The sequence below is a fragment of the Yoonia vestfoldensis SKA53 genome, assembly GCF_000152785.1.
In the GTDB taxonomy this organism is placed as follows: Bacteria; Pseudomonadota; Alphaproteobacteria; order Rhodobacterales; family Rhodobacteraceae; genus Yoonia; species Yoonia vestfoldensis_A.
Map to the genome: position 1 here is coordinate 550,303 of NZ_CH672414.1, position 57,127 is coordinate 607,429.

General features: G+C 60.9%; 53 protein-coding genes and 1 tRNA gene (2 of these 54 running past the window's edge). 25 read left to right on the forward strand and 29 right to left on the reverse strand.

Annotation, left to right across the window (positions count from 1 at the left end; all coding sequences use genetic code 11):
• Positions 1-94 carry the end of a dihydrolipoyl dehydrogenase gene (gene lpdA, locus SKA53_RS02780; RefSeq protein WP_007204525.1) on the forward strand. The gene continues 1,301 nt to the left of window position 1, outside the view, so the window shows 94 of its 1,395 coding nt (coding positions 1,302-1,395); its start codon lies beyond the left edge, outside the window; the stop codon is at positions 92-94.
• A gap of 177 nt (positions 95-271) precedes the next feature.
• Positions 272-3,136, forward strand: coding sequence for an excinuclease ABC subunit UvrA (gene uvrA / locus SKA53_RS02785; protein ID WP_007204526.1), 2,865 nt, complete (start codon positions 272-274; stop codon positions 3,134-3,136).
• 64 nt (positions 3,137-3,200) lie between these two features.
• Here the strand turns inward: uvrA and mmsB are convergent, their stop codons facing one another.
• The 4 genes from mmsB to SKA53_RS02805 form a co-directional block, all read right to left on the reverse strand.
• Positions 3,201-4,067: a 3-hydroxyisobutyrate dehydrogenase gene (gene mmsB, locus SKA53_RS02790; protein ID WP_007204527.1), complete on the reverse strand. Its 867-nt coding sequence runs from the start codon at positions 4,065-4,067 to the stop codon at positions 3,201-3,203.
• A complete protein-coding gene (locus SKA53_RS02795) occupies positions 4,064-5,086 on the reverse strand; it encodes an enoyl-CoA hydratase/isomerase family protein (protein WP_007204528.1) in 1,023 nt (340 codons plus the stop codon). The genes mmsB and SKA53_RS02795 overlap by 4 nt, the downstream gene beginning before the upstream one ends.
• Positions 5,083-6,219: an acyl-CoA dehydrogenase family protein gene (locus SKA53_RS02800; RefSeq protein WP_007204529.1), complete on the reverse strand. Its 1,137-nt coding sequence runs from the start codon at positions 6,217-6,219 to the stop codon at positions 5,083-5,085. Before SKA53_RS02800 ends, SKA53_RS02795 begins: the two co-directional genes overlap by 4 nt.
• Before the next feature lie 92 nt (positions 6,220-6,311).
• Entirely contained in the window at positions 6,312-7,811 is a 1,500-nt protein-coding gene (locus SKA53_RS02805) for a CoA-acylating methylmalonate-semialdehyde dehydrogenase (protein WP_007204530.1), read from the reverse strand.
• A 95-nt stretch (positions 7,812-7,906) separates the two neighbouring features.
• On the opposite strand from SKA53_RS02805, the gene SKA53_RS02810 reads away from it, so the two are divergent.
• The 3 genes from SKA53_RS02810 (at position 7,907) to coaD (ending at position 9,873) form a co-directional block, all read left to right on the forward strand.
• Positions 7,907-8,809: a LysR family transcriptional regulator gene (locus SKA53_RS02810; protein WP_007204531.1), complete on the forward strand. Its 903-nt coding sequence runs from the start codon at positions 7,907-7,909 to the stop codon at positions 8,807-8,809.
• A gap of 38 nt (positions 8,810-8,847) precedes the next feature.
• Positions 8,848-9,282, forward strand: coding sequence for a CBS domain-containing protein (locus SKA53_RS02815; protein ID WP_007204532.1), 435 nt, complete (start codon positions 8,848-8,850; stop codon positions 9,280-9,282).
• 96 nt (positions 9,283-9,378) lie between these two features.
• Entirely contained in the window at positions 9,379-9,873 is a 495-nt protein-coding gene (coaD, locus tag SKA53_RS02820; RefSeq protein WP_007204533.1) for a pantetheine-phosphate adenylyltransferase, read from the forward strand.
• A gap of 57 nt (positions 9,874-9,930) precedes the next feature.
• Here the strand turns inward: coaD and gap (SKA53_RS02825) are convergent, their stop codons facing one another.
• The 4 genes from gap (SKA53_RS02825) to tkt all read right to left on the reverse strand — a co-directional run bounded on the left by gap (SKA53_RS02825) (position 9,931) and on the right by tkt (position 14,379).
• Complete coding sequence (gene gap / locus SKA53_RS02825) at positions 9,931-10,932, reverse strand: type I glyceraldehyde-3-phosphate dehydrogenase (RefSeq protein WP_007204534.1); 1,002 nt, start codon at positions 10,930-10,932, stop codon at positions 9,931-9,933.
• Positions 10,933-11,011: 79 nt separating this feature from the next.
• On the reverse strand, positions 11,012-11,155 hold the full coding sequence (locus SKA53_RS15485; RefSeq protein ID WP_007204535.1) for a hypothetical protein: 144 nt from the start codon (positions 11,153-11,155) through the stop codon (positions 11,012-11,014).
• A 25-nt stretch (positions 11,156-11,180) separates the two neighbouring features.
• Complete coding sequence (gene gap / locus SKA53_RS02830) at positions 11,181-12,182, reverse strand: type I glyceraldehyde-3-phosphate dehydrogenase (protein ID WP_007204536.1); 1,002 nt, start codon at positions 12,180-12,182, stop codon at positions 11,181-11,183.
• A 178-nt stretch (positions 12,183-12,360) separates the two neighbouring features.
• A complete protein-coding gene (gene tkt / locus SKA53_RS02835; RefSeq protein ID WP_007204537.1) occupies positions 12,361-14,379 on the reverse strand; it encodes a transketolase in 2,019 nt (672 codons plus the stop codon).
• Between the two features lie 254 nt (positions 14,380-14,633).
• On the opposite strand from tkt, the gene SKA53_RS02845 reads away from it, so the two are divergent.
• Together SKA53_RS02845 and zapA are read left to right on the forward strand one after the other, a co-directional pair.
• Entirely contained in the window at positions 14,634-15,179 is a 546-nt protein-coding gene (locus SKA53_RS02845) for a hypothetical protein (RefSeq protein WP_007204539.1), read from the forward strand.
• Positions 15,166-15,558 (forward strand): cell division protein ZapA, encoded by a 393-nt coding sequence (zapA, locus tag SKA53_RS02850; protein ID WP_007204540.1) that lies wholly within the window; start codon positions 15,166-15,168, stop codon positions 15,556-15,558. Before SKA53_RS02845 ends, zapA begins: the two co-directional genes overlap by 14 nt.
• Here the strand turns inward: zapA and grxD are convergent, their stop codons facing one another.
• The 4 genes from grxD to SKA53_RS02875 all read right to left on the reverse strand — a co-directional run bounded on the left by grxD (position 15,559) and on the right by SKA53_RS02875 (position 19,673).
• Entirely contained in the window at positions 15,559-15,918 is a 360-nt protein-coding gene (gene grxD / locus SKA53_RS02855) for a Grx4 family monothiol glutaredoxin (protein WP_040482767.1), read from the reverse strand.
• A 26-nt stretch (positions 15,919-15,944) separates the two neighbouring features.
• A complete protein-coding gene (locus SKA53_RS02860; protein ID WP_007204542.1) occupies positions 15,945-16,181 on the reverse strand; it encodes a BolA/IbaG family iron-sulfur metabolism protein in 237 nt (78 codons plus the stop codon).
• A gap of 100 nt (positions 16,182-16,281) precedes the next feature.
• Entirely contained in the window at positions 16,282-18,441 is a 2,160-nt protein-coding gene (gene purL, locus SKA53_RS02865; RefSeq protein ID WP_007204543.1) for a phosphoribosylformylglycinamidine synthase subunit PurL, read from the reverse strand.
• 326 nt (positions 18,442-18,767) lie between these two features.
• The gene (locus SKA53_RS02875) at positions 18,768-19,673 is read right to left on the reverse strand and encodes a LysR family transcriptional regulator (RefSeq protein WP_007204544.1); all 906 of its coding nucleotides are present in this window, start codon (positions 19,671-19,673) and stop codon (positions 18,768-18,770) included.
• Between the two features lie 153 nt (positions 19,674-19,826).
• Between SKA53_RS02875 and SKA53_RS02880 the strand changes: the two genes are divergently transcribed.
• From SKA53_RS02880 to SKA53_RS02930, 11 genes are all read left to right on the forward strand, one after another.
• Complete coding sequence (locus tag SKA53_RS02880; protein ID WP_007204545.1) at positions 19,827-23,240, forward strand: indolepyruvate ferredoxin oxidoreductase family protein; 3,414 nt, start codon at positions 19,827-19,829, stop codon at positions 23,238-23,240.
• Positions 23,241-23,322: 82 nt separating this feature from the next.
• Positions 23,323-24,228, forward strand: coding sequence for a lysophospholipid acyltransferase family protein (locus tag SKA53_RS02885; RefSeq protein ID WP_040483091.1), 906 nt, complete (start codon positions 23,323-23,325; stop codon positions 24,226-24,228).
• Positions 24,206-25,018, forward strand: a complete 813-nt coding sequence (locus SKA53_RS02890) for a glutamate racemase (protein WP_007204547.1) — start codon at positions 24,206-24,208, stop codon at positions 25,016-25,018. The genes SKA53_RS02885 and SKA53_RS02890 overlap by 23 nt, the downstream gene beginning before the upstream one ends.
• Positions 25,019-25,030: 12 nt before the next feature.
• Positions 25,031-26,059, forward strand: a complete 1,029-nt coding sequence (gene argC / locus SKA53_RS02895; RefSeq protein WP_007204548.1) for an N-acetyl-gamma-glutamyl-phosphate reductase — start codon at positions 25,031-25,033, stop codon at positions 26,057-26,059.
• Positions 26,056-26,523, forward strand: a complete 468-nt coding sequence (gene ccmE, locus SKA53_RS02900) for a cytochrome c maturation protein CcmE (RefSeq protein WP_007204549.1) — start codon at positions 26,056-26,058, stop codon at positions 26,521-26,523. Before argC ends, ccmE begins: the two co-directional genes overlap by 4 nt.
• A 44-nt stretch (positions 26,524-26,567) precedes the next feature.
• Positions 26,568-27,179 carry a holin-associated N-acetylmuramidase gene (locus SKA53_RS02905; protein ID WP_007204550.1) on the forward strand — a complete coding sequence of 204 codons (612 nt, stop codon included), beginning with the start codon at positions 26,568-26,570 and terminating at the stop codon, positions 27,177-27,179.
• On the forward strand, positions 27,170-27,661 hold the full coding sequence (locus tag SKA53_RS02910) for a holin family protein (RefSeq protein ID WP_040482769.1): 492 nt from the start codon (positions 27,170-27,172) through the stop codon (positions 27,659-27,661). Before SKA53_RS02905 ends, SKA53_RS02910 begins: the two co-directional genes overlap by 10 nt.
• Positions 27,651-27,854 (forward strand): hemolysin XhlA family protein, encoded by a 204-nt coding sequence (locus SKA53_RS02915; protein ID WP_007204552.1) that lies wholly within the window; start codon positions 27,651-27,653, stop codon positions 27,852-27,854. The genes SKA53_RS02910 and SKA53_RS02915 overlap by 11 nt, the downstream gene beginning before the upstream one ends.
• Before the next feature lie 74 nt (positions 27,855-27,928).
• Positions 27,929-29,905: a heme lyase CcmF/NrfE family subunit gene (locus SKA53_RS02920; protein ID WP_007204553.1), complete on the forward strand. Its 1,977-nt coding sequence runs from the start codon at positions 27,929-27,931 to the stop codon at positions 29,903-29,905.
• Positions 29,902-30,342, forward strand: a complete 441-nt coding sequence (locus SKA53_RS02925) for a cytochrome c-type biogenesis protein (RefSeq protein ID WP_007204554.1) — start codon at positions 29,902-29,904, stop codon at positions 30,340-30,342. The genes SKA53_RS02920 and SKA53_RS02925 overlap by 4 nt, the downstream gene beginning before the upstream one ends.
• 71 nt (positions 30,343-30,413) lie before the next feature.
• Positions 30,414-31,190, forward strand: a complete 777-nt coding sequence (locus SKA53_RS02930) for an enoyl-CoA hydratase-related protein (RefSeq protein ID WP_040482770.1) — start codon at positions 30,414-30,416, stop codon at positions 31,188-31,190.
• Between the two features lie 51 nt (positions 31,191-31,241).
• Here the strand turns inward: SKA53_RS02930 and SKA53_RS02935 are convergent, their stop codons facing one another.
• The gene (locus tag SKA53_RS02935; RefSeq protein ID WP_007204556.1) at positions 31,242-32,537 is read right to left on the reverse strand and encodes a citrate synthase; all 1,296 of its coding nucleotides are present in this window, start codon (positions 32,535-32,537) and stop codon (positions 31,242-31,244) included.
• An 89-nt stretch (positions 32,538-32,626) separates the two neighbouring features.
• Positions 32,627-34,027 carry a glutamate--tRNA ligase gene (gltX, locus tag SKA53_RS02940; RefSeq protein ID WP_007204557.1) on the reverse strand — a complete coding sequence of 467 codons (1,401 nt, stop codon included), beginning with the start codon at positions 34,025-34,027 and terminating at the stop codon, positions 32,627-32,629.
• Positions 34,028-34,119: 92 nt separating this feature from the next.
• Between gltX and SKA53_RS02945 the strand changes: the two genes are divergently transcribed.
• Positions 34,120-36,186: a ComEC/Rec2 family competence protein gene (locus SKA53_RS02945; protein WP_007204558.1), complete on the forward strand. Its 2,067-nt coding sequence runs from the start codon at positions 34,120-34,122 to the stop codon at positions 36,184-36,186.
• Here the strand turns inward: SKA53_RS02945 and lexA are convergent.
• The 7 genes from lexA to SKA53_RS02980 all read right to left on the reverse strand — a co-directional run bounded on the left by lexA (position 36,180) and on the right by SKA53_RS02980 (position 41,655).
• Positions 36,180-36,863: a transcriptional repressor LexA gene (gene lexA, locus SKA53_RS02950; RefSeq protein WP_007204559.1), complete on the reverse strand. Its 684-nt coding sequence runs from the start codon at positions 36,861-36,863 to the stop codon at positions 36,180-36,182. The two genes, SKA53_RS02945 and lexA, sit on opposite strands and share 7 nt — an antisense overlap.
• Positions 36,864-36,974: 111 nt before the next feature.
• Complete coding sequence (locus SKA53_RS02955; protein ID WP_007204560.1) at positions 36,975-38,147, reverse strand: molybdopterin molybdotransferase MoeA; 1,173 nt, start codon at positions 38,145-38,147, stop codon at positions 36,975-36,977.
• Positions 38,144-38,620: a cyclic pyranopterin monophosphate synthase MoaC gene (gene moaC, locus SKA53_RS02960; protein WP_007204561.1), complete on the reverse strand. Its 477-nt coding sequence runs from the start codon at positions 38,618-38,620 to the stop codon at positions 38,144-38,146. Before moaC ends, SKA53_RS02955 begins: the two co-directional genes overlap by 4 nt.
• Positions 38,617-39,426, reverse strand: coding sequence for an indole-3-glycerol phosphate synthase TrpC (gene trpC, locus SKA53_RS02965; protein WP_007204562.1), 810 nt, complete (start codon positions 39,424-39,426; stop codon positions 38,617-38,619). Before trpC ends, moaC begins: the two co-directional genes overlap by 4 nt.
• Positions 39,423-40,064 carry a uracil-DNA glycosylase gene (locus SKA53_RS02970; protein ID WP_007204563.1) on the reverse strand — a complete coding sequence of 214 codons (642 nt, stop codon included), beginning with the start codon at positions 40,062-40,064 and terminating at the stop codon, positions 39,423-39,425. The genes trpC and SKA53_RS02970 overlap by 4 nt, the downstream gene beginning before the upstream one ends.
• Positions 40,064-41,077 carry an anthranilate phosphoribosyltransferase gene (gene trpD, locus SKA53_RS02975; RefSeq protein ID WP_007204564.1) on the reverse strand — a complete coding sequence of 338 codons (1,014 nt, stop codon included), beginning with the start codon at positions 41,075-41,077 and terminating at the stop codon, positions 40,064-40,066. The genes SKA53_RS02970 and trpD overlap by 1 nt, the downstream gene beginning before the upstream one ends.
• Positions 41,074-41,655: an anthranilate synthase component II gene (locus SKA53_RS02980; RefSeq protein ID WP_007204565.1), complete on the reverse strand. Its 582-nt coding sequence runs from the start codon at positions 41,653-41,655 to the stop codon at positions 41,074-41,076. The genes trpD and SKA53_RS02980 overlap by 4 nt, the downstream gene beginning before the upstream one ends.
• Before the next feature lie 142 nt (positions 41,656-41,797).
• Between SKA53_RS02980 and SKA53_RS02985 the strand changes: the two genes are divergently transcribed.
• Positions 41,798-43,126, forward strand: coding sequence for a divergent polysaccharide deacetylase family protein (locus SKA53_RS02985; protein WP_007204566.1), 1,329 nt, complete (start codon positions 41,798-41,800; stop codon positions 43,124-43,126).
• A gap of 2 nt (positions 43,127-43,128) precedes the next feature.
• Here SKA53_RS02985 and trpE read toward each other — a convergent pair whose 3' ends face one another.
• The 5 genes from trpE to fabI form a co-directional block, all read right to left on the reverse strand.
• Positions 43,129-44,637: an anthranilate synthase component I gene (gene trpE, locus SKA53_RS02990; RefSeq protein WP_007204567.1), complete on the reverse strand. Its 1,509-nt coding sequence runs from the start codon at positions 44,635-44,637 to the stop codon at positions 43,129-43,131.
• A gap of 7 nt (positions 44,638-44,644) precedes the next feature.
• Entirely contained in the window at positions 44,645-46,486 is a 1,842-nt protein-coding gene (locus SKA53_RS02995) for a peptidylprolyl isomerase (protein ID WP_007204568.1), read from the reverse strand.
• 60 nt (positions 46,487-46,546) lie between these two features.
• A complete protein-coding gene (locus SKA53_RS03000) occupies positions 46,547-47,722 on the reverse strand; it encodes an aminotransferase (RefSeq protein WP_007204569.1) in 1,176 nt (391 codons plus the stop codon).
• Between the two features lie 75 nt (positions 47,723-47,797).
• Complete coding sequence (gene gpt / locus SKA53_RS03005; RefSeq protein ID WP_007204570.1) at positions 47,798-48,301, reverse strand: xanthine phosphoribosyltransferase; 504 nt, start codon at positions 48,299-48,301, stop codon at positions 47,798-47,800.
• Between the two features lie 4 nt (positions 48,302-48,305).
• Positions 48,306-49,112 carry an enoyl-ACP reductase FabI gene (fabI, locus tag SKA53_RS03010; protein ID WP_007204571.1) on the reverse strand — a complete coding sequence of 269 codons (807 nt, stop codon included), beginning with the start codon at positions 49,110-49,112 and terminating at the stop codon, positions 48,306-48,308.
• A gap of 152 nt (positions 49,113-49,264) precedes the next feature.
• On the opposite strand from fabI, the gene pdxH reads away from it, so the two are divergent.
• The 5 genes from pdxH (at position 49,265) to SKA53_RS03035 (ending at position 55,229) form a co-directional block, all read left to right on the forward strand.
• Positions 49,265-49,870 carry a pyridoxamine 5'-phosphate oxidase gene (gene pdxH / locus SKA53_RS03015; protein WP_007204572.1) on the forward strand — a complete coding sequence of 202 codons (606 nt, stop codon included), beginning with the start codon at positions 49,265-49,267 and terminating at the stop codon, positions 49,868-49,870.
• A gap of 115 nt (positions 49,871-49,985) precedes the next feature.
• Positions 49,986-50,513 (forward strand): cold-shock protein, encoded by a 528-nt coding sequence (locus SKA53_RS03020; RefSeq protein WP_007204573.1) that lies wholly within the window; start codon positions 49,986-49,988, stop codon positions 50,511-50,513.
• The gene (locus SKA53_RS03025) at positions 50,510-50,986 is read left to right on the forward strand and encodes a DUF192 domain-containing protein (RefSeq protein WP_007204574.1); all 477 of its coding nucleotides are present in this window, start codon (positions 50,510-50,512) and stop codon (positions 50,984-50,986) included. Before SKA53_RS03020 ends, SKA53_RS03025 begins: the two co-directional genes overlap by 4 nt.
• Before the next feature lie 43 nt (positions 50,987-51,029).
• A tRNA-Pro gene (locus SKA53_RS03030) sits at positions 51,030-51,106 on the forward strand.
• A 514-nt stretch (positions 51,107-51,620) separates the two neighbouring features.
• Positions 51,621-55,229 (forward strand): vitamin B12-dependent ribonucleotide reductase, encoded by a 3,609-nt coding sequence (locus SKA53_RS03035; protein WP_007204575.1) that lies wholly within the window; start codon positions 51,621-51,623, stop codon positions 55,227-55,229.
• Between the two features lie 93 nt (positions 55,230-55,322).
• Here the strand turns inward: SKA53_RS03035 and SKA53_RS03040 are convergent, their stop codons facing one another.
• The 3 genes in view from SKA53_RS03040 to eno are tightly spaced (at most 33 nt apart) and all read right to left on the reverse strand, a layout consistent with a single transcriptional unit that may run on beyond the window.
• A complete protein-coding gene (locus SKA53_RS03040) occupies positions 55,323-55,751 on the reverse strand; it encodes a cupin domain-containing protein (protein ID WP_007204576.1) in 429 nt (142 codons plus the stop codon).
• Positions 55,752-55,761: 10 nt separating this feature from the next.
• Entirely contained in the window at positions 55,762-56,400 is a 639-nt protein-coding gene (locus SKA53_RS03045; RefSeq protein WP_007204577.1) for a DUF7002 family protein, read from the reverse strand.
• Positions 56,401-56,433: 33 nt separating this feature from the next.
• Positions 56,434-57,127: the 3' portion of a phosphopyruvate hydratase gene (eno, locus tag SKA53_RS03050; protein ID WP_007204578.1), read on the reverse strand. 581 nt of this gene lie beyond the right edge of the window; only the last 694 of its 1,275 coding nucleotides appear in the window; its start codon lies off the right edge, out of view — the gene reads right to left on this strand; it ends in the stop codon at positions 56,434-56,436.

Sequence of the window (57,127 nt, forward strand, 5' to 3'; positions counted from 1 at the left end):
AGACCTGATGAACACCGTTTTCCCGCATCCGACCCTGTCGGAAATGATGCATGAAAGCGTGCTGGATGCTTATGACCGCGTGATCCACATGTGACCCGTAGGGTGGGTTCAAACCCACCTTACCCCTGCCAAAGGCGCGGCTTGCCAATTGCAGGCCGCGCCTTTGGCCGTGCTTGCAAATAAATCTGTAAATGTTCTATGAATGTTCCGGAAAGCCATTGGACCGGCGCGCCTGTCGGCTTATGTGCAGGGCTTGGACGAGGGATGACCCATGGCAGAGCTGAAATATATCGCGGTGCGCGGCGCGCGCGAACATAACCTCAAGAACATCGATGTGGATATTCCGCGCGACCAGCTTGTTGTGATCACTGGCCTGTCGGGGTCCGGCAAATCGTCGCTCGCCTTCGATACGATCTATGCCGAAGGGCAGCGGCGCTATGTGGAATCCCTGTCCGCCTATGCGCGCCAGTTCCTCGACATGATGGAAAAGCCCGATGTCGATCACATCAGCGGCCTCAGCCCCGCGATTTCCATCGAACAAAAGACCACCAGCAAGAACCCAAGGTCCACCGTCGGTACGATCACTGAAATATACGATTATCTGCGTCTGCTGTTTGCCCGTGCCGGAACGCCCTATTCCCCCGCCACCGGCCTGCCGATCGAGGCCCAGCAGGTGCAGGATATGGTGGACCGTGTCATGGCCCTGCCCGAAGGCACGCGCGGCTATTTGCTGGCCCCGATCATCCGCGACCGCAAGGGCGAATACCGCAAGGAATTTCTGGACCTGCGCAAACAGGGCTTTCAGCGGGTCAAGGTGGACGGACAGTTCTATGAATTGGACGAACCGCCCACATTGGACAAGAAATTCCGCCATGACATCGACGTGGTCGTGGACCGGATCGTCGTGCGTGCGGGGCTGGAAACGCGGCTGGCGGACAGTTTTCGCACCGCACTTGACCTTGCCGACGGGATCACCGTGCTGGAAACCGCCCCCGCCGAGGGTGAGGGCGCGCCTGAACGCATCACGTTTTCGGAAAAATTCGCCTGTCCGGTGTCCGGTTTCACGATTCCTGAAATTGAACCACGCCTGTTTTCCTTTAACGCGCCTTTTGGCGCTTGCCCCGATTGTGACGGGCTGGGGGTGGAATTGTTCTTTGACGAACAATTGGTCGTCCCCGATGTCACGCTGAAAATATCCGACGGTGCGCTGGCCCCGTGGCGCAAGGGCAAATCGCCCTATTTCCTGCAAACCATCGAATCCATCGCCAAACATTACGGGTTCAACAAGAACGCCCGCTGGAAAGACCTTGACCCAAAGGTGCACAATGTGTTCCTGCGCGGGTCCGGCTCCGAGGAAATCAAGTTCCGCTATGACGAAGGCGGGCGCGTCTATCAGGTTGAACGCCCTTTTGAAGGCGTGATCCCCAATATGGAACGCCGCTATCGTGAGACCGACAGTAACTGGATCCGCGAAGAATTCGAAGCTTATCAGAACAACCGGTCCTGCGGCACCTGCGGTGGTTACCGGTTGCGGGCCGAGGCGCTGGCGGTAAAGATCGGTGGCCAACATGTCGGCCAAGTCGTGCAGATGTCGATCAAGGAAGCCTATGACTGGTGCCTGACCGTCCCTGACAGCCTGAGCAAGCAAAAGAACGAAATCGCCGTCGCGATCCTGAAGGAAATCCGCGAGCGGCTGGGGTTTTTGAACAATGTCGGGTTGGATTATCTGACCCTGGCGCGCAATTCGGGCACTCTGTCAGGCGGCGAAAGCCAGCGCATCCGTCTGGCCAGCCAGATCGGGTCGGGGTTGCAAGGCGTGCTTTATGTGCTGGACGAGCCCAGCATCGGGCTGCACCAGCGCGACAATGACCGCCTGCTGACCACGCTGAAAAACCTGCGCGATCAGGGCAATACCGTGATCGTTGTGGAACATGACGAAGAGGCGATCCGCGAGGCCGATTATGTCTTTGACATCGGACCGGGGGCGGGCGTGCATGGCGGGCAGGTTGTGGCGCAAGGCACTCCGGCCGAGATCATGGCGAATGAAAATTCGATCACAGGGCTATATCTGACCGGCAAGCGCGAAATCGCCGTGCCCAAGACCCGCCGCAAGGGCAAAGGCAAAAAGATTACAGTGGTCAAGGCCAGCGGCAATAACCTGCACGATGTGACGGCGGATTTCCCGCTGGGCATGTTCGTGTGTGTCACCGGCGTATCGGGTGGCGGCAAATCCACCCTGACGATTGAAACTCTGTTCAAGAACGCGTCCCAGAAACTGAACGGTGCGCGCCAGACGCCTGCACCCTGCGAGACGATCAAAGGGTTCGAGCATCTCGACAAGGTCATCGACATCGACCAGCGCCCCATCGGGCGTACCCCACGGTCGAACCCTGCGACCTATACCGGCGCCTTCACCCCGATCCGCGACTGGTTTGCGGGTCTGCCCGAGGCCAAGGCGCGCGGCTATAAGCCGGGGCGGTTCAGCTTTAACGTCAAGGGGGGCCGCTGCGAGGCCTGCCAGGGCGACGGCGTCATCAAGATCGAGATGCATTTTCTGTCCGATGTCTATGTCACCTGCGAAACCTGCAAGGGCGCGCGCTATAACCGCGAAACGTTGGAGATCAAGTTCAAGGGCAAAAGCATCGCCGATGTGCTGGATATGACGGTGGAAGAAGCGCAGGGCTTTTTCACCGCTGTGCCGTCGATCCGCGAAAAAATGGATGCGCTGATGCGCGTAGGGCTGAGCTATATCAAGGTCGGCCAGCAGGCGACGACCCTGTCAGGCGGCGAGGCGCAGCGCGTGAAGCTGTCCAAGGAATTGGCGCGCCGGTCCACGGGACGCACGCTTTATATCCTTGATGAACCCACAACGGGCCTGCATTTCGAAGACGTGCGCAAGCTGCTGGAAGTGCTGCACGAACTTGTCGATCAGGGCAATTCGGTGGTGGTGATCGAACATAACCTTGATGTGGTCAAAACCGCCGATCATGTCATCGACATCGGCCCCGAAGGTGGCGATGGCGGCGGCCGGATCGTGGCGGTTGGCACGCCCGAACAGGTAGCCGAGGTCGCCGAAAGCCATACGGGGCGGTATCTGAAACCGATGCTGACACCGCGCAAGGTCGCGGCCGAGTAGGGACCACCCGATCCTTCGGGATCGGGCGGGCGCGCCGCGCGGGAGTATTTTTGGAAATAAGAAGTTACGGGCGCTGGCGTGTTTCAAACCGTGGCAGCATGGCAGAAAAGTCTTTGCCGCGCCCATCCTCGGTTTCGACGAAACGCGCGTAAAGCGCGGTGGCAGCCTGACCCAGTGGCGTGTCGGCTTGGGCCGCTTCGGCGGCCTGCTGGCTGAGGCGCAGGTCCTTGAGCATCAGTTCGGCGGCAAAACCGGGTTGATAGCCGTTGTCGGCGGGGCTGACAGGGCCGATGCCGGGGGCGGGGCAATAGCTGGTCATCGACCATGACGCGCCCGATGAGGTGCTGACCACATCGAACATCGCCTGCCGGTCAAGGCCCAGCTTGTCGGCCAGCGCGAAAGCTTCGCAGGTGGCGATCATTGTCACGCCGAGGATCATGTTGTTGCAGATTTTCGCGGCCTGCCCGTTGCCCGCCGCGCCGCAATGCACCGCCTTTTGCCCCATGATGGCAAACAGCGGTGCGACCGTCTCGAACGCGGGCAGGGGGCCGCCGGCCATGAAGGTCAGCGTGCCGTTTGTGGCGCCCCCGATCCCGCCCGAGACGGGCGCGTCGATGGCGTATAGCCCGTGGGCTATTGCCTGTGCTGCGACGGTGCGCGCGCTGTCCACATCGACGGTCGAGCAATCCAGATGGATCGCACCCTGTTTCATCGCGGGATGGAGCTCTGCCGCGACTGTGCGCAGGATATTGCCATCGGGCAGCATGGTGATGACCACATCGGCGTCTTGCGCCGCCGCAGCCGCGCTGGGGGCCAGGGTCAGGCCAGTGGGCTGTGCCACGGGGTCAAAGCCTGTCACCTCATGGTCGCGCGCGAGGTTGGCGGCCATCGGCGCGCCCATATTGCCAAGCCCGATAAAGCCGATTTTCATGTTGCATCCTCCCAGATCAGTGCGTCCTTGCCCAAGGGGGCGGTCATCGCGGTGATGTCGTCGTCTGTGTAATTTTGCCAGCGCGGGCTGCGGTCGCGGTCGATAATTGCGGCGCGGATGCCTTCGATGAAATCGCCCTGCGCGGCGCAGCGGAAAGTATAGCGGAATTCATGGTCCAGCGCTGTTTCGATCCGGGGGTCGCGCCGGACAGCGCCGATGATCCGCGCGGCCACGGCCATGGCCAGCGGTGCGTTATAGTCCAGCAATGGCAGCGCGTGATCGGCGAGCGTGCCACCCTGCGCTGCCAGCTTTGTGCGGATATCGGTGAGGTCAGGCGTGCCAAAGGCCGCGTCGATGGCTTTTTGCCAGTCTTTCAGGCGGCTTGGTGGCGGGGGGCTTGGTTGGATCGCCGCCACATTGCCTGTTGTGATCAGGACCGATTTCAGTGCCTCCCAAGAGGGGGCTGCGATGTAATGGTCGGCGAAACCGGCATGGATCGCATCGCCTGCATCCATCCTGTCGCCCGTCAGGCCCAGATAGGTTCCCAGATAGCCCTCTGCGCGCGCAAGGATCAGTGAGCCGCCCACATCCGGCACCAGCCCGATGCTGCATTCGGGCATGGCGATCCGGCTGTCATCACAGACAATCCGGTGGCTGGCGTGGCAGCCGATACCGACACCGCCGCCCATGGTGAAACCGTGCAGAAAGGTGACGATGGGTTTGGGGTAATGGTGGATTTTGCGGTTCAGCCGGTATTCGTCGCGCCAGAACCGCTGGCCATAGCCAAAATCGCGACGCTGCGCGCTGGCATACATATCTGCGATATCGCCACCCGAACAAAAGGCGCGATCCCCCGCGCCGTCGATCAGGATCAGGTCAACCAGATGGTCGGTGCGCCAGTCATCCAGCGCTGCCTCGATCGCGAGACACATGTCCCAGGTCAGCGCGTTCAGCGCCTTGGGCCGGTTCAGCGTGATCAGCCCCGCGCGCCCGTCCTTGCGGATGATGATGTCGCTCATCGGATCATCTGGCGCGCTGTGATCAGGCGCATGATCTCGTTCGTGCCTTCCAAAATCTGATGGACCCGCAGGTCGCGCACGATTTTCTCGATCCCGTAATCAGCCAGATAGCCATAGCCGCCGTGCAGTTGCAGGCATTGATCGGCCACCATGCTGCCGGTTTCGGTGCAGAGCTTTTTCGCCATGGCGCAGAATTTCGTGGCATCCGGCGCGCCCGTGTCGAGCTTCCACGCCGCTTGCCGCAGGAAGGTCCGCGCCGATTGCAGGGCGATTTCGGCATCCGCCAGCCGGAATTGCAGGCCCTGGAACTGGTCGAGCGATTGGCCAAAGGCTTTGCGGTCTTTCATATAGGCCAGCGTCTGGTCCAGTGCGCATTGCGCAGCCCCGATGGAACAGGCCGCGATATTCAGCCGCCCACCGTCCAGCCCGGCCATCGCATAGCTGAACCCTTGGCCTTCGACCCCCAAAAGATTGCCCAAAGGTGTCGCGCAATCGTCAAGCTGTACCTGCCGCGTGGGTTGCGACCGCCAGCCCATCTTGTCCTCGAGCCCGCCGAACGACAGCCCGGGGGCGTCGCCTTCGATCAGGATCGCGCTGATCCCCTTGGGGCCTGCGTCGCCGGTGCGGGCCATCACGATATAGGCGTCCGAATAGCCACCGCCGGAAATGAAGGCCTTGGTGCCGGTCAGCAGATAGGTTTCATTGTTGCAGGTCGCGCGGGTTTTCAGCGCCGCGGCGTCAGAGCCAGAGCCGGGTTCGGTCAGGCAATAGGACAGGATCAGGTCCATCGACAAAGCGCGCGGCAGGATGCGCGCCTTGAGATCATCGGACCCATAGCTGTCGATCATCCGCGCGCACATGTTGTGGATTGATAAAAACGCCGCGACGGATGCGCAGGAGTATGACAACGCCTCGAACACCAATGTTGCGTCAAGGCGCGACAGGCCCGCGCCGCCGCTGTCCTCGGACACATAAAGACCGCCGAACCCAAGCTCGGCCAGTTTCGGCCACAGGGCTTTGGGGATGGTGCCGTCGCTATCCCAGTCACGCGCAAAGGGCGCGATATGCTCTTGCCCGAAGGCCAGCGCCATGTCGAAAATTGCGGATTGTTCCTCGGTCAGCGCAAAGTCCATGGTGCCTCTCCCAGCAAGAAATGAACACTTGTTTAATTATTGCGCGCCTGCGGGTGGTTTGGCAAGGGCGGCGTGCGCCCTTGCCGACAAGTTCATTCCATCAGCGGGATGGAAAAGGCGCTACCGTCCTTGATGCCCGATGGCCAGCGCGAGGTGATCGTCTTGGTGCGGGTGTAGAATTTGAACGCATCCGGCCCGTGCTGGTTCAGATCGCCGAACATGGATTTCTTCCAGCCACCAAAGGTGTGATAGGCCAAAGGCACGGGGATCGGCACGTTGATGCCCACCATACCGATATTGATCCGGTTGGCGAAATCGCGCGCGGCGTCGCCGTCGCGGGTGAAAATCGCGGTGCCATTGCCATATTCATGGTCCATTGCCAGACCCAAGGCTTCTTCATAGTTTTGGGCGCGCACGACGGACAGGACGGGGCCAAAGATTTCCTTGGTGTAGATGTCCATGTCCTTGGTCACCCGGTCAAACAGATGCGGGCCGACAAAGAAACCGTCCTCATAGCCCTGCAATTTGAAATCGCGGCCATCGACAACCAGATCGGCGCCTTGGGCCACGCCGCTTTCGATCAGTTTGAGGATGTTTGCCTTGGCGGCGGCGGTCACGACAGGGCCGTAATCGACGTCATTGCCCGATGTATAAGGGCCGACCTTCAGCGCCTCGATGCGGGGGACCAGTTTTTCGATCAAGCGGTCGGCGGTTTCCTCGCCCACCGGCACCGCCACCGAAATTGCCATGCAGCGTTCGCCTGCAGCACCGTAGCCCGCGCCGATCAGCGCATCGGCGGCTTGGTCCATATCGGCATCGGGCATGATGATCATATGGTTCTTGGCACCGCCGAAACATTGCACGCGCTTGCCGTTGGCGCAGCCGCGGCCATAGATATATTCCGCGATGGGGGTGGACCCGACGAACCCGATCGACTGGATCACGTCATGGTCAAGGATCGCATCTACCGCTTCTTTGTCGCCGTTGACGACTTGCAGGATGCCTTTTGGCAGGCCCGCTTCTTCCATCAATTCGGCCAGCATCAAGGGGACCGACGGGTCACGTTCGGAGGGTTTGAGGATGAAGGCATTGCCGCAAGCAATCGCAGGGGCGAACATCCACATCGGGATCATGGCAGGAAAGTTGAAGGGCGTGATGCCGGCGGTGACACCCAGCGCCTGTTTCATCGAATACATATCAATGCCGGGGCCGGCGCTGTCGGTGAATTCACCTTTCAGCAGCTGTGGCGCGCCGATGCAATATTCGACAACCTCCAAGCCGCGCACGACGTCGCCCTTGGCGTCGGGGATGGTCTTGCCATGTTCACGCGACAAAGCCTCGGCCAGCTTGTCCATGTCGCGGTTCAAAAGGCCGACAAAGGCCATCATCACCCGCGCACGGCGTTGTGGGTTGACCTTGGCCCATTTGGGCTGTGCCTCGGCGGCGATCTGGACAGCCTTGTCCATCTCGGCGGCATTGGCCAGCGGGACGCGCGCCTGCACTTCGCCGGTCGCCGGGTTATAGACATCGGCAAAGCGGCCCGACGTGCCTTTGACATGTGCGCCGCCGATGTAATGGGTCAGTTCCTGCATAGCATCCTCCATTGGGTTTGGCGGACTATAGCCTTGCGTTTTTGTCCGTAAAAGAGACAATATACCAAAATCATTTTGCATTAATGCAGGACAGAATGGATAATTGGGATGACATGCGGGTGTTTCTGGCCGTTGCGCGGATGGAAAGCCTGTCTGCGGCAGCCCCGCTGACGAAAATGGACCCGGCCACCCTTGGCCGCCGGATCACGCGGCTGGAACGCAGCCTTGGGGCGGCTTTGTTTGTGAAATCGCCCCAAGGCTACGCGCTGACCGATCTGGGAGAGCGTTTGCGCGACCGCGCCGCCGATGCCGAAACGCAATTCGCGCTTGCCATCGAGGAAACGCGCGGGGGCGCCACGGCGCTGACCGGCCAGATCCGTATTGGTGCGCCTGACGGTGTTGCCAATTTCCTGCTGCCGCAGGTCTGTGCGGCGCTGCAACGCGACAATCCCGATCTGGAAATGCAGGTGCTGGCCTTGCCGCGTGTCGTCAACCTGTCGCGGCGCGAGGCGGATATGGCGATCACCGTCAGCCCGCCCGCCGCAGGCCAGCTGATCGTGCAAAAGATCACTGATTACCAGCTGCATCTGGCGATGCGCGCCGATGCGCCCCCCGCCGAAACGCTGGATGATCTGCGCGGGCGGCCTGTCGTTGGCTATATCCCCGATATGATTTTTGACAAGGAACTGGATTATCTGGGGGCCTTGGGGGCAGGGGGGGTACAGCTTGCGTCCAATTCGGTCGCGGTGCAGTTGCAGATGATCCGCGCGGCGGGCGTGGGCATCGTGCATGATTTCGCGCTGCCCTTTGCGCCTGAATTGCGGCGCATCCTGACCGACAAGGTATCGCTGACGCGGACCTTGCATCTGGTGCGGCACAAATCGGCGCGGCAATCGGACCGGCTGACGCGGGTTGCCAGCGCGCTCAGCGCGGGGCTGCTGGCCGAGGTGGCGCGGCTTGAACGTATCGCGTGCTTGACAGATGCGCCTGCGGTTTGACAGGCTGAAGTAACGTCAGCGGATGGGGGGAACACATCATGATCGTCGGGCAAATCCTGAAAACCAAAGCCGATATGGGTGTTGTCTCGGTCAAGCCGACCGATATGGTGACCGATGCCGTGACGCTGTTGTCACAAAACCGGATCGGGACAGTGGTTGTGTCTGGTGACGGTGTCACGCTGGACGGTATCCTGTCGGAACGCGACATCGTGCGCGAATTGGGCAAACGTGGCGTGTCCTGTCTGTCTGCGCCCGTGTCAGAGATAATGACAGCCAAGCTGACCACCTGCACCACCGCCGACAGTGCCGATCTGGTGTTGCAGATGATGACCGAAGGCCGGTTTCGCCACCTGCCGGTGATGGACAACGGCACGATGATCGGGCTGATTTCCATCGGTGATGTGGTCAAGGCGCGCCTGTCGGAATTGTCGATGGAAAAAGACGCGCTCGAAGGGATGATCATGGGCCATTAAGCGGTTCATGTTTTCCTGCAAACCTCCTTGGCCCGTTGCAATCCGCCGCGCGATAGTGTTGCTTGCGCGCAATATTCTTTCTTCCAGAGGTGCCTTATGCGCGTAGGTCTTTATCCCGGAACCTTTGATCCGGTCACGCTGGGCCATCTTGATATTGTGCGGCGGGCGGCATCGCTGGTAGACCGGCTGGTCATCGGCGTGGCGATCAATCGCGACAAAGGCCCGATGTTCACGCTGGAAGAACGCGTGGCCATGGTCGAAGCCGAATGTGTTCCGCTGGGCCGCGACGTTGGCTGTGAAATTATCGTGCATCCGTTCGAAAACCTGCTGATCACCTGCGCCCATGATGTGGGGGCCAATGTGATCATCCGTGGCCTGCGGGCTGTTGCGGATTTCGAATATGAATACCAGATGGTTGGCATGAACCGGATATTGGACGATTCGATTGAAACCGTGTTCCTGATGGCCGAGGCCGAACATCAGGCGATCGCGTCGAAACTGGTCAAGGAAATCGCGCGCTTGGGTGGTGATGTGTCGAAATTCGTCACCCCCGCTGTGAATGACGCCCTGATCGCGCGCCTGCGCGGCTAGGCGCACAAAAAAGCCGGCCCCGAAGGGGACCGGCTCTTTGTTACAAAAACGGTTTGATTACAAAAGCTTGCCCATTGCAACAGCCGTATCCGCCATGCGGTTGGAAAAGCCCCATTCGTTGTCATACCACGACAGGATCCGCACCATATTGCCATCGAGCACCTTGGTCTGGTCCAGATGGAAGATCGACGAATGCGGATCGTGGTTAAAATCTGAGCTGACCATCGGCAGCGCGGTATAGCCAAGGATACCTTTCAACGGGCCATCGGCGGCTGCGATGATCGCGTTGTTGATTTCCTCGGCAGTGGTCGCGCGTGATGCTTCGAATGTCAGATCGACCACCGACACATTCGGCGTCGGCACGCGGATCGCCACACCGTCCAGCTTGCCATTCAGTTCCGGCAGCACCAGCCCCACGGCCTTGGCCGCACCGGTCGAGGTCGGGATCATCGACAGGGCCGCAGCGCGCGCCCGGTACAGATCCTTGTGCATTGTGTCCAAGGTCGGCTGGTCGCCCGTGTAGCTGTGGATCGTGGTCATGAAACCTTTGGTGATCCCCACGGCATCGTTCAGCACCTTGGCGACCGGCGACAGGCAGTTCGTGGTGCAGGACGCGTTCGAGACGATAATATCATCCTTGGTCAGCGACTGGTGGTTCACGCCAAAGACGATTGTCTTGTCGGCATCAGTGCCGGGGGCGGAAATCAGGACGCGTTTTGCACCGGTGGACAGATGCGCCTGACACGATTGCTTGCTGGTGAAAATCCCCGTGCATTCCAGCACCACATCGACATCGCCCCATGGCAGGTCAGCCGGATTGCGGATCGCGGTCACGGCAATCGGGCCGCGGCCTGCGTCGATGCTGGTTTCGGTCGTCGTCACAGTGCCGGGGAACCGGCCATGCACCGAATCGAACCGCAGCAGATGCGCATTGGTTTCCACCGGCCCAAGGTCGTTGATCGCCACCACCGTGATATCGGTGCGACCGGATTCGATGATAGCGCGCAAGATGTTGCGGCCGATCCGGCCAAATCCGTTGATAGCTACTTTGACGGCCATGGTTGATCCTCCTTGGGGATGAATGTTGGCGCTAACATTGCGATTTATCGCAAAAGGTCAACTGCCGATCCCCATCCGGTCAGCGCCAAAAGGCGAGATATTCCGTCAAATCGACGAATTTACGCAAGCTGAAGGTGAAAGCCTGCCAATCGTTCGCCAGCCCGTCATAGGCCAGCGCCGCCCCGATCAGCACAAGAAGAAAAACCGCGATCCCATTCGTCATGCCACAGGTCTAGCAATGACTGCGCTTATTGCAAGCGCCCCATGGTTGCAGCGACATCGGCCATGCGCGCCGAAAAGCCCCATTCATTGTCATACCATGCCAGCACCCGCACCGTGCGCCCGCCGACGACTTTGGTCTGGTCGGGGGCAAAGATGCAGCTTTGTGTGGTGTGGTTGAAATCGATGCTGACCTTGGCTTCGTCATCATAGGCCAGGACCATGCCCATATACCCGCCTGCGGCCTCGGCCACGATAGCGTTGACTTCTGCGACGGTGACGGATTTGCCCGCCTCGAATGTCAGGTCCACGGCGCTGACATTGGGGGTGGGCACGCGCATCGCGGTGCCGTCAAGCTTGCCTGCCAGTTCGGGCAACACCTCGCCCAAGGCTTTGGCGGCACCCGTTGATGTCGGGATCATCGCCATTGCGGCAGCGCGCGCGCGATACAGATCGTCATGCCGGCGGTCCAATGTCGGCTGGTCGCCGGTATAGCTGTGGATCGTGGTCATGATGCCGCGTTCGATCCCGATGGCATCGTTCAAGACCTTGGCCAGCGGGGCAAGGCAATTGGTGGTGCAGGACCCGTTCGACACCAGCCGTTCGGTCGCCAGCAGGTCGCGGTGATTGACGCCGTAAACCACCGTGCGGTCTACGTTTGTGGCAGGCGCCGAGATCAGCACCTTGCGCGCGCCACGGTCCAGATGCACGGCAGCCTTGTGGCCGTCGTTGAACTTGCCGGTGCATTCGAGCACGACATCAACGCCGTCCCAATCCAGCGTGGCGGGGTCATAGCTTGACATCACGTCGATGGGGCCGCGCCCAAGGTCGAGCGTATTGCCTTTGACGCTCACCGGATGGCCGAACCTGCCATGCACGGAATCGTATTTCAGCAGATGCGCATTGGTGGCGATGGGACCGGTGGCGTTGATCTTGACGACCTGCACGTCATTGCGTCCCGCTTCGGTGATATGCGCCAATGTGCAGCGTCCGATGCGGCCAAACCCGTTGATCCCGATGGTGATTGTCATGTGGCACCCCTATGTCTGCATGCGTCGTGCAGATTGTATGCCGCGGTGTCCAGAAAAAAGTGACTTGTTGTCAGGGTGTTAACGGTAACAGACGGGTTTTTGTGCTGTTACCGCTAAATGTTTGCGCCAACATTCGGGCGGATGGGTAAGGTGGGTTTGAACCCACCTTACGCCGGTTTTACTTGATCAGCGATTTGACCTTGTCGGCCACGCCCTGCGCAGTGATGCCAAATTCCGCATACAGACGTTCCGCCGGCGCAGAGGCACCGAAGCCATGCATGCCGACGAAGCCGGACTTTTCACGCTTGCCACCCTCGCCAAACAGCCAGCGGTCCCAGCCGAACCGGATACCCGCCTCGACCGCGACACGCACGGGGCCTGCGGGCAGCACACGGCGGCGATAGCTGGCGTCCTGTTCCTCGAACAATTCCCAGCAAGGCATGGACACAACCCGTGTCCCGATGCCTTGGGCCTGCAACAGATCGCGCGCGGCCAGCGCGATTTCCACCTCGGACCCGGTGGCCATGATGATCGCCTGCCGCTTGCCATCCGCATCGGTGAGCACATAGCCACCCTGCGCGGTCAGGTTCTTGTTGGTGTGGGTCTTGCGCACCGTGGGCAGGTTCTGGCGCGACAGGGCCAGCACGCTTGGCGTGGTTTTGCTGGTCAGCGCGATTTCCCAGGCTTCGGCCGTTTCAATCGTATCGGCAGGGCGGAACACATGCATGTTCGGCGTGGCGCGCAGCATCGCCAGATGTTCGATAGGCTGGTGGGTCGGGCCATCTTCGCCCAGACCGATGCTGTCATGCGTCATCACATAGGTCACCGGCACGCCCATCAGCGCGGACAGGCGCATCGCGCCGCGGGCGTAATCGGTGAAACACATGAAGGTGCCGCCATAGGCGCGCGCCCCGCCATGCAGCGCCATGCCGTTCATCGCCGCAGCCATCCCATGTTCGCGGATACCGTAATAGATATACCGCCCCTTGCGGGTATCGGGATGGAACACGCCCAGATCACCGGTTTTGGTGTTGTTCGACCCTGTCAGATCGGCCGAACCACCGATGGTTTCCGGCATGATCGGGTTGATGACTTCCAGCGTCATTTCGGACGATTTGCGCGTCGCGACTGATGGCGCGCTTTCAGAGATCTGCTTTTTCAGCGCGCGGATCGTGGCGGATAGTTTCTTGGGCGCGTCACCGGCATAGGCACGGGTGAATTCGGCCTGTCTGGCAGCCGATAGCGCGGCAAAGCGGGCGTCCCAAGCGGCCCGGGTGGCCGCACCGCGCGCGCCGATGGCTTTCCATGCGTCCAGAACGTCATCGGCCACTTCAAACGCGCCCATCGGCGCGCCATAGGCGGTTTTTGCCGCAGCCAGCTGGTCGGCATTGGTCAAGGCACCATGGCCTTTGGACGTGTCCTGCGCCGCATGTCCCAGCGCGATATGGGTCTTGCACGCGATCATCGAGGGGCGCGGATCAGCCTTGGCCGCCACAATTGCCGCGTCGATGGCGACCGGATCATGCCCGTCGATTTCCTGCACATGCCAGCCCGATGCGGCAAAGCGCGCTGGCTGGTCGGTGATATCGGCGATATCGACAGTGCCGTCGATGGTGATGTTGTTGTTGTCCCAGAACACAACCAGATGACCCAGCTTTTGCATCCCAGCCAGACCGATCGCCTCTTGGCTCACACCTTCCATCAGGCAGCCGTCACCGGCGATCACATAGGTGTGGTGATCGACAATCTTGGCCCCCCAATGGGCGCGCTGGATTTCCTCGGCGATGGCGAAACCGACCGAATTGGCGATGCCCTGGCCCAGGGGGCCGGTGGTGGTTTCAATGCCGCGCGCATGGCCATATTCGGGGTGGCCTGCGGTTTTGGCACCCCATTGGCGGAAATCCTTGATCTGCTGAAGCGTGATATCCTCGTATCCGGTCAGATACATCAGCGCATAAAGTAACATCGACCCATGCCCTGCCGACAGAATGAACCGGTCGCGGTCGGGCCATGCAGGGGACTTTGGGTCGAATTTCAGATGGTTCTGGAACAGCACTGTTGCGACATCGGCCATGCCCATCGGCATGCCGGAATGGCCCGAATTGGCAGCCGCGACCGCATCAAGCGTCAGGGTGCGGATGGCGGTGGCCTTTTTCCAGTGATCGGGGTGCGCAGAACGCAGGGCGGCAATATCCAAGGGGGCAGTCCTTTAACCAAAGGGATTAAATTCTATGAACAGCGTCATAACAGGGTCGCCCCCAAGATCAAGCGCGACAGCTAACCTGTTCTGATCTATGCCGTCAGCGCGTTTGCCGCGCTGCGGTTGATCGCATAGGATTTGGAAATGCCGGAACGATTCGGGGTAAGCGCCGCTGACCGGGGTCGATACCGGGGTGAAGGTCTGGCCCTGATCGGGGCAATCGGGCGTCGCAGAATGTGAAAGGTCGGTCAATGAGTGATGTGCTGGAACTTGGTCATCGGATCACGGTGGCTTTGGACCGAATACGCCGCGGCATGGAGGCGCAGGACAAGGCTGATGCGGCGGAAAGCTCGCTTTTTGACGCCTTGCGGGCCGAGCAGGCGCAGACCGGCGCGCTGCGGGACCAGATCCAGCAATTGCAGGCTGCGCTAGAGACACAAGACGCGCAGGCCGCGCAGGCCGCGCTGGATGCTCAGATTGCAGATCAGGCAGCACTGCATGCAAAGGACGCGCAGGTCGCTGCGCTGACCGTGCGGTTGGAAACCCAAGCGGCCCAGTTGCAGACCATGGATGCGCATTTGCAGGGCTTGCGCGCCGCGACCCAGCAATTGCGCGATCTCAATGGCCAATTGCGCCAGGCGCTGACGGTGGGGCTTGCACCCGGCATGATCGACACGGCCCTGGCCGCCGAAATTGACGCCTTGCAGGCGCTGCGCGCCACCGATGCCGCCGAGATTGATATGATTTTGGCCGAACTCAAACCCCTGATCGAGGACGCCGCCCATGCCGCAGGTTGAAATTTTTATCGGCGGGCGCACGTTTGAAGTGGCCTGTCAGGAAGGCGAGGAACATTTCCTGCATTCCGCCGCCGCCATGCTGGACGCCGAAGCCGCGACACTGGCCGAACAGATCGGCCGTCTGCCCGAAGCGCGGATGCTGCTGATGGCGGGGCTGCTTTTGGCCGACAAGACCGCCGGTCTGGAAGACAAGCTGCGCGAGGCGCAGGTCGAAGCGGTGGCACTGCGCGCCAAGCTGGATGATGCCCAAGCGCAGCCAGCACCCGCGCCTCAAAGGATCGAAGTGCCTGTGGTGCCTGTCGATGTTGTGGACACATTGGCCGAACTGGCCGCCAGGGCCGAAGCCCTGGCAGATCAGGTCGATGCGAAACTGGCCTGATCAGGCGTTGGCTTCACGGATCTTTTCGGCGGCGTCCTTATCAAAGGACACGCCTTTTTCGGCAAACAGCGTGTCCAGCTCGCCCGAGAGGGTCATCTCGGTGATGATGTCGCAACCGCCGACGAATTCGCCCTTGACGTAAAGCTGCGGGATCGTTGGCCAGTCGGAAAAATCCTTGACGCCTTGGCGGATCTCTTCGTCGGCCAGCACGTTTACATCGGCGAAATCGACGTTCATGAAATTCAGCACCCCTGCGACGCGGCTGGAAAACCCGCATTGTGGCATGGATTTCGTGCCCTTCATGAACAATACCACATCATTCGATGTGATTGTTTCTTGGATTTGGTCTTTGGCAGTCATGTGGCGGTCCTTTGTCAGGTCGTGTTTCAATCGGGCGCCTTGGTGGTCAGTGCCAGCGCGTGCAATTCGCCTTGGCTGCCGTCCATCCGGCCTTTGAGCGCGGCATAGACCGCGCGTTGCTGCTGCACGCGGTTTAGGCCACGAAAGCTTTCGTCGATGACCTCTGCCGCGAAATGCGCGCCGTCATCGCCTTGTACGCTGATCCGGGCCTGCGGGAAGCTTTCGCGCAACAGCGTTTCGATCTCATGGGCGGTGATGGGCATCTGCGGTCCTTTTCGGGCGTGTCATGTACAAACTAGGTGTGATGCGGGCGGCAGGCAAGACGCTGCCTCCGGCGGGAGTATTTTGAGAAATAAGAAGCCATCAGGCCAGCGCTTTTTCAAAGCTGGTGCGATAGATCAAGGCAAGGTCGGCCAAGGGCGCGCTGTCGCTGCCAAAGGTGATCTGGTCGCCACCGGCCTTGCCCACGGTTGTGACCGGCACGCCGGCCTGACCTGCGGCGACCATCAGCGCCTCGGCCTGATCGAAATTGCAGCCGATCAGGTAACGCGCCTGATCCTCGCCGAATAGTGTCGGCGTGTCGCCAGCATCGAGCGTGATACCCACACCTGCGGATTCGGCCAGTTCAAACACCGCGAGCGCCAAGCCGCCGTCGCCCAGATCGGTACAGGCGGTGATCAGCGTGTGATTGGCGCGGATGAAATCGCCATGGCGCCGTTCTGCGTCCAGATCGACGGGCGGCGGCGGGCCTTCAGCGCGGTGATAGACCTCTGCCAGCAGGGCGGATTGGCCCAGATGGCCTGTGGTGTCGCCCACGACCAACAGCACATGGCCGTCGCGCAACTGGCCGCTGATGATCTGGTCGGGGTGGGTGATGATCCCCACGGCCCCGATGGTGGGGGTGGGCAGGATGCCCTTGCCGTCGGTTTCGTTATAAAGCGATACGTTGCCCGACACGATCGGCATGTCGAGTGCGGTGACCGCCGCCCCGATCCCCTGAATGGCGCCGACGAATTGCCCCATGATTTCGGGTTTTTCGGGATTGCCGAAATTCATATTGTCGGTGGTGGCCAGCGGTTTGGCCCCGACGGCGGTGAGGTTGCGATAGGCTTCGGCGACGGCTTGTTTGCCGCCTTCCACCGGGTCGGCCATCACATAGCGCGGCGTGACGTCAGAAGTGAAGGCCAGCGATTTATCCGTGCCATGCACCCGCACGATACCCGCGCCAAGGCCCGGTATCCGTGCGGTATCGCCCATGACCTGAGCGTCGTATTGTTCATAAACCCATTGCTTGGCCGCGTAATTGGGGCTGCTGATCAGGGCGCGCAGCCCATCAATCGGGTTCACGCCCACCACATCACCCAAAGGCGGCTGTGCCGGTGTTGGCACCCAGGGCCGGTCATATTCGGGGGCGGACCCGGACAGCGTGGCCAGCGGCAGATCGGCCATCACCACGCCTTTATGCACGACGATAAAGCGGTCCTCTGGGATGGTTTCGCCGACGATGGCGAAATCGAGATCCCATTTGACGAAAACGGCGCGCGCCTGCGATTCCAGTTCGGGGCGCAGGACCATCAGCATGCGTTCCTGGCTTTCCGACAGCATCATCTCATAGGCGGTCATGCCGGTTTCGCGCTGTGGCACGGCGTCAAGGTTCAGCCGGATGCCCAGCCCGCCTTTGTCGCCCATTTCCACGGCCGAACAGGTCAGGCCAGCCGCACCCATATCCTGAATGGAAATCACCGCACCTGTGGCCATCAGTTCCAATGTCGCTTCCATCAGGCGTTTTTCGGTGAACGGGTCACCAACCTGCACGGTGGGGCGCTTTTCCTCGATGCTGTCGTCGAATTCGGCCGATGCCATGGTCGCGCCGCCGACGCCGTCGCGCCCGGTTTTCGCGCCGAGATAAACGACGGGCATCCCTACACCGGAGGCTGCAGAATAGAAAATCTTGTCCGCATCGGCCAGACCGGCGGCAAAGGCGTTCACAAGGCAATTGCCGTTATAGGCGGCATGAAACCGCACCTCGCCGCCCACGGTCGGCACGCCAAAGGCATTGCCATAGCCACCGACGCCAGCGACGACACCATTGACCAGCTGGCGGGTTTTGGGATGGCTGGGTTCGCCAAAGGACAGCGCATTCATCGCCGCAATCGGGCGCGCGCCCATGGTGAACACATCGCGCAGAATACCGCCCACGCCAGTCGCGGCCCCCTGATAGGGTTCGATATAGCTGGGGTGGTTATGGCTTTCCATCTTGAACACCACGGCCTGACCATCGCCGATATCGACAACGCCCGCGTTTTCACCGGGGCCACAGATGACTTGCGGGCCGGTCGTCGGCAGGGTGCGCAGCCATTTTTTTGATGATTTATAGGAACAATGTTCGTTCCACATCGCCGAAAAGATGCCCAGTTCAGTAAAGCTTGGCGTGCGGCCGATAATGTCCAGAATGCGCTGATATTCGTCGGGCTTCAGCCCGTGGGCTGCGATGAGATCGGGCGTGATGGCTGGCTCTGTCATGATGTCCCCTTGGTGCTGCGCCTGTCATACAGAGGCAGGCCCATGGATTAAAGACGCAAAACGCAAGGATTGCGGTGCTGGCATGCGCTTTCCGGCGGGTGGCGGTGGGCCGCACCACCGCCCCGCAGGGCAAAAAAAAGCCGGGCACGAGGCCCGGCGAAGTCCAACAGGGAGGTGAGAGCGATGCGCAAGCGCGCATGATGCCCTCGACCGGACAGATAGGGTGCGTTTTTTGACCGTTCAAGAAAAAATGTCTGCCACATGCGCATTGCCGCTATGCGATTTTTGCATGGCTTGGTAGGGCGATCCCCCGCGCCGGGCCTTGCCTATTGCGGCGCGGCTTCGCGGATCTTGCGGCGGTGGGCAAAGATTTCTTCCTGCACGAAATCGCGGAATGCGGCGATCCGTTTGGATTGGCGCAATTCCTCGGGGTAGGCCAGGAATACGGGGACTTCGCCGCTTTCAAGATCGGGCAGGACGCGCACGAGATCGGGGAAATCCTCGGTGACGTAATCGGGCAGCACACCGATCCCGATATTGTTCAATACGCCCTGCAACACGCCAAAGTAATTATTGACGGTAAACAGGTGCTGGATGTCACTGGTCAGCAAATGCTGCACCAGCGTTGCCCCTGCCGCGACCTGGATTGAATTAAGACTTTGGCAGACCAGCCGGTGGTCCGACAGATCCAGCAGCGATTCTGGCGTGCCGTTCGTTTCCAGATAGGTGGGCGATGCATAAAGCCGCATCCTGACCGACATCAGCCGTTTGCGGATCAGATCGGCCTGTGACGGTTCTTTCATACGGATGGCGACATCGGCCTCGCGCATCGGCAGGTCGAGCACGCGTTCTTCCAGCATCAGGTCGATTTTCAGGTCAGGGTAGGCTTCGAATAATTTGGGCAGGCGCGGGGCCAGCCAAAGCGTGCCGAACCCCGTCGTTGTGGTCACGCGCAGATCACCAAAAACCTCTTCTTCGCTGTCGCGGATGCGGGCAGAGGCGGTTTCAAGGCGTTTGTTCATTGATTTGGTCGCGTCAAACAGCAATTCACCCTGTTCGGTCAGAATCAGACCGCGCGCGTGGCGGTGAAACAGGGTGGTGTTTAACGTTTCTTCCAAGGCGCGAATCTGCCGGCTGACGGCCGATTGCGACAGGTGCAGCGTGTCGCCCGCATGGGTCAGTGACCCTGCGTCCGCGACCGCGTGAAATATTCTTAGCTTGTCCCAGTCCATCCTGTGCTTTCGTTGCCGCTGCTGCCGTGGATGTATACTAATGATGCTGCGCCTGCAGCAAAAGGTTGTGCAGGCCATTTTTCGCGATTTTTTGCTTTGTAGGTCAGCAATTGTGACCTACGCTCTCGCTATGAGTGCTTGGGAGGGTGTCAGATGGGCCGTCATGAAATCACACTCGATGACCGTTATGATCTACACAAATCGCCGGTTTTGTTGAACGGTACGCAGGCTTTGGTCCGTTTGATGCTGATGCAAAAGGCGCGTGATACACGCGCAGGGTTGCACACGGCGGGCTATGTAACCGGCTATCGCGGGTCGCCCTTGGGGGCGGTGGATATGCAGATGGCGCGCGCGAAAAATGTGCTGGAACCCGCCGATATTACCTTTCAACCGGGGCTGAACGAGGATCTGGCCGCCACCGCGCTATGGGGCAGCCAGCAGGCCGAATTGCGCGGTGAAGGCAAGTTCGACGGTGTTTTCGGCCTGTGGTACGGCAAAGGCCCCGGCGTGGACCGGTCCGGCGATGTGATGCGACATGCCAATATGGCAGGCACATCGCCGCATGGTGGCGTCATCATGGCGATGGGCGATGACCATACTGGCGAAAGTTCCACCACTTTGCATCAATCCGACTGGGCGATGGTCGATGCCTATATGCCCATCGTGTCGCCTGCCGGGGTGCAAGAAATCCTTGATTATGGCCTCTATGCTTGGGCCTTGTCGCGCTATGCGGGTGTCTGGGTCGGGCTGAAGACGATGAAAGACACGGTCGAGGTCACATCGGTCGTCGATGCCGATCCTTTCCGTGCCGATTTTGTCACGCCCGACATGGCCTTGCCTGATGGCGGGTTGAACATCCGTCTGGTCGATACCCCGCAGCTGCAAGAGGCGCGGATGATCGACCACAAACGTTTCGCCGCCGAGGCGTTCAGCCGCGCCAACAAGATGGACCAGCGCAAATGGGGCAAGGCTGGTGCAAAGATTGGCTTTGTGGCGGCGGGCAAAAACTGGCTTGATCTGCAACATGCGCTGGCCTTGTTGAATATTTCCGAGGGCGACGCCGAACGTCTGGGCATCACCACATATAAAGTCGGGCAGGTCTGGCCGCTGGATATGGCGTCGTTCCATGACTGGGCGGCGGGGCTTGATCTGGTCATCGTGGTCGAGGAAAAGCGCAAGCTGATCGAAGTGCAGGTCAAAGAAGCCTTGTTCGACGACAGCCGCACCCGCGTTTACGGCTGGCACAAGGGGGACGAGCATTCCGAAGGGCGGCGCGAAGAGATTTTTCCGACCCGTGCAGCGCTTGACCCGATCTGGATCGCCGAAAAGATCGGCGGGATTTTGATAGAGGAAGGCTGCGGGTCGGACGGGATCAGCGCCGGCATGACCGCCTTGGCCGAGGCACGGCGCGCCGACAATGCGCCGGAACTGGCGGCACGTCTGCCTTATTTCTGTTCGGGCTGCCCGCATAATTCATCGACCAAGGTCCCCGAAGGGTCGCGCGCCTATGCCGGCATCGGCTGTCACTATATGGTGCAATGGATGGACCGTGACACGGTCGGGTTTACCCAGATGGGCGGCGAGGGCGCGAACTGGGTGGGTGAAGCCCCGTTTTCCACCCGTGACCATGTGTTCCAGAACCTTGGCGACGGCACCTATAACCATTCGGGCGTGCAGGCGATCCGCTTTGCGCTGATGGCGGGGACCAATATCACCTACAAGATTCTGTATAACGACGCGGTCGCCATGACCGGCGGGCAGGGCAATGATGGCGGGTTGACGCCTGACCAGATCTGCCGTGAATTGCAGGCGATGGGGGTGCGCAACATCGCACTTGTCCATGACGCGAAAGAGGATCTGGACCTGTCGGTGTTTCCTGCGGGACTGGACATCAACGAACGCGCTGATTTCGAAGCTGTGCAAAAGAAATTTAGCAAATACAAGGGTGTGTCTGCCATTGTTTATGTCCAGACCTGTGCCGCCGAAAAGCGCAGGCGGCGCAAGCGCGGCCAATTCCCCGACCCCGACAAGCGCGTGTTCATCAACACGGATATCTGCGAAGGCTGCGGCGATTGCGGGGTGCAATCCAACTGCGTCAGCATCGTGCCGGTCGAAACCGAACTGGGGCGCAAGCGCGCCATCGACCAATCGTCCTGCAACAAGGATTTTTCCTGCGTCAAAGGGTTCTGCCCGTCTTTCGTGACGATTGAAGGCGCGCAAATCCGCAAAGACGCCACCGCCGCCGTCGATCTGCCCGACATGCCTGATCCCGTTCTGCCTGCCATCCACGGCACGCATAACACCGTCATCACCGGCGTGGGTGGCACAGGCGTCGTGACCATCGGCGCGGTCATGGCGATGGCCGCGCATATCGACGGCAAGGGCGCAGGCATGATGGAAATGGCGGGGCTCGCGCAGAAAGGCGGGGCCGTGCATATCCATTGCCGCATCGCCGAAAAGCCGGGCGATATCAGCGCGATCCGCGTGGCGACCGGCGAATGCGACACGCTGATCGGTGGCGATCTGGTGGTGTCGGCGGGGGCGAAAACGCTGGGGCTGATGCGCGCGGGCCGCACGCGCGGCGTGGTTAACAGCCATGAGATCATCACCGGCGATTTCACCCGTGATACCGCATTCACACTGCCGACCGATGCATTGCGCCTGTCGCTACAGGCGCGGCTGGGCGAAAATGTGATGCTGTTCGACGCCTCTGATCTGGCTCGTGCGCTGCTGGGTGACAGCATCTATTCCAACATGATGATCTTTGGCGCGGTCTGGCAGATGGGGGCAATCCCCTTGACCCGTCAGGCGATCATCGACGCGATTGACCTGAACGGCGCTGCGGTCAAGCGCAACATCGCCGCCTTTGACTATGGCCGCTGGGCCTATCTGCATCCGGCGGATGCAGCGGCCATCCTTGCGCCGGATGTTGTGGTTTTACCGCAGACATTGGACGACAAGATCGCCTTTCGCATGACCCACCTGACCCAATACCAAAGCGCGCGATTGGCCCGACGCTATCGCACATTCGTGGACCAGTTTCGGGATGAACCGCTGCGCGAGGCTGTGGCGCTGGGTTATCACAAGCTGTTGTCCTATAAGGATGAATACGAGGTTGCGCGCCTTTTGACCCAGACCCGCGCCAAGGCTGCTGCCACATTCGACGGCGATCTGAAACTGACCTATCATCTGGCGCCGCCGATCATGTCCAAAACCGGCAGCGACGCACGGCCTGTGAAACGGGAATTTGGCGCGCGGATGGCCTGGGCCTTTCCCAAACTGGCGCAGTTCAAATTTCTGCGCGGCACATTGCTTGACCCATTCGGGCGCAACCCCGAACGGCGGATGGAACGCGCATTGATCGCGCAATACGAGGCGGATATGGCACAGGTTCTGCGCATCCTGCGCCCCGATACGCATGATGCCGCCGTGGCACTGGCGCGCCTGCCGCTGGATATCCGCGGCTTTGGCCCGGTCAAGGATGCAGCCGCGCGCAAAGCCGCCAAGCGCCGCGAGGAATTGCTGACCAGCCTACATGCGGCACCGATGCAGCAGGCGGCAGAATGATGGTCTGGGTTCACATTTTTGTCATGCAAGTGTTGCATGATCCTGCTAGTGCCGCGCGGGGTGCATGACGAGGGCATGAATGATGCGCAAGGATCGGCAGGTGGCGCGAGATATCACCTATGCCACATCGGCCAAGGGGCGGGGCGGGCGCGCCTTGATCCGCGTGATGGAAAACGCCACCGGACGGCTGCGCCTGATCAAAAAGGCGCGTGGCTATGACCGCGACGTCGCACAGGGGGCGGATTTCTGGCAGGTGATCACCGCGCGCTATGGCCTTGATTTGCAAATCGCGGGTGGATCGCTGGATGATATCCCCAGCTCTGGCCCGCTGATCGTGGTGTCCAACCATCCTTACGGTATTCTGGACGGGCTGATGATGGGGCTGATCCTGTCGCAGCGCCGTGGCGGCGATTTCAAGGTATTGGCGCACCGGATTTTCCGCGCCTCGCCCGATCTGGAAAAGGTGATCCTGCCGATTTCCTTTGATGAAACCAAAGAAGCCGCCAAGCTGAACCTTGAAACCCGCGCAGAGGCTGTCCGCTATCTGGCGGCAGGCGGGGCCATCGGGATTTTTCCGGGCGGGACAGTATCCACCTCGGCCAAGCCGTTTTCGCCGCCGATGGACCCCAGCTGGCGCAATTTCACCGCCAAGATGATCGCCAAATCCGATGCGGTGGTCGTGCCGATCTTTTTTGAAGGCCGCAACAGCCGCCTGTTCCAGCTGGCCAGCCATCTGCATGTGACCCTGCGGATGGGCCTGTTGATCCGCGAATTCAAAGCCCGCATCAACAAACCCGTGCGTGTGGTGATCGGCAAGCCTATTGCCGCCGATGCCTTGGCAGGGCTGAAAAAAGACCCCAAAGCATGCATGGATTTCCTGCGAAAAGCCACCTATGAGTTAAGTCTCGACCCGCTCGATCCGACCATGATCGGGCATGAATTCGAAGACAAATACAAGGTGCGCGATGGCCGTAGGGATATTCGATAGCGGATTGGGCGGTTTGACCGTGCTGGATGCGGTGGCCAAACGGCTGCCCGATGTCCCGCTGGTCTATCTGGGCGATAGCGCCCATGCGCCTTATGGCGTGCGCACGCCCGACGATATCTACAACCTGACCACCGCCGCCACCCAGCGGCTGTTCGATGCAGGCTGCGATCTTGTGATATTGGCCTGCAACACCGCCAGCGCCGCCGCCCTGCGCCGGATGCAAGAAAGCTGGGTGCCGCAGGGCAAACGCGTGCTGGGTGTGTTCGTGCCGCTGATCGAGGCGCTGACCGAACGGCAATGGGGCGACAATTCCCCCCCGCGCGAAGTGGCGATCAAGCATGTCGCCCTGTTCGCGACCCCCGCCACCGTATCCAGCCGCGCGTTTCAGCGTGAACTGGCGTTCCGCGCCATCGGCGTCGATGTCGAGGCGCAGGCCTGCGGCGGTGTCGTTGATGCGATCGAGGACGGCGATATGATTTTGGCCGAGGCACTGGTGCGCAGCCATGTTGATGCCTTGCGCCGCAAGATGCCGAACCCCGATGCCGCCGTGCTGGGCTGTACGCATTACCCGTTGATGGAAAAGGTGTTTCAAGACGCGCTGGGGCCTCAGGCCAAGGTGTTTTCACAGGCCAATCTGGTCGCCGAAAGTCTGGCCGATTACCTGAGCCGCCGCCCCGAAATGGTCGGCACCGGCCGCGACAGCGCCTTTCTGACCACCGGCGATCCGGCCCGTGTATCGGCGCGCGCCACGCAATTCCTGCGCCGCCAGATCACGTTTACCGCTGCATAAAAGGGGTCCGTCATGACCTATAACATCGCCATTCTGGGCGCGTCGGGCTATACCGGTGCCGAACTTGTCCGCCTGATCGCCACCCATCCGCATCTGCGGATTGCGGCCCTGTCCGCCGACCGCAAGGCCGGCCAGCAGATGGCCGATGTGTTCGCGCATCTGCGCCATCTGGACCTGCCCGCGCTGGTCAAGATGGAAGACATCGACTTTTCCGGCATTGATCTGGTGTTCGCCGCCTTGCCGCATAGGTTGTCGCAAGCCTTGGTCCGCGATCTGCCCCAAGCGGTGAAGGTTGTCGATCTGGGCGCCGATTTCCGGCTGCGCGATCCGGCGGATTACGAAAAATGGTATGGTGCGCCGCATGTTGCGCCCGAATTGCAGAAAACCGCTGTCTACGGGCTGACCGAGTTTTACCGCGACGAAATCAAATCCGCGCGGCTGGTGGCTGGCACGGGCTGCAACGCTGCCACCGTGCAATTTGCGCTGCGCCCGCTGATTGCGGGTGGGCTGATCGACCTTGATGACATCATTTGCGATCTGAAAAACGGGATTTCGGGGGCAGGGCGGTCGCTGAAGGAAAACATGCTGTTCACCGAACGCAGCACCGATGTGCTGGGTTATTCGCAAGGCGGCAAGCACCGGCACTTGGGCGAATTCGATCAGGAATTTTCGGCCCTTGCCGGACGAAAGGTCGAAATCCAGTTCACCCCGCATCTGGTGCCGATCAGCCGCGGTATTCTGGCCAGCTGTTATCTGCGCGGCGATGCGCAGGCGATTCATGCCGCCCTAAGCGTGGCCTATGCGGATGAACCGTTCATTCACGTCCTGCCGTTTGGCCAATGTCCCGGCACCGGCCATGTGATGGGGTCGAATTTCTGCCATATCGGTGTGACATCCGACCGCATATCAGGCCGTGCCCTTGTGGTGGCGACCCTCGACAACCTATGTAAAGGATCGTCAGGGCAGGCCGTGCAGAACGCCAACCTGATGTTGGGTCTGAATGAAACGGATGGTCTGATGCTCGTGCCGGTCTTCCCATGAGTGGTTTGAAAAACCTCAAGAAACGCCGCCGCGTGCAGGTGATTTCCATCGCGGGGGCCTGCGTGGCCTTTGTGCTGGTTTTGTTGTGGTTTCTGCCGTCAGACAGTTTCCAGTTCTTCCGCTCGCCATCTGAAGTGGCCGAAGCCACCCCCATGCCCAATGAACGGTTCCGCCTTGGTGGTCTGGTTGAAACAGGGACACTGGTGCGCGGGCAGGGGCAGGAAATCAGCTTTGCCGTCACCGATGGCGGCGCGTCGATCCCTGTCGTTTACGCCGGTATCCTGCCGGACCTGTTTTCCGAAGGCGAAGGCGTCGTGGCGCAGGGCAACATGATCAATGGCCGGTTCGAAGCCGTTGAAATCCTTGCCAAACATGATGAGACCTACATGCCGACAGAGGTGCTGGACGCGCTGAAGGCGCAAGGGGTCTATGTCGACCCGAACGGTGCCCGCATCACCAATTAACCTTGTCTTGATAGCCTGTCCTCGCAATCAGCAGAGGGCAGGATATGCAAAGCATCACCGATATCGCCGCCGAGATCGTCGCCCGCGAAGGCGGCTATGTGAACGACCCTGACGATCCGGGTGGGCCGACCAAATATGGCGTGACCATCCATACGATGCGCAGGCTGGGGCTGGACCTGACCGGCGATGGCACGATTGACGCGTCCGATGTGCAGCGGCTGGACCATACACAGGCCGTGACGATCTTTGTTGAACATTATTATCACCGCCCCCGCATCGACCGGCTGCCGCAGGTCATTCAGGCCAGCGTCTTTGACATGTATGTCAATGCGGGCGTCAATGCGGTGCGCATTCTGCAACGCTTGCTGGTCGATATGCGTCTCCCCGTTGCCGTCGATGGCGTGATCGGCCCGCAGACCATTACCGCCGCCAGCCGCGCGGCAGAGGCGGCGCCGGATCATCTGGCCGATGCTTACGGGATCGCGCGGCGCAATTATTATTATGATCTGGCAGATCGCCGCCCTGCCAGCCGCAAATATGCCCGCAGGCGCGATGGCGGCAAAGGCGGCTGGATCACACGGGCCGAGGAATTCATCTCATCTCACTATCACCTGACAGCCGCGCAGCATCAGCAAAGGACCGCGACATGGGCTTGATTTCTGGACTCATGGGGCTGCTATTTGGCAATAGCCGCAATGTCTTGGTGGACACCGCGCAGGTGTTCCGGCCTAATGCCGAACGCTCCGCGATACGCGACGCAGATGCCAAAAGCGAAAGCCTGCAACAATTCGCCGCCGAATTTGTCCATGCCCGCCAAGGGCTGTTTGACCGCGCGGTCGATGCGCTGAACCGGCTGCCGCGCCCGATGCTGGCGCTGGGGACGATCTGGCTGTTCGTGATGGCGATGCTGGACCCTGACGGGTTTGCCGCGGGCATGGCGGGTCTGGCGCTGGTGCCGGAACCTTTGTGGTGGTTGATGGGTGCGATTGTCAGCTTTTATTTTGGCGCGCGCCATCAGGCCAAGGAACAGGATTTCCAGCGCGTGCTGGCCGCCGCCGTCGTGGCGCGCCAGCCCGGCCCTGCGCCTGATGACACCAACCCCGCGCTGCGCGACTGGCAGGCCAGCCATGGAAACTAGCGTGCTGGACAGGTTCGAATCCCGTTTGCGCCAGCTGGAAACCCGCAATGCGGTGGATGCGGTCCACCGCGACAATGTGGCAACCCGCCTTGGCGCAATCGAGGATACGCTCAAATGGCTTGTGCGGCTGATCATCGGGGGGATGCTGATGGCCGCCGTCAGCTATGTCGTGCAGGGCGGTTTTACGCTTTAGCTGCGCCAATTTGTATCGCTGATGTGATGTCGGTCGTTGTTTCAACCGGACATCCAATAGGGTAATTAAAAACCATGTTAAATGAACTCGCGCATTTTGCCCTGATTCTGGCCTTTGGCGTTGCCATCGTCCAGATGATCATCCCTTTGATTGGCGCCGAGCGTGGCAATGTCGGCTGGATGAGCCTGGCCGAACCGGCGGCGACGATCCAGTTTTTGCTGACGGGCTTTGCCTTTGCCGCGTTGACATGGGCGTTTGTGGTGTCGGATTTCTCGCTTCAGCTGGTCTATCTGAATTCGCATACGGACAAACCGCTGATCTACAAGATCACCGGCGTTTGGGGCAATCACGAAGGATCAATGCTGCTGTGGGTGCTGATACTTGCGCTGTTCGGTGCCTGTGCTGGCTGGTTCGGCGGTAACCTTCCTATGCGTCTGCGGGCGCGGGTGCTGGCGGTGCAGGGCGCGATCAGTGTGGCTTTCCTAGCCTTCGTGATCTTTACTTCGAACCCGTTCACGCGGCTGGAATTCCCCCCGTTGAACGGGCGTGATCTGAACCCGTTGTTGCAAGACCCCGGTTTGGCGTTTCATCCGCCATTTTTGTATCTGGGCTATGTCGGGCTGAGCATGGCGTTTTCCTTTGCCGTCGCCGCGCTGATCGAAGGGCGGGTTGATGCCGCTTGGGGGCGCTGGGTGCGGCCTTGGACATTGGCTGCATGGATGTTTCTGACCGTGGGGATCGCGCTTGGGTCCTGGTGGGCCTATTACGAATTGGGCTGGGGCGGGTTCTGGTTTTGGGACCCTGTCGAAAACGCAAGTTTGATGCCCTGGCTGATCTCTGCGGCTTTGCTCCACTCGGCCATCGTGGTCGAAAAGCGTGAGGCGTTGAAAAGCTGGACGATCCTGCTGGCGATTCTGGCTTTCGGATTTTCGCTGCTGGGTGCGTTCATCGTCCGATCAGGGGTTCTGATCTCGGTCCATGCCTTTGCCGTGGACCCGGAACGCGGCGTTCTGTTGCTGATCATTTTGGGAATCTTTCTGGGCGGGTCGCTAACGCTGTTCGCATTCCGCGCCTCGGCCATGCAGTCCAAGGGCGTGTTTTCGACGGTCAGCCGCGAAAGCGCGCTGGTGCTGAACAATATCTTGCTGGCTGTCAGCTGTTTTGTCGTCTTCATCGGGACGATGTGGCCGCTGGTGGCGGAGATGCTGTTTGACCGGACATTGTCGGTCGGGCCGCCATTCTTTGACGCGGCTTTCACGCCTTTCATGGTCGGGTTGGCGATCGCCTTGCCGCTGGGATCAATGCTGGCATGGAAACGCGGCACGCTGGACCGGATGTCCAAGGCGATGGTGGGCTGGTTGGCGCTGGCGGTGGCGCTGGCCGCACTGGCCTATGCGGTGCAAAGCGGCGGGTCCGCGCTGGGGCCTGTGGGTGTGGCTCTGGGTGTCTGGGTTGTGGGCGGTGCGCTGGCTGATCTGTGGCTGCGCGCAGGCCGCGATGATCTGCGCACAAGGCTGCGGCGCATCCGTAACCTGCCACGCGCCGATTGGGGCAAGGCCACGGCACATATCGGCATGGGCGTGACCGTCTTTGGCGTCGCCGCGATGCTGGCTTGGCAAAAAGAGGATATCCGCATCGCTGATATCGGTGACCGCTGGGATATGGGCGCATTCCAGGTACAGCTTGATGCCGTGAACCAGATTGAAGGGCCAAATTACGTCACCACGATGGCTGATATGTCCATCTGGCGCGGAGATCGTGAATTATACACGTTGCAGCCTGAAAAGCGGTTCTATCCCGTGGCCAACATGCCCACGACCGAAGCCGCGATCAGCAACGGGATCATCCGCGATGTCTATGTCGTGGTCGGTGATCCGCAGGTAAATGGCGGCTGGGCCGTGCGCACCTATGACAAACCCTTTGCCAATTGGATTTGGGGTGGCTGTATGCTGATGGCGCTTGGCGGCCTGTTGTCGCTGTCGGACAGACGGTTGCGGGTTGGTGCAGCGGCGCCCAAACCAGAGCGTCCAGGCGCGGTGCCGGCAGAATGATCCGGCTGATTGCGATATTCTTGTTGGTCGCATCAGCGGCTTTTGCCGTGCAACCCGATGAAGTGCTGGACGATCCGGTCCTGGAAAAGCGCGCGCGCGACCTGTCGCAGGGCCTGCGCTGCCCGGTCTGCCGGAACGAAAGCATCGACGAATCCAATGCTGAATTATCGCGCGAATTGCGTATCCTGCTGCGCGAACGGCTGGTCGATGGCGATAGCGATGAACAGGCGGTGGATTTTCTCGTCGCCCGTTACGGTGAATTTGTGCTGCTGCGCCCCGATACCAGCGGCGTGAATGTGGTGCTGTGGTATGCCGCGCCCGTCATGCTGCTGATCGCGCTTGGCATCGGCTGGTCGGTGATCCGCCGCCCCGCCGTCGCCCCTCCAGAGCTGAGCGACGCCGAAAAAGCTGAATTGCAAAAGATATTACGCTCCTGACGTGATGTTGTCCTTTCCTGAACCGCCTTGTTCAGTAATGTGGGGGTGATTTGAGCAACAAGGACCGCATTATGGATTATCAGGCCGTCACACTTACCATCCGCGATGCGGTTGCAACGCTGATGCTGAACCGGCCAACGGTGATGAATGCGCTGAACACGCAGATGCGCGCCGAAATCGCCCATGCCGTCAAAGCCGCCGAAAAAGACGCGCGTGTGCTGGTGATGACCGGTGCGGGCAAGGCGTTTTGTTCGGGGCAGGATCTGGGCGATGGCGGGTCTGCTGCGTCGATCGACCTCGAACGCACATTGCGCGACGAATATGTGCCGATGCTCAAGGCGATCTTTGACTGTCGTATCCCGACCATTGCTGCGGTCAACGGGGCTGCGGCGGGGGCAGGGGCCAATCTTGCGCTGGCCTGCGACGTGGTGATCGCCGCCGATTCTGCGTATTTCGTGCAGGCCTTTACCCGCATCGGCCTGATCCCCGATGCAGGCGGCACCTATTGGCTGCCACGGCAGGTGGGCGCGGCCAAGGCGATGGGGGCCGCCCTGTTCGCCGACAAGATCAGCGCGCAGCAGGCCAGCGACTGGGGCATGATCTATGAGGTCGTATCCGATGCCGGTTTCGCGGATCACATCGCTGCACGCGCGGCCCATCTGGCGCAGGGGCCGACCGTGGCCTACCGGCAGCTGAAAAAAGCGATTCGTGGCTCGTTTGAAAACACGCTCGACGATCAACTGGCGCTCGAGGCGCGGCTGCAAGGGCGCTGCGGGCAGACCCGTGATTTTCAGGAAGGCGTTGTGGCTTTCCTCGAAAAGCGCAAGCCGGTCTATGAAGGGCGCTGAACCACAACCCCGTGAAAATAAAAGGCCGCCCCGAGGGGCGGCCTTTTTCATTCAGCGGTTTTCGATATCGACGTAATCGCGGGCCGTTGACCCCAGATACAATTGCCGTGGCCGGCCGATTTTCAGCTGTGGATCGGCCAGCTGTTCTTTCCACTGCGAAATCCAACCCACGGTGCGCGCGAGCGCAAAAACCGGGGTGAACATCGAGGTCGGGAAACCCATCGCCTCTAATATGATGCCGGAATAGAAATCGACGTTGGGGAACAATTTCTTTTCCGCGAAATACGGATCGGCCAGCGCCTGACGTTCCAATTCCTTGGCAACCTGCAGGACGGGATTATTTTCCACGCCCAGCAAATCCAGCACTTCATCGGCGGATTGTTTCATCACCGTGGCGCGGGGGTCGAAGTTTTTGTAAACCCGGTGGCCGAAACCCATCAGGCGATATGGATCGTTCTTGTCCTTGGCGCGCGCGATGAATTCAGGGATACGGTCTGGCGTGCCGATTTCCTTGAGCATTTCAAGACAAGCCTGGTTCGCCCCGCCATGTGCCGGACCCCAAAGGCAGGCAATGCCCGCCGCGATACAGGCAAACGGATTGGCACCGGAGGAGGAGGCCAAACGCACGGTCGAGGTCGAGGCGTTTTGTTCATGATCCGCATGCAGCGTGAAAATCCGGTCCATTGCACGGGCAAGGATCGGGTTCACATGATAGGTTTCCGCCGGCACGGCGAAACACATATGCAGGAAATTCGCCGCATAATCCAGATCGTTGCGCGGATAGACGAAAGGCTGGCCAATCGAATATTTATAGGCCATCGCGGCAATCGTCGGCATCTTGGCGATCAGGCGGATCGATGCCACCTCGCGCTGGTGTTCGTCGTTGATATCGGTGCTGTCGTGATAAAACGCCGACATCGCGCCGACCACACCGACCATCGTCGCCATCGGATGCGCATCGCGGCGGAAGCCACGGAAAAAGTTGTGCATCTGTTCGTGAATCATTGTGTGGTTGGTCACCAGCGATTCAAACTTTTCCAGCTCCGCCGCCGAAGGCAATTCACCATAAAGCAGCAGATAGCAGACTTCGAGGTAATGCGACTGGCTGGCCAGCTGGTCGATCGGATAGCCGCGATGCAGCAGCTCACCCTTGTCACCGTCGATAAAGGTGATCGTGCTGTCGCAGGCCGCGGTCGAGGTAAAGCCGGGGTCATAGGTGAACACATCGGCCTGGGCGTAAAGCTTGCGAATGTCCAGAACATCCGGGCCGGTGGTTGGGGAATAGACAGGCAGGTCGTAGGTCTTGCCCTTGATCGTCAGTTTCGCGGTATCTGTCGTTTCAGCCATGGTGCTTTCCCTCATCTGCGGCGCATCAATCTACGCCCGCACGTCCTTGTTCAATTCTACCCGATAATCACCTTTTGTGACGATCTGGTTTACTTGCTGGCATCCGAAAGGCGGCCAATCGTCTCGGATTGCCCCAGAACCAGCATCATGTCGAAAACGCTGGGGGACACCGAACGCCCGGCCAACGCGGTGCGCAAAGGTCCCGCCAGTTTGCCAAGCTTGGTGTCATGCGCCTGGGCAATGGTCGCAACGATGCTTTCCAGAGTATCTCTGGTCCAGCTAGCATTTTGCAACTGCGGCGTCAATTCCGACAGTATACCACGGGATACATCGGTAAGTTGCGCGGCCGATTTCTCATCCGGGACAATCGGGCGGCTGGTCAAGATAAAATGTGCCTTTTCAACAAGTTCTGGAAAGGTTTTTGCACGTTCTTTCAGGCAATACATGCCGCGTAACAGCCCGTCTTTTTGCGCATCACCCAGCGGCGCGGCGCCGGTTGCCGCAAGGTAGCCCTGCAATTCATGCAGCAGCGCAGCATCGTCAGCGACAGCGATATGCTGACCGCACAGATGTTCAAGTTTGGCCGTGTCGAACCGTGCCGGTGATTTGCCAATCCCGTGCAGGTCGAACCAGTCGCGCGCCTGCGCATCACTAAAGAATTCCGCATCGCCGTGCGACCAGCCCAGACGGGCCAGATAATTACGCATCCCCGCCGCAGGATACCCCAGCGCCTGATATTCCGCAGCGCCGGTCGCGCCATGGCGTTTGGACAATTTCTTGCCATCGGGACCATAGATCAGCGGGATATGCGCCAGCACCGGTTTCGGCCAGCCCATCGCGTCATAGATCAGGTTTTGCCGGAAAGCATTGGCCAGATGGTCATCGCCGCGGATCACATGGGTGACGCCCATGTCGTGATCATCCACCACGACCGCCAGCATATAGACAGGGCTGCCGTCCGAGCGCAGCAGGATCATGTCATCCAACTGGTCGTTGGACCATGTCACATCGCCTTGCACCTCGTCATGCAGGGTGGTTGTGCCTTCGCGCGCGGCCTTGATGCGGATGACGAAAGGCAGGTCAGGGTGGTCGGCTGCAGGCACGTCGCGCCACGGAGAGCGAAACAGCGTCGAGGTTTTCTGTTCGCGGGCCTGTTCGCGGAAAGCTTCGATTTCGTCTTGCGTGCTGAAACACTTATACGCCTTGCCGGCTGCCAGTAAGTCATGTGCGACCTGCGCATGGCGCGCGGCGCTGTCAAACTGGCTGACAGGATCGCCATCCCAATCCAGCCCCAGCCATGTCAGCCCGTCCAGAATCGCTTGCGCGTTTTCGGGGGTGGACCGTGCGCGGTCGGTATCCTCGATCCGCAGCAGAAACTTGCCACCGCGCCCGCGCGCGTAAAGCCAGTTGAAAAGGGCCGTGCGCGCGCCCCCAATGTGCAAAGCACCCGTGGGCGAAGGCGCGAAACGTGTGACGACAGGACGGGACATGATGGGCTTAACCTTTCGTTCACCAGCTTTGGACTAATCTGCCGGTGCCCCTTGGGGATAGCCAGCCAAAGGACGAAGAACAAGTGCGAGCCTTGGTCGAAGACGCGCTTTTGGCGCAGCGCGGGGGGCTGTTGTGCTGGGTGCCGGTCTGGCTGGGGCTGGGGATCGGGTGGTATTTCGCGCAGCGGCAGGAACCGGGTGATGCGGGTCTTGCGATTGGGGGGGCTGTGGCCTTTGCCCTGCTGCTGGCGCTGCCACGCATTGGCGTCGCCTATCGCCCTGTCGTGCTGGCTATCATTATCGCGATGATCGGGGCAGGCATCGCCAAATACCGCAGTGAAGCGGTTGGCGCACCTGTGCTGAATTTCCGCTATTACGGGACGATCGAAGGGCGGGTTGTCAATATCGACAGGTCCGCCAGCGACGCGCTGCGCCTGACGCTGGACCGCGTGGTGCTGGATCGGATCGCACCCCACCGCACACCCGCGCGTGTGCGCGTGTCGGTGCATGGTGACCAGCCGTTCAGCGATTATCGCCCCGGTACGGTGCTGATGATGACCGGCCATCTGTCGCCCCCTGCTGGCCCGGCGGAACCGGGCGGGTTTGATTTCCAGCGCCATGCGTGGTTTTTGGGGTTGGGGGCGGTCGGTTACACCCGCAATCCGGTGTTGCGGTTGGCCGCGCCTGCGGCCCCCGATGCCATGATGCGAATTTTCGCACTGCGCATGGCGATTTCGCGCGCCGTGCAAGAGGCGATGCCGGGCGAGGCGGGGGCCTTTGCCGCCGCTTTGATGACAGGTGACCGGTCGGGTATGGGGCAGGATGGTCTTGCTGCTTTGCGCGCGGCCAACCTTGCGCATTTGCTGGCAATCTCGGGACTGCATATGGGGTTGCTGACGGGCTTTGTGTTTGCGGTTGTGCGCTATGGGCTGGCGCTGGTGCCAGCGGTGGCACTGCGGTTGCCCACCAAAAAGATCGCCGCGGTCATCGCCCTGATCGTGGGCGCATTCTATCTCGCCTTGTCGGGGGGCAATGTCGCGACCGAACGCGCTTTTGTCATGGTGGCGGTCATGCTGGTGGCGGTGCTGCTGGGACGGCGCGCGCTGACGCTGCGGGGGGTGGCCATCGCCGCGATCATCGTGCTTGTCTGGCAGCCAGAGGCCTTGACCGGCCCGGGGTTCCAGATGTCATTTGCGGCCACCATCGCCCTTGTCGCGGTGTTTCGCGCCTTGCGCGGGGCCAAGCTGCACCGGCTGCCGCGCTGGACGCGCCCGGTGATGTCGGTGTTTGTGTCATCGCTGGTGGCGGGGCTGGCGACCGCCCCTTATGCGGCGGCACATTTCAATATCATGTCGCATTACGGGCTGATCGCCAACCTGATCAGCGTCCCGTTGATGGGGGTGCTGGTGATGCCCGCCGCAGTGCTGGCTGCCTGTCTGTGGCCTTTGGGGCTGGCCTGGATCGGGCTGGCGGTGATGGAACCGGGGCTGCGCTGGATCTTGTTTGTGGCACAGACAACCGCGGCCCAGCCCAATGCGGTCAGCCATGTGATCGCGCCACCCGGCGCGGTGTTGCCCATACTGACGCTGGCGCTGCTGTGGTTGATCTTGTGGCAGGGGCGCGCGCGGTTTGCGGGGCTCGCCTTTGCCGCGCTGGCCTTTGTGATCTGGCAGCAGGGCACGCGGCCTGCGTTGCTGGTGGCCGACGATGGCGGCTTGATCGGGGTGCTGGGGCCAGAGGGGCGTAGCCTGTCAAAACCGACGGGGGGCAGTTTCAGCGCGGGGATCTGGCTCGAGAATGATGGCGCGCCGGTGGCCCAAGACATCGCCGCCGCCCGTGGCGGGGTGCAACGGGACGGCCGCGTGGTCACGGCCATGTTGGGCGAGTGGCGGATCGTGCAGGTGTCGGGCAAAACCGCGCTGGCCGCCTTGCAAGGCTGCGGCGGTGCGGATGTGTTGATCGTCAATCAGGTGGATGAGGTTGCGCGCCCCTGTCATGTCTATGACCTGACCGGTCTGCGCAGAACAGGCGCGTTGGCGATGGACCTGACCGCCACAGGCGACCTGCGCATCGAGACATCGCGCGCACGGGCAGGCAACAGGCCCTGGAACGGGCGCACCGGCCCGCCCGAAGCAGCCCTGTTGCTGTCGCGTCAATAGGTGCGGATCAACCCGACCAGACGGCCCTGTACCTTGACCTGATCATCGCGGAAAACGCGGGTTTCATAAGCAGGGTTCGCAGCCTCCAGCGCGATGGCGCTGCCGGTGCGGCGGAACCGTTTCAACGTGGCTTCCTGCCCTTCGACCAAGGCCACGACGATATCGCCGTTATTGGCCACGGATGTTTCGCGGATCACCACGACATCGCCATCGTTGATGCCCGCCTCGATCATCGAATCGCCTTTGACCTCGAGCGCGTAATGTTCGCCCTTGCCCAGCATGGACTGCGGGACATGCACATGGTGCGAGACTTCGGAAATCGCCTCGATCGGGACACCGGCGGCGATGCGCCCCATGACCGGCAGCGACATTGACCCGCCTTCGACCGGCAGGGCGGCTGTGGGGATACTGGCGGGTTTGTCGCCTGCGATCACGCGCGGCTGGAACCCGCTGCCCATCATGCTGTCGGGCAGTTTGAGGATTTCCAGCGCCCGCGCGCGATGCGCCAGCCTGCGGATGAAACCGCGTTCTTCCAATGCCGTGATCAGCCGGTGGATGCCGGATTTTGACCGCAGGTCCAACGCCTCTTTCATTTCGTCAAAACTGGGCGGCACGCCGTCGCGCTGCACCCGTGTGTGGATGAAGGCCAGAAGGTCGAGCTGCTTTTTGGTTAACATGGCGAAATCCTTGGCTGGTTTTGCTTATGTTCTACCCCTGTTCCCCTTTTGTGTCAATCGCCTTGCGATCGACGCGCGCCGCGCGGGAGTATTTTTGGAAATAAGAAGCTGTCAGAGTGGCACGATTTGCACGCTTTCGCCGGCTTGGCGCGCGGGGTCATGGGGCGGGCGCAGGGCAAGGCAATTGGCCTGCGTCAGCACGCTGAGCAGGCTGCTGTCCTGGCGCTCAAAGATTGTCACACCGGCGGCGGTGGCATGCGCGCGCATGTAATGCGCACGTGGCCCGTTCGCGCTGATGTCATGGGCAAGCAGGGCTGTCTGCGTTGCGGCGGGATGCGCGCCAAGCCCCAGCATCTTGCGGATCACCGGCAGCACGAAGACATGACCGCAGACCATGGCCGAGACCGGATTGCCCGGAAGGCCGATCATGGCGGCGCTGCCAAGCCGGCCGGCCATCAGCGGTTTGCCGGGGCGCATCGCGATCTTGTAGAAGCTGCGCTGCATGCCAAGGCTTTGCGCTACCTGTCCGACCAGATCGTGATCTCCGACAGAGGCGCCGCCGATGGTGATGATCAGATCAGCGCCCTGCGCCAGGGCAAAGGTCTGTTCCAGCGATGCGATGCTGTCGCGCGCAATGGGCAGCAGCCGTGCTGTGGCGCCTGCGGCCGCGACCAATGCGGCCAGCCCATAGCTGTTGGAGGCGATGATCTGGTCTGGGCCGGGGCTGTCGCCCGGTTGCACCAATTCATCACCCGTGGCGATGATGGCGACCACGGGTTTGCGGGTGACAGGCACGCTTGCAATGTTCATGGCCGCCAGCAAGGCAATATCATTGGGCGACAGGTGGCGTGGCGCGGGCAGCGACGTGCCTTGCGCGAAATCGCCCCCCAGGGGGCGGATATTGCTGCCGCTGTCCTGCGCATCGGTGATGGTGATTTTTTCGCCGTCGCGGGTGACATTTTCCTGAATGATCACGCGACTTGCGCCTGCAGGGACAGGCGCGCCTGTGAAGATACGCAAAGCCTGACCCTGGGCCAATGTGCCATGCCAGCCGTGACCGGCCGCAGCTTCGCCGATGACGGTCAGGCTGGCCCCTTGGCGGTGATCGGCCGCATGGATCGCATAGCCATCCATGGCAGAGGCCGCAAAGGGCGGCTGGTCGCGCCGCGCGGTCACATCGCGCGCCAGTACGCGCTGTGCGGCATCACGCAGCGGCACGTCTTGTGCTGGCAGCGGGGTGACCAGCGCAAAGAGGTCTTGCAGGGCCTCTGCAACGCTGATCATGGATTTTCGAACCGGCCTGATTTGCCGCCGTCCTTGAGCGTGACGCGCAAACCGCCGATGACCATGTCCTTTTGCACCGCCTTGACCATGTCATAGACGGTCAGCGCGGCAGTGCTGGCGGCGGTGAGCGCCTCCATCTCGACGCCGGTCTGGCCGCTGGTCTTGACCGTGGCGCTGATCCTGATGCCGGGCAGGGTGGCGTCTGGGGTCAGGTCGATGCTGACCTTGGTGATCGGCAAAGGATGGCACAGCGGGATCAGATCGGCGGTTTTCTTGGCCGCCATAATGCCTGCGATCCGCGCGATGCCCAGCACATCACCTTTTTTGGCGCGGCCTTGGGTGATCAGCGCCAGTGTTGCATCCGCCATCACGATATGGGCCTCGGCCACGGCGATCCGGTCGGTCACGGCCTTGTCGGAGACATCGACCATATGCGCCTGTCCTTCGGCGTCGAAATGCGTCAGCCCGGTCATCGCATCGCCCCCGTGGATGGATTGGCCAGCAGGCGGGCGGTGGCGGCGGCCACGTCATCCTGGCGCATCAGGCTTTCGCCGATCAAAAAGGCACGCGCGCCGTAGCGGGCCATATCGGCAAGGTCTTCGGGGGTGAACAGCCCACTTTCGCACACGATCTGCCGGTCCTCTGGCACCCGTTTGGACAGGATGCGCGTGGTGTCCAGCGTCACGTCAAAGGTTTTCAGATTGCGGTTGTTGATCCCGATCAGCGGCGATTTCAGTAGCACCGCGCGGTCGAGTTCGGCCTGATCATGGACTTCGATCAGCACATCCATCTGCCAGTCGATCGCGGCCTGTTCCAGTTCCTGCGCCTGCGCATCGCTGACCGAGGCCATGATGATCAAGATGCAATCGGCCCCCAAGGCGCGGGATTCCGCGACCTGCCAGGGATCATAGAGGAAATCCTTGCGCAGCGCGGGCAATGCGCAGGCGTCGCGCGCTGCGACCAGATAGCTGTCGTCGCCCTGAAAGGACGGCGCATCGGTCAGCACCGACAGGCAGGTGGCCCCGCCTTGCGCATAAGCCTGCGCCAAGGCCGCAGGGTCGAAATCGGCGCGGATCAGGCCCTTGGAGGGGCTGGCCTTTTTGATCTCGGCGATCAGGCCGTATCCTTCGCGGCTGGCACCCGCCAATGCGGCAGCGAAACCGCGCACGGGGCTGGCGGCGCGCGCCAGTGCTTCGGCTTCGGCCAAGGGCAGGGCGATTTTGCGCGCTGCCACATCCGCCAGCTTGTAGTCTTTGATCTTGGCAAGAATGTCGGTCATGGGGCCGCCCAGTTGATTGGAATATCCCCCCGATCCATAAGCCATTGGTTGACCTTTGAAAATGGGCGCGACCCGAAAAACCCCCGATGCGCCGACAACGGCGAGGGGTGGGCCGAGGTCAGGAGCAGGTGATGCGCGGGCAGGCGGGCCGCATATGCCTGCGCCTGCGCGCCCCAAAGGATAAAGGCGCGGGGGTGGTCATTCAGCCGCGCCAATACCTGATGAACCAATCTGGACCAACCGATTTTACCATGTGCGCCGGCCCGACCGGGCGCAACAGACAGGGCGGTATTGAGCAGCAAAACACCTTGATCCGCCCAGTCATGCAGGTTGGTTTTATTCCGGCTTTGGCCTGTATCGCTCTGGATTTCTTTGAAGATATTGCCAAGGCTTGCCAGATTTCCGGTGAATGCGGGGTTGATAGAAAAGGCCAGCCCATCGGCCTTGTCCGGCGTGTGGTAGGGGTCTTGCCCGAGAATGACAACGCGGGTGGCGGCAGGCTGGCAACGTGCGAGGGCCGTGAATGTCAGCGCGGGGGGCGGCAGGATATCCGCACCAATCCGCCCCGCCAGTATCGGCAGATCGTCGCGGAAAAAGGGCAGATCTGCCCAATCCCCCAGACGCGACAGATCGAACATCAGGCGTTCGTGACACGCACCAGCGCGTCAAGGGCGGCTTTGGCCTTGCCGCTGTCGATACTGTCGCGGGCGATCTGTACACCATCGGGCAGGTTGGCGGCCTTGTCGGCCACGACCAAGGCGGCGGCGGCATTGAACAGCACCGCATCGCGATAGGCACCGGGTGCGCCATCCAGCAGCGCGCGCAGCGCCTGTGCGTTGTCCTGCGGCGACCCGCCAATGATGTCGCGGAAGGCATGTTCGGGCAGGCCCGCATCCTCTGGGTGGATCTGGCGGGAGGTGATCTTGCCACCGTCCAGCACGGCAACGGATGTCGGCCCGCAGATCGTGATTTCATCGGTGCCATCGCTGCCGTGGACCAGCCAGGCCTTTTCAGTGCCAAGCTGTTGCAGCGTTTCCGCCATCGGAAAGATCAGGTCGATGGCAAAGGCCCCCGTCAGCTGGCGTTTGACACCGGCGGGATTTGTCAATGGTCCCAATATGTTGAATATCGTCTTGCATCCAAGTTCCAACCTGACAGGCCCGACATGGCGCATTGCGGGGTGATGCAACGGGGCCATCATGAAACCAATGCCGGCCTGCGCGATCGCGCGTTCGACCACATCAGGCGTGACGTTCACATTGATCCCAAGCGCTGATTGCACATCCGCTGTGCCGGATTTTGACGACAGGTTGCGATTGCCGTGTTTGGCCACCGGCACGCCCGCGCCTGCCACGACAAAAGCGGTGGCCGTGGAAATATTCAGCGTATGTTTGCCGTCACCACCCGTGCCGACGATGTCCATCGCACCGTCCGGTGCCGTGACAGGCACGCAATGGGCGCGCATCACGGCGGCGGCTGCGGCATATTCCGACACCGCCTCGCCGCGCGCGCGCAGCGCCATCAGCAAACCGCCGATCTGGGCAGGGGTCGCCTGACCTGCGAACAGATACCCGAACGCCTCTTCGGCTTGGGCGCGTGACAACGGCCCTTCGGATGCGGCATAGATCAGCGGTTTCATCGCCTCGGTCATGCTAGCACCTTGGCGATGTCCAGAAAGTTCTGCAGCAGGGCATGGCCATGTTCGGAGCGGATGCTTTCAGGGTGGAATTGCACGCCGTGGATCGGCAAGGTTTTGTGCTGAAGCCCCATGATCGTGCCATCCTCCAGATCGGCGGTGATTTTCAGACAATCGGGCAGGGTGGCGCGGTCTACGACCAGCGAATGATAACGTGTCGCGGCAAAAGGGCTGGGCAGCCCAGCGAACAGGCCCTGACCCTGATGGCGCATCTGGCCCATCTTGCCATGCACGATGTCATGGCAGCGCACGACATGGCCGCCAAACGCCTCGCCAATCGCCTGATGGCCGAGGCAGACGCCCAGCAGCGGCATGCCGGTTTCGGCTGCCGCATGGACCAGCGGCAAACAAATTCCCGCCTGTGCCGGATCGCAGGGGCCGGGCGACAGCACGATGGCGGACGGGCGCATCGCCATGGCCTGTTGCACATCCAGCGCATCATTGCGGCGCACGACGACCTCTGCCCCAAGTTCGCCCAAATAATGCACCAGATTATAGGTAAAGCTGTCGTAATTATCGATCAAAAGCAGCATGGACAGGTCCCGTAAGCTGGAAATTTGGGGCTACCGTCTGCGGCAAAGCTGACGATATAAGCGCCGCCATACATGGGCCGACAGGGCCGGTCGCGTCAAGTCCGAAGGCGGCGGGCGCATTTGCAATAAGGATGTGAGGTACATGCGGGCATTTCTGGCGGGGGGTGGCTGGGCGGTTTTGGTCGGCGGTGGTTTGCTTGGACTGGTGTCCGTGTCGGTGGGGCCGGAAACGCCCGTGGTGAGCCAACCGCCCGCAGCGACCGCGCAGCCGGCGGCGGTGCCAGCGGCCCCGGCGACAGCACCCGTTCTGGATACGCCGGTGATGACAACGCCCCAGGTTGTGCTGCCCGATACGGCACCAGCCGTGCCAGAAATTGTGCCAGAACCTGCGCCAGAACCTTTGCCGGCAATTGTGCCAGAAACTGTGCCAGAATTGGCCCCGCAAACCGCCGCCGATGCGCCGCCCTTGGCCGCTGCCATCGAGGCGGCTGTGCCCCCGCCTGCCGCCATGACCCCGCCTGCGCCCACGGTGATGCCCGATGCACCGATCACACCGCCGCAGGCACCCGCGCAGCCTGCGCCCGAACAAGACTTGCCTGTGGTAACATTGCCCGCGCCTGTGCCACCGGCTTTGCAAGATACGCCAGCCGAGCCGCTGCCCGCGCCTCAGGTCCGGCCCCAGACCAGCCCATCGGCATCGCTGCCACAATCTACGGCGGATGTGCGCGTCAACCGACCCCGCACGGCCCCCGCTGCCGGACCCGAAGAACCGGCGCTTGACGGCGATCTCGCCTCGCCGCTTTTGCGCTATGCCGCCGATTTTGATTATGCCGCTGACCTGCCAATGATCGCGGTGGTCCTGATGGACAATGCCTTGATCCTCGATGCGCCCGATGTCCTGAGCGGGCTGCCCTTCGTGCCGACAATCGTGCTGAACGCCGCCGCCGCCGATGTGACGGCGCGGATGCGCGCCTATCGCGCCGCCGGGATCGAGGTGTTGTTGCAGGCCGATTTACCGCAAGGTGCGCTGCCGTCCGACGTCGAAACGACCTATGTCGGGGCGTTCGGTCTGGTCCCCGAGGCGATTGCCATCTTTTCCGATGGCACCGGCCCAGAGGCACAGGACCGGATGCTGGCCGATCAGGCGTTGCGGTTGATCGGTGATGAAGGGCGCGGTTTTGTCACTCTGCCGCGCGGTATGGGTGGGGCTTTGCGCAATATCACGGCAGATGGCGTGCCTGTGGCGCAGATCACGCGCGACATAGACGGTGCGGGCGAAACCCGTGACGCGATTGAACGCAGCCTGCAGCAAGCGGCGCTGCGCGCGCGGCAATCGGGGCATGTTGTCCTGCTGGGGCGCACAACACCCGAAACCTTGGCCGCGATCCGCAACTGGGCCGAGCGCAGCGATCCGTCGCAGATTTCCTTGGCGCCGGTGTCGGCGATCCTATTGGAACAGCTCGCGCAATAGGGTCAGTTTCCGCCGCCCTTGAACATCCGCGCATCGGCCGCCGCCTTGCGGATGGCGTTGGATTTATGGACGGTTTCTTGATATTCCGCCTCTGGGTCGCTGTCATAGACAACGCCGCCACCGGCCTGAATATAAAGCTTTTCATCCTGCAAAACGGCGGTGCGCAGCGCGATGCACATATCCATATCGCCACCCGCGCTGAAATAGCCGCAACCGCCGCCGTAGACACCGCGCTTTTCGGGTTCCAATTCGTCGATGATCTGCATTGCACGGACCTTGGGCGCGCCTGATACGGTGCCTGCGGGCATACCGGCAAAAAAGGCGCTTAATGCGTCCTGATCATCGGCCAATTCGCCCACCACGTTGGACACGATATGCATCACATGGCTGTAGCGTTCGACGATGAATTGTTCCGTCGGGCGGACAGAGCCAATTTTTGACACCTTGCCGGTATCATTGCGGCCCAGATCCAGCAGCATCAGATGTTCCGCCAGTTCCTTTTGATCCGCCAGCAGATCGGCCTCGTTCGCATCATCCTCGGCAGGGGTTGCCCCGCGCGGACGCGTCCCTGCAATGGGGCGGATCGTGACCTCATTGCCGAACACGCGCACAAGGATTTCGGGGCTGGCTCCGATCACCTGAAACCCACCAAAGTTGAAAAAGAACATGAACGGCGACGGGTTGGTGCGGCGCAAGGACCGATAAAGCGCGAAAGGCGGTTCGCGGAATTCCTGTGTCCAGCGTTGCGATGGCACCACCTGAAAGATGTCACCGGCGCGGATATAATCCTTGGCCTTTTCGACCGCCTGCAAATAACCTTCATGCGTGAAATTCGACACCGGCGGCGCGACAGGTGCCGGATCGGCCAAAGCGCGGCTGTGCTGGGGCAGCGACCGGTCCAGCGCGCGCTGCGCATCCATGACCCGTTCGGCGGCTTGCGCATAGGCGGCTTTGGCCGACAGGTCAGGCCGGACATAGGCGGGGGCGACAAGGATAACATCGCCCTTGACCCCGTCCAGCACTGCCACGACCGAAGGGCGCAGCATGATCGCATCGGGCAGGCCCAAGGGATCGGGGTTCACATCGGGCAGATGTTCCACCAGCCGGATCATGTCATAGCCCAGATAGCCAAACAGCCCCGCCGCCGCCGCAGGCAGACTGGCTGGCAGGTTGATCCGCGATTCGGCCAAAATCGCGCGCAAGGCGTCTAATGGGGCGGCCGGCATCACCTCGAAAGCATCGGCATCGAAACGGGCAGAGCGGTTGACGCGCGCTGTGGTGCCGCGACAATCCCAGATCAGATCAGGGTTCATCCCGATGATCGAATAGCGCCCCCGGATTTCACCGCCTGTCACGCTTTCGAGCATGAAGGCATTTGTGCCCGCCTCGGACAGTTTCAGCATCAAGGAAACCGGCGTGTCCAGGTCGGCGGCGATCCGCGTATAGACCACCTGGTTTTCACCCGCGTCATAGCTGCGGGCAAAGCTGTCATAATCGGGCAATAATGCCATGGCGCACCTATTGAAGCTGGGCGTTGACCGCGTCAACGGTGGCCTGGTTGATCGTGATGCGCGTGGCCTGCTGGACCGCTTGCACATAGGCGTCAAACAGATCCTGCGCGATGCCTGCGGCGATAGAATCGGATATCGACGCGCGCTGCGCGGCCTGATCGGTCGCGGTGGGGTCGGCGTCGGTGATGGCATCCAGCCGCACGATCAGCGCCCCGTTGCCTGCGTCCTCGACGCGGGCTTCGCCGGGGGCAAGCGCAAAGACAGCGTCATTGAACCCTTCGGGCATGCCTTCGACAAAGCTGCGGCGGGTCAGGTTGGATTCCACACGCGGGGTCATGCCGAGAGCGGCCAGATCGGTGTCGGCAGTCAGGTCGGCGGCGATTTCGGCCGCGCGGGCCAGCAGGGCATCCTGCTGCGCCTGCAGCTGCCAGCGGGCGGCGACATCGGCGCGGATATCCTGCAGCGGCGGCACGCGCGCAGGCGTCACACTGTCCAGACGCAGCGCAAAAACGCCGCCATCGGACAAAACTTCAAGCGCGGGAAATGCGCCTTCGCTCAGGGCTTCGGCAGCGGCGCGGAAATTGTCATAGGCAGCGATGCCATCGGTGACATCAGGTGTCCAGCTGATCTGGCCCAGCACCAGATCGGTGCGCTCTGCCAGATCCTCGAGCGTGGCGCCACCGGCCAAAAGATCGGTGATCCGGTCGAAATCATCATTGATGACGCTGCGGGCGGCCTCGGCGGCCAGTTCGGCGCGCAGATCGTCAGAGGCTTCGTCCAATGTGACCTCTTGCGCGTTCAGCACCGCATTGACGCGAAACAGCGCCGCGCCCAGCGAGGTGGGGAATGGCCCGACCACATCGCCGGGTGTGGCGGTGAACACCGCATCAGCGGTGTTGGCGGGCAATTCATCACGGCCCAGATCGCCCATATCCACATCGGCCAGCGTCAGCCCGCGTTCCGTAACCAGCGCGTCGAATGTTGCATCCCCCGATGCCAGACGGCCGCCAGCGAGCTGTGCGGCAGCCGGATCGGCATAGTTCAGCCGTTCAACAAGCCGGCGTTCGGGCTGCACGAAATCTGCGATCCGGTCCTGATACAGGGTTTCAATCGCCAGATCGGTGACCTCCATCTGGTCCTGGATCATCGCGGGGGTCATCCAGGCATAGGTGATCTCGCGCGCTTCGGGCAGCAGGAATTCATCGCCGTTTGCCTCGTAAAAGGCGGTGATATCGGCATCGGTTGCACCGGGGACCGGGGCGGTCAGCATATCGGCACTGACGCGCAGCACGGTCACGTCGCGGGCTTCGGCGACATAACGGACCAGCGCATCGGCAGAAGCGGCGGCACCCGGCACCCCGCTGACAATGGCGGCTTGCAACAAGGTGCGGGCCAGATCCTCGCGGATTTCAGCCTCGAATTCGGATTCGCTCTGGCCGGATTGCTGTAACACAAGGCGGTAGGTGTCGCGGTTGAACCCGCCCGCGCTCTGAAATGCACCAATCGCGCTGATCCGGTCGAACACGGCCAGATCACCGGCGGAAATACCCATGCGGGCGGCTTCGTTGTCCAGCGTGCGGGTCTGCACCACCTGTGACAGGGCCTGCCGGTCGATCCCGAAAGCCTGCGCCTGCTGGAACGAAATCTGCGTGCCGAATTGCGCAGAGAGCGCGCGGATCTGCTGGTCCAGGTTCCGCTGATAGGCGGCGACGGTGATGTCCTTGTCCCCGACTGTGCCAAGCGTGCGGATATTGCCTGTCAGACCGCCGGTGCCAAAACCTGCCAGCCCGACCAGCACCACGCCGACGATGATCCATGCGCCGATCTTTGTCTTTTTCTTCTGTGCCATGCCATCGCTCCGCCTGAATTATCGCGTCTGAATAAGGGGCGCGGCCCTTGGGTGCAAGGGTCAGACGGTGACCTTGGCCAGCCTGTCAAACAGCGTGGCGATCCCCGCGCGGTCGATATTGGCAAAGGCGATGCGCAGCTGGCGTTCGCCCGCGGGCATATCGTCCGGCATGAACATGGTGCCGGGCAACAGCAGGATGCCCGCATCCGCAACCAACCTTTGCGCCAGATCGGTCGAGGAGAGGGCGAAAGGATGGGCCAGATAGGCGAAATAGGCCCCAACCCCCAGCAGCGACCAGCCCTTGGCGGCGAGTTGCGGGAAATGATCGGTGATCGCGGCGCGCCGGTCGAGGATTTCGGCGCGCTCGCCCGCCAGCCAGTCCGACAGGTTCTGCATCCCCCAAAGTGCGGCGCGCTGCCCGATCTGGTTGGGGCAGATTGCGACGGTATCAAGGAATTTCTCGATCTCGGCCATGCGCACAGGATTGGTCAGCACCGCGCCAATACGGTGGCCGGTCAGCCGGTAGGCCTTGGAAAAGGAATAAAGCTGGATCAGCGTGTCATCCCAGGCCGGATCGCTGAACAGGTCATGCGCAGCACCCGTGCGGCTGTCGAAATCGCGGTAGGTTTCATCCACGATCAGCGCGATGCCCTGCGCGCGCGCCAGATCCATGAAGGCGCGCAAGGTGGCGGCGGGGTATTCCACACCGCAAGGATTGTTCGGGCTGACCAGCACGATGGCGCGGGTCCGGTCCGTGATCAGCGCCGCAACCGCATCCGCTGTCGGCACCATATCCGCGCCGCAAACCAGCGGCACCGTGGTCACACCCGCCATATCGAGCCACATGCGGTGGTTGAAATAATAAGGCACAGGCACGATCACCTGATCGCCTTCGCCACAAAGGGCTGCGATGGCGGCGGCGAAGGCCTGATTGCAACCCGAGGTGATGCCGACCTGGCCTGCGTTTATGCGCCCGCCATAGGCCGCAGACCATTGCGCAGCGATTTCATCACGCAGCGCGGGCAGGCCCAGAACCGGACCATAGAGATGGGCATCCGTATCCTGCATCATGATGCGGGCCACGGCCTCGCGCAGCGCCAGCGGGGGTGCCATGACCGGGGCGGCCTGGCTGACGTTGATCAGGGGCCTGTCGGCGGGATGCGTCACCCCGTCCAGCCAGCGCCGCGCCGCCATCACAGGCGGGGTGAAGGTGGCGGCGGTGCGGGATTTTGGCATGGACGGTCCAGACGGGTTGCGCCGAAAAACTTTTGGGCCTCCGGCGGGGATATTTAAGCTCGAACGATGCGGTGATCAGTCCTTGCCGCGATAAGGTTCGACATATTGCAGCGCCATGTCCCATGGAAAGAAAATCCATGTGTCCTGCGATACTTCGGTAATGAAGGTCTGGACCTGTGGGCGGCCTTTGGGTTTGGCATAGACCGTTGCGAAATGCGCTTTTGGGAAAAGCGCGCGCACCAGTTCCAATGTCTTGCCACTATCAACCAGATCATCGACGACCAGAATACCAGTGCCATCGCCCATCAGCGCGGCGTCGGGCGCTTTGAGCACGCGGGCTTCGGATTGGTTCTGGTGGTCATAGCTTTTCACGCTGATCGTATCCACGGTGCGGATATCAAGCTCGCGCGCTACGATCATCGCAGGCGCCATGCCGCCACGGGTGATTGCCACCACCGCGCGCCATGCGCCGTCATCGGGGCCTTGCCCATCGAGCCGCCAGGCCAGCGCGCGGCTGTCGCGGTGGATCTGGTCCCAGGAAATGTGAAAGCCTTTTTCATGCGGCAAACGGTCGGTCATCTGCTTAGTCCTTTGTGATATCTGGCGCATCGACGGCCTTCATGCCGACGACATGATAGCCTGCATCGACATGCAACACTTCACCGGTGACAGCGCTGGCCAGGTCCGACAGCAGGTAAAGCGAGGATTTGCCCACCTCGTCCTGCGTCACGGTGCGCCGCAGGGGAGAATTATATTCGTTCCATTTCATGATATAGCGGAAATCGCCGATGCCCGAGGCTGCCAGCGTCTTGATCGTGCCGGCGCTGATCGCGTTGACGCGGATGTTTTTCTTGCCCAGATCCTCGGCCAGATAGCGCACAGAGGCCTCTAATGCGGCCTTGGCCACGCCCATCACGTTGTAATGCGGCATCACCTTTTCCGCGCCGTAATAGGTCAGCGTCAGGCAGGAGCCGCCATCTGTCATCATCTTTTCCGCGCGCTGGACAACGGCGGTGAAGGAATAGACCGAGATATCCATCGACATCAGGAAATTGGACCGGCTGGTATCGACATAACGGCCGCGCAATTCGTTCTTGTCGGAAAATCCGATGGCATGGACCACGAAATCAAGCTTGCCCCATTTCGCCTCGAGCGCCGCGAACAGCGCGTCGATCGACGCCTCGTCGCCCACGTCACATGGCAGCACCGTGTCGGAGCCGACCGATTGCGCCAGCGGATCGACGCGTTTTTTCAGCGCCTCGCCCTGATAGGAAAATGCAAGTTCCGCTCCGGCATCGGCGCAGGCCTTGGCTATGCCCCAGGCAATGGATTTGTCATTCGCAAGCCCCATGATCAGCCCGCGCTTGCCTTGCATCAATTGTGAGGTCATCAGAGCACCCTTTAAGATTTGTTTCACGGTCCCTAGCACGGTCGCCCGCCGGTTGCCTAGATGCCAGCAGCGTGCGGTCTATCCCTTAAAGCGGTTGATACTGGTTGTTTTTGATCCTAAGCCTATCGCTTGGGGCATGGGGGAGATCGGCAATGTCTGATCGTGCTGGTATTTTTGCGGGTGAAGACCCTTTTGTTATTGCGCAGCAATGGCTGGCGTCGGCTGCGCAAACGGAGCCATCGGATCCGAATGCAATCGCCTTGGCCACTGTCGACGCCGCGGGTCTGCCGAATGTCCGCATGGTTCTGTTGAAAGAGATTGAACCGGAGGCCTTTGTTTTTTACACTAATTACGAAGGTCGCAAGGCTGTCGAGATTGATGCGTCGGGCAAGGCGGCATTTGTCATGCACTGGAAATCGTTGGCGCGGCAGGTCCGCGTCCGCGGGCTGGTGACGCGCGAAGACGGGCCGGTCGCGGATGCCTATTATGCAACCAGATCGCTGCCAAGCCGGATCGGCGCTTGGGCATCACGGCAATCGCAGCCGCTTGAAACGCGTGGCGCATTGATGGCAGAGGTCGCAAGAAAGACCCTGCAACTGGGACCAAATCCGGCGCGGCCGCCATATTGGGGTGGCTTCCGGATCACGCCGCTTGAAATAGAGTTCTGGGCAGATGGCGCTTTTCGTCTACATGACCGGTTTCGGTGGTCGCGAGAGACAAAAGACGACAATTGGAAGATCACCCGCCTGAGCCCCTAAGGGCCTGGCGATCAGATCGGCCCATATCAGTCCGGCCTTGGCCATGTGATATGCGGTGGAACGAAAAGTATACGGGCGTAGTGCGGGACGAGTGCCGCGTCAAAAGGAAGAGAAGATGGAAACGCTAGAGACCGCCTACCTTCGGCGGGTGCAAGGTCAGGTAAAGTGGTTTGATCCGACAAAGGGTTTCGGATTTGTTATTGCAGAGCTGGGCGGTCCAGACATCTTGCTGCATGCCAATGTGCTGCGCAATTTCGGGCAGGGGTCGGTCGTTGATGGATCGCGCATTGACCTGATGGTGCAAGATACCCAGCGCGGCCTGCAGGCGGTCGAGGTGATCTCGATCACGCCGCCACATGCGGATGCGGCATTACCGTTGCGCGATATGTCGGATTTCACGCCAGAGGACATCGCCAAACGGCCGATCGAGCCTGCCCGCGTCAAATGGTTCGACAAGGCCAAGGGATTCGGTTTCGCCAATGTGTTCGGCAGTTCGGACGATGTGTTCATCCATATCGAGGTCTTGCGCCGGTCCGGTCTGTCCGACCTGCAATCAGGCGAGGCGATTGGCCTGCGTCTGGTCGATGGCGAACGCGGGCGCATGGCGATCGACATTGTCGGTTGGGAAGCTGCGGCAAAATGAAGTCTCTGATTCTTGCGCTGGTTCTGGGGATGGCGGCTCCGCTGGCCGCCGCGGCCTGCGCCGAGGACCGCGTGACGATTCGGGGCGATTGGGGGCAGGCGACATTTACCGTCGAAATCGCCGATACCCCCGCGACCCGCGCGCAAGGGTTGATGCATGTCGAAACCATGCCACGCATGGCGGGGATGCTATTTGTTTATGAACGCCCCCAGGCGGTCAGTTTCTGGATGAAAAACACCCTGATTCCGCTGGATATGATCTTTGCCAGCCCGCAGGGCGAAATCCTGCGGGTGCATGAAAACGCGGTGCCGGGCGACCTGACCCCGATTCCCGGCGGCGACGGGGTGCAGATGGTGCTCGAGATCAATGGCGGGCTGGCCGCGCGGTTGGGAATTGCTGCTGGCGATATCATGCAGCACCCTGCTTTCGGGGCTGACGCAATTTTAGCTTGTCGCGAAAAGACCGACAGTTAGGGCTTTTCAAATCGGTTGAGGGGGTCTAAAGACAGCCTCGGTTCGGGGCGTAGCGCAGCCTGGTAGCGCATCTGTTTTGGGAACAGAGGGTCGGGAGTTCGAATCTCTCCGCCCCGACCATAAATCCAAGTTTTGTGAAATCGTAGCAATCGCCCTCGGGCTGTTGCTTTGGCGTTGCATGCGCTGCTGGCCGCCCAAGACTGGTGCCGGTCTGTGGATAATTCATGCCACAGGACAGAATTCACCGCTAAGTCAAAAGAGACAAAGACTTTCTTTGCAGCGCTTCGTGTCGGGGGGCTGTGGGTCGTTTGGTGGGTGAATCATCCGCCTGTTTTCGACGCACCCCCGTCGCTGCGCGTCAATCGAAAAAATCTGCATTTGGTGTTAAAAAAACGTTGACCCACTAGGTATAGATGCGCCACTTTAACCAAGCCGCCCAGACACCACCATATGTCGCGTCGGCGTGGGGACGACCAATTAACTAAGTACCAGGCTGGAATGTGTTTCCAAACAGACCGTGCATCGTACGGGCTGCGTCGGTTTGCTTGGTGAAATCGCCCTTTCAGGCTGCGCTGTGCAAATGGTGCTTAACAAATACGGGCTGCAACGACGGCCATCCAAAAGGGGCAGAGACATGAAAATCGAACGGAATTTCACGACCGAAGGCGCGGATGCTTATGCAGCGCTTGCGTTCAAGACCACGACCTCTGAGATCCGCAATCCGGATGGCACCATCGTATTCAAGCTCGATGATTGCGAAATTCCCGCAAGCTGGAGCCAGGTCGCATCCGACGTGATCGCGCAGAAGTATTTCCGCAAGGCCGGCGTGCCGTCTGCGACCACAAAGGTCAAAGAAAAGGGCGTGCCAGAATTTCTGTGGAAATCCGTTCCAGCCAAAAACGCGACATTCGGTGGTGAAATCAGCGCCAAGCAGGTGTTCGACCGTTTGGCGGGCGCCTGGACCTATTGGGGCTGGAAAGGCGGCTATTTCACAACCGAACAAGATGCGCGTGCCTATTTCGACGAAATGCGCCACATGCTGGCCAGCCAGCGCGCGGCCCCCAACAGCCCGCAGTGGTTCAATACCGGTCTGCATTGGGCCTACGGCATCGATGGTCCCGCACAGGGGCATTATTATGTCGATTACCAGACCGGCGAGCTGACCAAATCGACATCCAGCTATGAACATCCGCAGCCGCATGCCTGTTTCATCCAATCCGTCGCTGACGATCTGGTCAACGAAGGCGGAATCATGGACCTGTGGGTCCGCGAAGCCCGCCTGTTCAAATATGGCTCTGGCACCGGCACCAACTTCTCTTCCCTGCGGGGCGAGGGCGAAAAACTGTCCGGCGGTGGTAAATCATCCGGCCTGATGGGTTTCTTGAAAATCGGTGACCGCGCTGCCGGTGCGATCAAATCGGGCGGCACAACACGCCGTGCGGCCAAGATGGTCATCGTCGATGCCGACCACCCCGATATCGAGGAATTCATCAACTGGAAGGTGATCGAAGAACAAAAGGTGGCATCCATCGTCGCTGGTTCCAAGATGCACGAACGCTATCTGAACGCGATTTTCGCGGCGATCGAATCATGGGACGGCGAAGAAATTGCCGCCTATGATCCCAAGACCAACGAAACGCTGGCCGCCGCTGTGAAAGATGCAAAACGCTCGGCGATCCCAGAGACCTATATCAAGCGCGTGCTGGATTACGCCAAGCAGGGCCACACCAGCATCGAATTTCCGACCTATGACACCGATTGGGATTCCGAAGCCTATTCATCCGTGTCTGGCCAGAATTCCAACAACTCGATTCGCGTGACCGACGCCTTCCTCAAAGCTGTCGAAAACGACGAGATGTGGAAGCTGATCAACCGCAAGAACGGTGAAGTCGCGAAAATCATCAAGGCGCGCGATCTGTGGGAACAGGTGGGTCATGCCGCATGGGCCTGTGCCGATCCGGGCATCCAGTACCACGACACCGTCAACGCATGGCATACCTGCCCCGAAGATGGCGCGATCCGCGGATCGAACCCCTGTTCGGAATACATGTTCCTTGATGATACGGCCTGTAACCTTGCCTCGATGAACCTGCTGACGTTTTACAAGGACGGGCAGTTTCAGGTCGAAGATTACATGCACGCCACCCGTCTGTGGACCGTGACGCTGGAAATCTCTGTCATGATGGCGCAATTCCCGTCCAAGGAAATTGCCCAGCGGTCCTATGATTTCCGCACGCTGGGTCTGGGCTATGCCAATATCGGCGGTTTGCTGATGAATATGGGCTTTGGTTATGACAGCGCCGAAGGCCGCGCCATGGGTGCTGCGCTGACCGCGATCATGACCGGCGTATCCTATGCGACATCTGCGGAAATGGCAGGCGAGTTGGGCGCATTCCCCGGCTATGCCAAGAACGAAAAACACATGCTGCGCGTGATCCGCAACCACCGCAACGCGGCCTATGGCAAGACGGATGGCTATGAAGCACTGGATGTGAAACCCGTACCACTGGATCATGCCAATTGCCCTGACGACCGTCTGGTCAAACTGGCCGTGGAAAGCTGGGACGAGGCGCTGCGCCTGGGCGAGGCGCATGGCTATCGCAACGCGCAAGTCTCGGTCATCGCGCCGACCGGCACGATCGGTCTGGTGATGGATTGCGACACAACCGGGATCGAGCCTGATTTCGCATTGGTCAAGTTCAAGAAACTGGCCGGTGGCGGGTATTTCAAGATCATCAACCAATCGGTGCCGGCAGCACTCGAAAAGCTCGGCTACGGTTCGGCCCAGATCGAGGAAATCATCGCCTATGCAGTCGGTCACGGCTCAATGGGGCAGGCACCTGCGATCAACCACACGTCGCTGATCGGGCATGGTTTTGGTCAGGCGGAACTCGACAAGGTCGAAGGTGCGTTGCGCTCGGCCTTTGATATCCGCTTTGTGTTCAACCAATGGACGCTGGGGGCGGATTTCTGCACCAAAACGCTGGGCATCCCAGAGGCAAAGCTGAACGATCCAACCTTCGATCTGCTGCGCCATCTTGGCTATACCAAGCAGGATATCGAGGCGGCCAATGATCACGTCTGCGGAACCATGACGCTGGAAGGCGCGCCGTTCCTGCGCGAAGACCATTATTCGGTCTTCGATTGCGCCAACCCCTGCGGCAAGAAAGGCAAGCGTTATCTGAGCGTTGACAGCCATATCTATATGATGGCGGCGGCGCAGTCGTTCATCTCGGGCGCGATTTCCAAGACGATCAACATGCCCAATGACGCGACGATCGAGGATTGCCAGAAAGCCTATGAGCTGTCGTGGTCGCTCGGCGTGAAAGCCAATGCGCTCTACCGTGACGGATCGAAACTGTCGCAGCCACTGGCATCAGCGCTGGTCGAGGATGATGACGACGCGCGCGAAGTGCTGGAAAGCGGCAACCACCATGAAAAGGCCGCCGTTCTGGCCGAAAAGATCGTGGAAAAGATCATCGTCCGCGAAATCCGCAACCGCGAACGCGAAAAGATGCCGCAGCGGCGCAAAGGCTATACCCAAAAGGCCATCGTCGGCGGCCACAAGGTCTATCTGCGCACCGGCGAATACGAAGGCGGCAAATTGGGCGAAATCTTTATCGATATGCACAAGGAAGGGGCCGGTTTCCGCGCGATGATGAACAATTTCGCCATCGCCGTGTCCGTCGGCCTGCAATATGGTGTGCCGCTCGAAGAATTCGTCGATGCCTTCACCTTCACCAAGTTCGAACCCGCAGGCATGGTACAGGGCAACGACAGCATCAAGAATGCGACCTCGATCCTGGATTACATCTTCCGCGAATTGGCGGTGTCCTACCTCGACCGGACGGACCTCGCGCATGTCAAACCCGAAGGCGCGTCGTTCGATGATATCGGCCGTGGTGAAGCCGAAGGCGTTGCCAACGTCCGCACGCCCAGTGAAAACGCCGCCTCGCGCTCGCTTGAGGTTCTCAAACAGATTTCCTCGACTGGTTATCTGCGCAAACGGATGCCACAGGACCTGATGGCGCTGCAAACCGGCGTCAGCTCTGCGGCGCTTGTCAGCGGCACGGCGACAATGACAGCCGTGGTGGCGGAAACGGCCACCCTGTCGGCCCGCGACAAGGCCAAGATGCAGGGCTATGAAGGCGAAGCTTGCGGCGAATGTGGCAATTACACGCTGGTGCGCAACGGCACCTGCATGAAATGCAACACCTGCGGCGGAACTAGCGGCTGTAGCTAAGCCTGTTTCGTAAAAAAACCCGCCGCCCCCCAAGATTATGCTTTGGGGGCGGCGTTACGCTGTGGTCTTTCAACTTCTCTTTTCTAAAAATACTCAGGCGCGACCGCGTGGAATATCAAACCCCGGGTCCGCCAGCGTGAAACCGGCAAAATCAAACCCCGGCGATACGGTGCAGCCGACCAGCGTCCAGTCACCCGTGCTGCGCGCCGCCTGCCAATGCTGGTCCGGCACGATGATCTGCGGCAGCTGCCCCGCAATCAGATCAGGCCCCAGCACATGATCCACCGCAGGGCCTGCATCATCGGGCGACAACGACAGCACCAGCGGCGCACCGGCGTAATAATGCCAAATTTCAACAGCATCGACACGGTGCCAATGGCTGCCGGCGCCGGCCTTCAGCAGGAAATAAATGCAGGTGCCGACCGGACGGCCCGCGTTTTGCGCCACCCATGTCTGGCGGTAAAAGCCGCCTTCGGGATGCGGGGCCAATTGCAGATGGGCGATGATGTCGTCGGCGGTCATGGGCGGGCCTTTACTGGATGTCGGGGGCAAGATCGTAAAGCAAGCGGGCCGAGATGGCGCTGGTCAAGGATATTTCGCTGACCCTGTCGGTGCCGGTAACCAGGCCACGGTCGCGCCGGTTTCGGCGGAATGCGGTGATCCCATCGGTGGCGCGGCAATAAAGCCAGTCGCCACGCCGCGCCCGCGCGCCGCCTTGGCGGAAATTACCGCTGTTGATCGGCGACAGCCATAATGCGGGGCCAAGCGCGTCGAAAAGAGCGTCACTGTCAAACCAGATCAGCGCAATCTCGTTGTCACGCCTGATACTGTCGACAAAGGCGCGCCCCTTGTGGGCGGGCCAAAAGAACACGCGCCCATCCAGCTGGCGTGCCCAGCTGGTCGCGTCATGGCCGTCGATGATGCTGTTGGCGGCAGCCAACCCCTGCAAAATCGGCAGCTGATGGTTCAGCCGCGCGCTGGTGCTGTCGGGCAGCGTCAGCAAAACGCGGTCGCGGCGCAGCGCCAGCGTGGCAGGATCGCGCCGCGCCTTTTGCGCCAGCAGGGCAGGCGGCATCAACCCGTTCAGATGGATGCCCGCCAGGTTGCTGCGCGCGGTGCAATGCAAAAGCCGTGGCCCCACGGCCCGCAGAAATGCGGCGCGGGCCGTCATGGCGTGATCGTGTAGGGTGGGTTCAAACCCACCTTACCGCAGGATGCTGCGACCGGCATAGGTGGCGGTTTCGCCCAAGGCTTCTTCGATCCGGATCAGCTGGTTGTATTTCGCCAGACGGTCAGAGCGTGACAGCGACCCGGTCTTGATCTGGCCGCAATTGGTCGCAACGGCGAGGTCGGCAATGGTGACATCCTCGGTCTCGCCCGATCGATGCGACATCACATTGGTATAGCGCGCGCGATGCGCCATATCGACGGCTTGCAGCGTCTCGGTCAGGGTGCCGATCTGGTTGACCTTGACCAGCATGGAATTGGCGCAGCCACGTTTGATGCCTTCGGCCAGACGGGCAGGGTTGGTGACGAACAGATCATCACCGACCAGTTGGACCTTGTCACCGATCATGTCGGTCAGCAGTTTCCAGCCGTCCCAATCATCTTCGGCCATGCCGTCTTCGATGCTGATGATCGGGTAATCCGCGGCGAGTTTTGCCAGATAGGTGGCATTCTGTTCGCTGGACAACGAGGCCCCTTCGCCCGCCATTTCATATTTGCCGCCCTTGTAATATTCTGTCGCGGCGCAATCGAGCGCCAGATAGATATCGGCACCGGGCGCATAGCCCGCTTTTTCAATGGCTTTCATGATGAAATCCAGCGCCTCGCGGGTTGATCCTATGGCGGGGGCGAAACCGCCCTCATCGCCGATGCTGGTGCTGAAACCTGCGGCT

Bases quoted from the DNA above. Each gene is read 5' to 3' on its own strand.
- SKA53_RS02920 (WP_007204553.1), top strand. From the start codon at position 27,929: ATGTTAAATGAACTCGCGCATTTTGCCCTGATTCTGGCCTTTGGCGTT.
- SKA53_RS15485 (WP_007204535.1), bottom strand. From the start codon at position 11,155: ATGACGAATGGGATCGCGGTTTTTCTTCTTGTGCTGATCGGGGCGGCG.
- argC (WP_007204548.1), top strand. From the start codon at position 25,031: ATGACCTATAACATCGCCATTCTGGGCGCGTCGGGCTATACCGGTGCC.
- SKA53_RS02800 (WP_007204529.1), bottom strand. From the start codon at position 6,219: ATGGACTTTGCGCTGACCGAGGAACAATCCGCAATTTTCGACATGGCG.
- SKA53_RS03040 (WP_007204576.1), bottom strand. From the start codon at position 55,751: ATGACCGCCGACGACATCATCGCCCATCTGCAATTGGCCCCGCATCCC.
- SKA53_RS02915 (WP_007204552.1), top strand. From the start codon at position 27,651: ATGGAAACTAGCGTGCTGGACAGGTTCGAATCCCGTTTGCGCCAGCTG.
- SKA53_RS02985 (WP_007204566.1), top strand. From the start codon at position 41,798: ATGCGGGCATTTCTGGCGGGGGGTGGCTGGGCGGTTTTGGTCGGCGGT.
- SKA53_RS02980 (WP_007204565.1), bottom strand. From the start codon at position 41,655: ATGCTGCTTTTGATCGATAATTACGACAGCTTTACCTATAATCTGGTG.
- SKA53_RS03045 (WP_007204577.1), bottom strand. From the start codon at position 56,400: ATGACGGCCCGCGCCGCATTTCTGCGGGCCGTGGGGCCACGGCTTTTG.
- SKA53_RS02885 (WP_040483091.1), top strand. From the start codon at position 23,323: ATGCGCAAGGATCGGCAGGTGGCGCGAGATATCACCTATGCCACATCG.
- fabI (WP_007204571.1), bottom strand. From the start codon at position 49,112: ATGACCTCACAATTGATGCAAGGCAAGCGCGGGCTGATCATGGGGCTT.
- gap (WP_007204534.1), bottom strand. From the start codon at position 10,932: ATGGCCGTCAAAGTAGCTATCAACGGATTTGGCCGGATCGGCCGCAAC.
- purL (WP_007204543.1), bottom strand. From the start codon at position 18,441: ATGACAGAGCCAGCCATCACGCCCGATCTCATCGCAGCCCACGGGCTG.
- trpC (WP_007204562.1), bottom strand. From the start codon at position 39,426: ATGACCGACATTCTTGCCAAGATCAAAGACTACAAGCTGGCGGATGTG.
- uvrA (WP_007204526.1), top strand. From the start codon at position 272: ATGGCAGAGCTGAAATATATCGCGGTGCGCGGCGCGCGCGAACATAAC.
- grxD (WP_040482767.1), bottom strand. From the start codon at position 15,918: ATGACTGCCAAAGACCAAATCCAAGAAACAATCACATCGAATGATGTG.
- SKA53_RS02925 (WP_007204554.1), top strand. From the start codon at position 29,902: ATGATCCGGCTGATTGCGATATTCTTGTTGGTCGCATCAGCGGCTTTT.
- SKA53_RS03000 (WP_007204569.1), bottom strand. From the start codon at position 47,722: ATGCCAAAATCCCGCACCGCCGCCACCTTCACCCCGCCTGTGATGGCG.
- SKA53_RS03035 (WP_007204575.1), top strand. From the start codon at position 51,621: ATGAAAATCGAACGGAATTTCACGACCGAAGGCGCGGATGCTTATGCA.
- SKA53_RS03025 (WP_007204574.1), top strand. From the start codon at position 50,510: ATGAAGTCTCTGATTCTTGCGCTGGTTCTGGGGATGGCGGCTCCGCTG.
- SKA53_RS02875 (WP_007204544.1), bottom strand. From the start codon at position 19,673: ATGGACTGGGACAAGCTAAGAATATTTCACGCGGTCGCGGACGCAGGG.
- SKA53_RS02880 (WP_007204545.1), top strand. From the start codon at position 19,827: ATGGGCCGTCATGAAATCACACTCGATGACCGTTATGATCTACACAAA.
- gap (WP_007204536.1), bottom strand. From the start codon at position 12,182: ATGACAATCACCATCGGGATCAACGGGTTTGGCCGCATCGGACGCTGC.
- SKA53_RS02845 (WP_007204539.1), top strand. From the start codon at position 14,634: ATGAGTGATGTGCTGGAACTTGGTCATCGGATCACGGTGGCTTTGGAC.
- ccmE (WP_007204549.1), top strand. From the start codon at position 26,056: ATGAGTGGTTTGAAAAACCTCAAGAAACGCCGCCGCGTGCAGGTGATT.
- SKA53_RS02930 (WP_040482770.1), top strand. From the start codon at position 30,414: ATGGATTATCAGGCCGTCACACTTACCATCCGCGATGCGGTTGCAACG.
- SKA53_RS02860 (WP_007204542.1), bottom strand. From the start codon at position 16,181: ATGCCCATCACCGCCCATGAGATCGAAACGCTGTTGCGCGAAAGCTTC.
- SKA53_RS02970 (WP_007204563.1), bottom strand. From the start codon at position 40,064: ATGTTCGATCTGTCGCGTCTGGGGGATTGGGCAGATCTGCCCTTTTTC.
- gltX (WP_007204557.1), bottom strand. From the start codon at position 34,027: ATGTCCCGTCCTGTCGTCACACGTTTCGCGCCTTCGCCCACGGGTGCT.
- SKA53_RS02805 (WP_007204530.1), bottom strand. From the start codon at position 7,811: ATGCAGGAACTGACCCATTACATCGGCGGCGCACATGTCAAAGGCACG.
- coaD (WP_007204533.1), top strand. From the start codon at position 9,379: ATGCGCGTAGGTCTTTATCCCGGAACCTTTGATCCGGTCACGCTGGGC.
- trpD (WP_007204564.1), bottom strand. From the start codon at position 41,077: ATGACCGAGGCGATGAAACCGCTGATCTATGCCGCATCCGAAGGGCCG.
- SKA53_RS02905 (WP_007204550.1), top strand. From the start codon at position 26,568: ATGCAAAGCATCACCGATATCGCCGCCGAGATCGTCGCCCGCGAAGGC.
- lexA (WP_007204559.1), bottom strand. From the start codon at position 36,863: ATGTTAACCAAAAAGCAGCTCGACCTTCTGGCCTTCATCCACACACGG.
- moaC (WP_007204561.1), bottom strand. From the start codon at position 38,620: ATGACCGGGCTGACGCATTTCGACGCCGAAGGACAGGCGCATATGGTC.
- SKA53_RS02995 (WP_007204568.1), bottom strand. From the start codon at position 46,486: ATGGCACAGAAGAAAAAGACAAAGATCGGCGCATGGATCATCGTCGGC.
- SKA53_RS02815 (WP_007204532.1), top strand. From the start codon at position 8,848: ATGATCGTCGGGCAAATCCTGAAAACCAAAGCCGATATGGGTGTTGTC.
- SKA53_RS03020 (WP_007204573.1), top strand. From the start codon at position 49,986: ATGGAAACGCTAGAGACCGCCTACCTTCGGCGGGTGCAAGGTCAGGTA.
- SKA53_RS02955 (WP_007204560.1), bottom strand. From the start codon at position 38,147: ATGATCAGCGTTGCAGAGGCCCTGCAAGACCTCTTTGCGCTGGTCACC.
- SKA53_RS02795 (WP_007204528.1), bottom strand. From the start codon at position 5,086: ATGAGCGACATCATCATCCGCAAGGACGGGCGCGCGGGGCTGATCACG.
- trpE (WP_007204567.1), bottom strand. From the start codon at position 44,637: ATGGCATTATTGCCCGATTATGACAGCTTTGCCCGCAGCTATGACGCG.
- zapA (WP_007204540.1), top strand. From the start codon at position 15,166: ATGCCGCAGGTTGAAATTTTTATCGGCGGGCGCACGTTTGAAGTGGCC.
- pdxH (WP_007204572.1), top strand. From the start codon at position 49,265: ATGTCTGATCGTGCTGGTATTTTTGCGGGTGAAGACCCTTTTGTTATT.
- SKA53_RS02910 (WP_040482769.1), top strand. From the start codon at position 27,170: ATGGGCTTGATTTCTGGACTCATGGGGCTGCTATTTGGCAATAGCCGC.
- gpt (WP_007204570.1), bottom strand. From the start codon at position 48,301: ATGACCGACCGTTTGCCGCATGAAAAAGGCTTTCACATTTCCTGGGAC.
- SKA53_RS02810 (WP_007204531.1), top strand. From the start codon at position 7,907: ATGGATAATTGGGATGACATGCGGGTGTTTCTGGCCGTTGCGCGGATG.
- mmsB (WP_007204527.1), bottom strand. From the start codon at position 4,067: ATGAAAATCGGCTTTATCGGGCTTGGCAATATGGGCGCGCCGATGGCC.
- SKA53_RS02935 (WP_007204556.1), bottom strand. From the start codon at position 32,537: ATGGCTGAAACGACAGATACCGCGAAACTGACGATCAAGGGCAAGACC.
- SKA53_RS02890 (WP_007204547.1), top strand. From the start codon at position 24,206: ATGGCCGTAGGGATATTCGATAGCGGATTGGGCGGTTTGACCGTGCTG.